This is a genomic window from Microbacterium gubbeenense DSM 15944, from assembly GCF_000422745.1.
GTDB classification, from domain to species: domain Bacteria; phylum Actinomycetota; class Actinomycetes; order Actinomycetales; family Microbacteriaceae; genus Microbacterium; species Microbacterium gubbeenense.
In genome coordinates, this window is the sequence record NZ_AUGQ01000015.1 from 1 (window position 1) to 57,088 (window position 57,088).

General features: G+C 68.6%; 49 protein-coding genes and 1 pseudogene. 12 read left to right on the top strand and 38 right to left on the bottom strand.

Annotated features, from left to right (window positions below; all coding sequences use genetic code 11):
• Positions 1-191: pseudogene (locus G510_RS18685) on the bottom strand (IS1380 family transposase); the annotation flags it as partial.
• A 386-nt stretch (positions 192-577) separates the two neighbouring features.
• On the opposite strand from G510_RS18685, the gene G510_RS0109430 reads away from it, so the two are divergent.
• The gene (locus G510_RS0109430) at positions 578-1,486 is read left to right on the top strand and encodes an SDR family oxidoreductase (RefSeq protein ID WP_029153441.1); all 909 of its coding nucleotides are present in this window, start codon (positions 578-580) and stop codon (positions 1,484-1,486) included.
• 183 nt (positions 1,487-1,669) lie between these two features.
• On the top strand, positions 1,670-2,332 hold the full coding sequence (locus tag G510_RS16225) for a YitT family protein (RefSeq protein WP_245563282.1): 663 nt from the start codon (positions 1,670-1,672) through the stop codon (positions 2,330-2,332).
• A 7-nt stretch (positions 2,333-2,339) separates the two neighbouring features.
• Here the strand turns inward: G510_RS16225 and G510_RS16230 are convergent, their stop codons facing one another.
• On the bottom strand, positions 2,340-4,241 hold the full coding sequence (locus tag G510_RS16230; RefSeq protein ID WP_245563285.1) for an alpha-galactosidase: 1,902 nt from the start codon (positions 4,239-4,241) through the stop codon (positions 2,340-2,342).
• Between the two features lie 65 nt (positions 4,242-4,306).
• Here G510_RS16230 and G510_RS18840 point away from each other — a divergent pair, with 65 nt between their 5' ends.
• Entirely contained in the window at positions 4,307-4,486 is a 180-nt protein-coding gene (locus G510_RS18840; protein ID WP_245563286.1) for a hypothetical protein, read from the top strand.
• 36 nt (positions 4,487-4,522) lie between these two features.
• Here G510_RS18840 and G510_RS0109445 read toward each other — a convergent pair whose 3' ends face one another.
• Positions 4,523-5,329, bottom strand: coding sequence for an MmyB family transcriptional regulator (locus G510_RS0109445; RefSeq protein ID WP_029153442.1), 807 nt, complete (start codon positions 5,327-5,329; stop codon positions 4,523-4,525).
• Between the two features lie 83 nt (positions 5,330-5,412).
• Between G510_RS0109445 and ilvD the strand changes: the two genes are divergently transcribed.
• Positions 5,413-7,266 carry a dihydroxy-acid dehydratase gene (gene ilvD, locus G510_RS0109450; protein ID WP_029153443.1) on the top strand — a complete coding sequence of 618 codons (1,854 nt, stop codon included), beginning with the start codon at positions 5,413-5,415 and terminating at the stop codon, positions 7,264-7,266.
• Positions 7,267-7,916: 650 nt separating this feature from the next.
• Here the strand turns inward: ilvD and G510_RS16235 are convergent.
• From G510_RS16235 to G510_RS0109535, 17 genes are all read right to left on the bottom strand, one after another.
• Positions 7,917-9,167, bottom strand: a complete 1,251-nt coding sequence (locus G510_RS16235) for a serine hydrolase domain-containing protein (protein WP_036322699.1) — start codon at positions 9,165-9,167, stop codon at positions 7,917-7,919.
• Between the two features lie 50 nt (positions 9,168-9,217).
• A complete protein-coding gene (locus tag G510_RS0109460; protein WP_029153444.1) occupies positions 9,218-10,591 on the bottom strand; it encodes an ATP-dependent DNA helicase in 1,374 nt (457 codons plus the stop codon).
• A gap of 22 nt (positions 10,592-10,613) precedes the next feature.
• Positions 10,614-12,023, bottom strand: a complete 1,410-nt coding sequence (locus G510_RS17565; RefSeq protein WP_157560515.1) for a D-alanyl-D-alanine carboxypeptidase family protein — start codon at positions 12,021-12,023, stop codon at positions 10,614-10,616.
• Between the two features lie 24 nt (positions 12,024-12,047).
• Positions 12,048-13,142: a hypothetical protein gene (locus G510_RS16245; RefSeq protein ID WP_051216635.1), complete on the bottom strand. Its 1,095-nt coding sequence runs from the start codon at positions 13,140-13,142 to the stop codon at positions 12,048-12,050.
• A 67-nt stretch (positions 13,143-13,209) separates the two neighbouring features.
• Positions 13,210-15,171, bottom strand: coding sequence for a bifunctional copper resistance protein CopD/cytochrome c oxidase assembly protein (locus G510_RS0109475; RefSeq protein WP_245563288.1), 1,962 nt, complete (start codon positions 15,169-15,171; stop codon positions 13,210-13,212).
• Between the two features lie 109 nt (positions 15,172-15,280).
• The gene (locus tag G510_RS0109480) at positions 15,281-15,568 is read right to left on the bottom strand and encodes an HU family DNA-binding protein (protein ID WP_029153446.1); all 288 of its coding nucleotides are present in this window, start codon (positions 15,566-15,568) and stop codon (positions 15,281-15,283) included.
• A gap of 245 nt (positions 15,569-15,813) precedes the next feature.
• Positions 15,814-16,119: a 30S ribosomal protein S14 gene (gene rpsN, locus G510_RS0109485; RefSeq protein ID WP_029153447.1), complete on the bottom strand. Its 306-nt coding sequence runs from the start codon at positions 16,117-16,119 to the stop codon at positions 15,814-15,816.
• Between the two features lie 2 nt (positions 16,120-16,121).
• Positions 16,122-16,292 (bottom strand): 50S ribosomal protein L33, encoded by a 171-nt coding sequence (gene rpmG, locus G510_RS0109490; protein ID WP_029153448.1) that lies wholly within the window; start codon positions 16,290-16,292, stop codon positions 16,122-16,124.
• Positions 16,292-16,528, bottom strand: a complete 237-nt coding sequence (gene rpmB / locus G510_RS0109495; RefSeq protein ID WP_029153449.1) for a 50S ribosomal protein L28 — start codon at positions 16,526-16,528, stop codon at positions 16,292-16,294. The genes rpmG and rpmB overlap by 1 nt, the downstream gene beginning before the upstream one ends.
• A gap of 185 nt (positions 16,529-16,713) precedes the next feature.
• Positions 16,714-18,129, bottom strand: a complete 1,416-nt coding sequence (locus G510_RS0109500; RefSeq protein WP_036322703.1) for a hypothetical protein — start codon at positions 18,127-18,129, stop codon at positions 16,714-16,716.
• The gene (locus G510_RS0109505; protein WP_029153451.1) at positions 18,119-18,832 is read right to left on the bottom strand and encodes a TIGR03943 family putative permease subunit; all 714 of its coding nucleotides are present in this window, start codon (positions 18,830-18,832) and stop codon (positions 18,119-18,121) included. The genes G510_RS0109500 and G510_RS0109505 overlap by 11 nt, the downstream gene beginning before the upstream one ends.
• Positions 18,822-19,751 carry a permease gene (locus G510_RS16250; RefSeq protein ID WP_084644298.1) on the bottom strand — a complete coding sequence of 310 codons (930 nt, stop codon included), beginning with the start codon at positions 19,749-19,751 and terminating at the stop codon, positions 18,822-18,824. The genes G510_RS0109505 and G510_RS16250 overlap by 11 nt, the downstream gene beginning before the upstream one ends.
• A 142-nt stretch (positions 19,752-19,893) precedes the next feature.
• Positions 19,894-20,286 (bottom strand): Fur family transcriptional regulator, encoded by a 393-nt coding sequence (locus tag G510_RS0109515; RefSeq protein ID WP_029153452.1) that lies wholly within the window; start codon positions 20,284-20,286, stop codon positions 19,894-19,896.
• A gap of 10 nt (positions 20,287-20,296) precedes the next feature.
• Entirely contained in the window at positions 20,297-21,148 is an 852-nt protein-coding gene (locus G510_RS0109520) for a metal ABC transporter permease (protein ID WP_029153453.1), read from the bottom strand.
• Positions 21,145-21,963, bottom strand: a complete 819-nt coding sequence (locus tag G510_RS0109525) for a metal ABC transporter ATP-binding protein (RefSeq protein ID WP_029153454.1) — start codon at positions 21,961-21,963, stop codon at positions 21,145-21,147. The genes G510_RS0109520 and G510_RS0109525 overlap by 4 nt, the downstream gene beginning before the upstream one ends.
• A 96-nt stretch (positions 21,964-22,059) precedes the next feature.
• Entirely contained in the window at positions 22,060-23,106 is a 1,047-nt protein-coding gene (locus tag G510_RS0109530; RefSeq protein WP_051216636.1) for a metal ABC transporter solute-binding protein, Zn/Mn family, read from the bottom strand.
• Positions 23,107-23,214: 108 nt separating this feature from the next.
• The gene (locus G510_RS0109535; protein WP_029153456.1) at positions 23,215-23,778 is read right to left on the bottom strand and encodes a MarR family transcriptional regulator; all 564 of its coding nucleotides are present in this window, start codon (positions 23,776-23,778) and stop codon (positions 23,215-23,217) included.
• Between the two features lie 151 nt (positions 23,779-23,929).
• Here G510_RS0109535 and G510_RS0109540 point away from each other — a divergent pair, with 151 nt between their 5' ends.
• The 4 genes from G510_RS0109540 to G510_RS0109555 all read left to right on the top strand — a co-directional run bounded on the left by G510_RS0109540 (position 23,930) and on the right by G510_RS0109555 (position 31,053).
• On the top strand, positions 23,930-26,113 hold the full coding sequence (locus G510_RS0109540) for an MMPL family transporter (RefSeq protein WP_211219174.1): 2,184 nt from the start codon (positions 23,930-23,932) through the stop codon (positions 26,111-26,113).
• A 46-nt stretch (positions 26,114-26,159) separates the two neighbouring features.
• A complete protein-coding gene (locus tag G510_RS0109545; RefSeq protein ID WP_029153458.1) occupies positions 26,160-27,107 on the top strand; it encodes an L-lactate dehydrogenase in 948 nt (315 codons plus the stop codon).
• Between the two features lie 45 nt (positions 27,108-27,152).
• Positions 27,153-30,416 carry a DEAD/DEAH box helicase gene (locus G510_RS16255; protein WP_051216637.1) on the top strand — a complete coding sequence of 1,088 codons (3,264 nt, stop codon included), beginning with the start codon at positions 27,153-27,155 and terminating at the stop codon, positions 30,414-30,416.
• A 79-nt stretch (positions 30,417-30,495) separates the two neighbouring features.
• On the top strand, positions 30,496-31,053 hold the full coding sequence (locus G510_RS0109555; RefSeq protein WP_029153459.1) for a YceI family protein: 558 nt from the start codon (positions 30,496-30,498) through the stop codon (positions 31,051-31,053).
• 138 nt (positions 31,054-31,191) lie between these two features.
• On the opposite strand, the gene G510_RS16260 is transcribed toward G510_RS0109555, so the two are convergent.
• The 14 genes from G510_RS16260 to G510_RS18845 all read right to left on the bottom strand — a co-directional run bounded on the left by G510_RS16260 (position 31,192) and on the right by G510_RS18845 (position 50,696).
• Positions 31,192-32,955 (bottom strand): ABC transporter ATP-binding protein, encoded by a 1,764-nt coding sequence (locus tag G510_RS16260; protein ID WP_084644295.1) that lies wholly within the window; start codon positions 32,953-32,955, stop codon positions 31,192-31,194.
• Positions 32,952-34,619: an ATP-binding cassette domain-containing protein gene (locus G510_RS16265; protein WP_169562599.1), complete on the bottom strand. Its 1,668-nt coding sequence runs from the start codon at positions 34,617-34,619 to the stop codon at positions 32,952-32,954. The genes G510_RS16260 and G510_RS16265 overlap by 4 nt, the downstream gene beginning before the upstream one ends.
• Before the next feature lie 110 nt (positions 34,620-34,729).
• Complete coding sequence (locus G510_RS0109570; RefSeq protein WP_029153460.1) at positions 34,730-35,746, bottom strand: ABC transporter substrate-binding protein; 1,017 nt, start codon at positions 35,744-35,746, stop codon at positions 34,730-34,732.
• 11 nt (positions 35,747-35,757) lie between these two features.
• Positions 35,758-36,639, bottom strand: a complete 882-nt coding sequence (locus G510_RS0109575; protein WP_051216640.1) for an ABC transporter ATP-binding protein — start codon at positions 36,637-36,639, stop codon at positions 35,758-35,760.
• Entirely contained in the window at positions 36,639-37,700 is a 1,062-nt protein-coding gene (locus G510_RS0109580; RefSeq protein ID WP_084644297.1) for a FecCD family ABC transporter permease, read from the bottom strand. Before G510_RS0109580 ends, G510_RS0109575 begins: the two co-directional genes overlap by 1 nt.
• A 133-nt stretch (positions 37,701-37,833) precedes the next feature.
• Positions 37,834-39,141, bottom strand: coding sequence for a dihydrolipoamide acetyltransferase family protein (locus G510_RS0109585; RefSeq protein WP_029153463.1), 1,308 nt, complete (start codon positions 39,139-39,141; stop codon positions 37,834-37,836).
• 11 nt (positions 39,142-39,152) lie between these two features.
• On the bottom strand, positions 39,153-40,133 hold the full coding sequence (locus tag G510_RS0109590; RefSeq protein WP_029153464.1) for an alpha-ketoacid dehydrogenase subunit beta: 981 nt from the start codon (positions 40,131-40,133) through the stop codon (positions 39,153-39,155).
• On the bottom strand, positions 40,130-41,257 hold the full coding sequence (locus G510_RS0109595) for a thiamine pyrophosphate-dependent dehydrogenase E1 component subunit alpha (RefSeq protein ID WP_029153465.1): 1,128 nt from the start codon (positions 41,255-41,257) through the stop codon (positions 40,130-40,132). The genes G510_RS0109590 and G510_RS0109595 overlap by 4 nt, the downstream gene beginning before the upstream one ends.
• A 96-nt stretch (positions 41,258-41,353) precedes the next feature.
• The gene (locus tag G510_RS16270; protein ID WP_051216641.1) at positions 41,354-42,187 is read right to left on the bottom strand and encodes a heme ABC transporter ATP-binding protein; all 834 of its coding nucleotides are present in this window, start codon (positions 42,185-42,187) and stop codon (positions 41,354-41,356) included.
• Positions 42,178-43,272, bottom strand: a complete 1,095-nt coding sequence (locus tag G510_RS0109605; RefSeq protein ID WP_029153466.1) for a FecCD family ABC transporter permease — start codon at positions 43,270-43,272, stop codon at positions 42,178-42,180. The genes G510_RS16270 and G510_RS0109605 overlap by 10 nt, the downstream gene beginning before the upstream one ends.
• Positions 43,269-44,396 (bottom strand): heme/hemin ABC transporter substrate-binding protein, encoded by a 1,128-nt coding sequence (locus G510_RS0109610; protein ID WP_029153467.1) that lies wholly within the window; start codon positions 44,394-44,396, stop codon positions 43,269-43,271. Before G510_RS0109610 ends, G510_RS0109605 begins: the two co-directional genes overlap by 4 nt.
• Entirely contained in the window at positions 44,393-45,259 is an 867-nt protein-coding gene (locus G510_RS16275; RefSeq protein WP_051216642.1) for an HtaA domain-containing protein, read from the bottom strand. The genes G510_RS0109610 and G510_RS16275 overlap by 4 nt, the downstream gene beginning before the upstream one ends.
• 37 nt (positions 45,260-45,296) lie before the next feature.
• Positions 45,297-48,452 (bottom strand): HtaA domain-containing protein, encoded by a 3,156-nt coding sequence (locus tag G510_RS0109620; protein ID WP_029153468.1) that lies wholly within the window; start codon positions 48,450-48,452, stop codon positions 45,297-45,299.
• A 126-nt stretch (positions 48,453-48,578) separates the two neighbouring features.
• Positions 48,579-50,696, bottom strand: a complete 2,118-nt coding sequence (locus tag G510_RS18845; RefSeq protein WP_245563293.1) for a hypothetical protein — start codon at positions 50,694-50,696, stop codon at positions 48,579-48,581.
• Between the two features lie 298 nt (positions 50,697-50,994).
• On the opposite strand from G510_RS18845, the gene G510_RS0109630 reads away from it, so the two are divergent.
• Together G510_RS0109630 and G510_RS0109635 are read left to right on the top strand one after the other, a co-directional pair.
• Complete coding sequence (locus G510_RS0109630; protein WP_029153469.1) at positions 50,995-51,303, top strand: DUF2470 domain-containing protein; 309 nt, start codon at positions 50,995-50,997, stop codon at positions 51,301-51,303.
• 55 nt (positions 51,304-51,358) lie between these two features.
• The gene (locus G510_RS0109635; protein WP_029153470.1) at positions 51,359-52,012 is read left to right on the top strand and encodes a biliverdin-producing heme oxygenase; all 654 of its coding nucleotides are present in this window, start codon (positions 51,359-51,361) and stop codon (positions 52,010-52,012) included.
• Between the two features lie 3 nt (positions 52,013-52,015).
• Here G510_RS0109635 and G510_RS0109640 read toward each other — a convergent pair whose 3' ends face one another.
• Positions 52,016-53,077, bottom strand: coding sequence for a histidinol-phosphate transaminase (locus tag G510_RS0109640; RefSeq protein ID WP_029153471.1), 1,062 nt, complete (start codon positions 53,075-53,077; stop codon positions 52,016-52,018).
• A gap of 64 nt (positions 53,078-53,141) precedes the next feature.
• Between G510_RS0109640 and G510_RS0109645 the strand changes: the two genes are divergently transcribed.
• Positions 53,142-53,546 carry a phage holin family protein gene (locus G510_RS0109645; protein WP_029153472.1) on the top strand — a complete coding sequence of 135 codons (405 nt, stop codon included), beginning with the start codon at positions 53,142-53,144 and terminating at the stop codon, positions 53,544-53,546.
• On the opposite strand, the gene G510_RS0109650 is transcribed toward G510_RS0109645, so the two are convergent.
• A complete protein-coding gene (locus G510_RS0109650) occupies positions 53,506-54,903 on the bottom strand; it encodes a hypothetical protein (protein ID WP_157560520.1) in 1,398 nt (465 codons plus the stop codon). The genes G510_RS0109645 and G510_RS0109650 overlap by 41 nt on opposite strands.
• On the bottom strand, positions 54,900-55,157 hold the full coding sequence (locus G510_RS0109655) for a hypothetical protein (RefSeq protein WP_029153474.1): 258 nt from the start codon (positions 55,155-55,157) through the stop codon (positions 54,900-54,902). Before G510_RS0109655 ends, G510_RS0109650 begins: the two co-directional genes overlap by 4 nt.
• 154 nt (positions 55,158-55,311) lie before the next feature.
• Between G510_RS0109655 and purB the strand changes: the two genes are divergently transcribed.
• Positions 55,312-56,703 carry an adenylosuccinate lyase gene (purB, locus tag G510_RS0109660; protein ID WP_029153475.1) on the top strand — a complete coding sequence of 464 codons (1,392 nt, stop codon included), beginning with the start codon at positions 55,312-55,314 and terminating at the stop codon, positions 56,701-56,703.
• Positions 56,704-56,766: 63 nt separating this feature from the next.
• Here the strand turns inward: purB and G510_RS0109665 are convergent, their stop codons facing one another.
• Complete coding sequence (locus tag G510_RS0109665) at positions 56,767-57,051, bottom strand: WXG100 family type VII secretion target (RefSeq protein ID WP_245563295.1); 285 nt, start codon at positions 57,049-57,051, stop codon at positions 56,767-56,769.
• Positions 57,052-57,088 lie beyond the last annotated feature (37 nt).

Sequence of the window (57,088 nt, forward strand, 5' to 3'; positions counted from 1 at the left end):
GCCACCAGCGAAGCGACCTTCGACCCGGCGTTCGCGCCCTTGTCAGTCGGAACACTCAACCACCGATCGGCAAGGCGCCGAAGACCCGCCTTCTCCGCGAGACGGGCGATCGGGACCAGGCCCGCAGCCGACACGATATTCGGATCATCGAACGATGCGACAGCAGACCGTGCGGCGTGAGAAACTTGCATCTGCGAGATGCCTCTCTTTTCAGGTTCAATTGCCTCTGTGGTAAGAACAATTATCCCTGATCAGACAGGCATTCTCCGTTTAACGCGCCGACCCCAACTCACCCTCAATCGGTGGATCCAGGCTAAATACGCCAGGATCGCCGACGAATCCAGGCCCTTGCCGCGGCAGCGGCCCGCGCGGAGTGTGGGGCGAGACGTCCCAGGATCAGAGGAGAGGATATGCGCGCTCTGGCCCGGCAAGGCAAGCGGACTGTGAACGTCGGGACCGTGGCGGATCCCGCCCTGCACGTCCCCATCGACCTCGTCAGGCGCCGCGGAACCGTGTTCGTCCTCCGCGCGTACAGGGGCCACGCGACCACAATGCCGACGCACGAAGGAGGAACGTCTTGTTCGAGAACGAGACGAACGACCAGCTGACCTTTCAGGATCCGGTGACGCGCTTTCCGGAGATTTCGCCGCCGAAGCAACATCAGTCCGAGCCAGGTCTCGACACGGAGCTCATCCCGCAGACCGACCGCGGCCAGGACTCCTATCGCGGGACCGGACGCCTCATGGGCCGGAAGTGCCTCGTCACCGGCGCGGACTCGGGAATCGGGGCGGCGATCGCGATCGCCTTCGCTCGCGAGGGCGCCGACATCGCGCTGTCCTACCTCCCAGCCGAGGAGGAGGACGCGCAGGAGATCAAGGCGATCATCGAGGGATCAGGCCGCCGTGCCGTCCTGATCCCCGGCGATATCTCCGACCGTGCGTTCTGCGAGGAGCTGGTCGCGCGAGCCGTGGATGCGCTCGGCGGCCTCGACGCTCTCGTCAACAACGCGGGTCGGCAGATCGCCGTCGAAGACATTGCCGACCTGTCGGACGAGCAGTGGACCGCGACGTTCGAGACGAACATCCACGCGATCTACCGGATCTCGAAAGCGGCCGTCGCGCACATGCCGCCCGGCTCGACGATCGTGAACACGACATCGATCCAGGCCTACCAGCCCTCCACCCAGTTGCTCGACTACGCCTCAACGAAGGCGGCGATCAACAACTTCACGAAGGGGCTGGGGCAGTCGCTCGCGCCCCGCGGCATTCGCGTCAACGCGGTGGCCCCGGGACCGATCTGGACCCCGTTGCAAGTCTCGGACGGGCAGCCCAAGGAGGCGCTCCCCAAGTTCGGCAAGAGCACCCCGCTGGGTCGAGCAGGGCAGCCGACCGAGCTCGCACCCGCCTATGTCTTCCTCACCTCGCCGGAATCGAGCTATGTGATCGGCGAGACGCTCAACGTCAACGGCGGTACGCCGTCGCCGTGAGGCGGGCGACGGCGGGACAGGGCACGCAGCCCAGAGCGAGAGGACGCTGGTGACGGAGATCGCCGTCGACTGGTTCAGAGGCATTGCGGTAATCGCTCTCATGCCCACCATGAGAGCCGTCAATATGCTCAATCTTCTCGATCTCGCTTGCGCATTTCTGAATCTGTCAAGAAGATCGAAGGTGTGACTTCAGAGATCCCCGTCCCCCACCCCGCGCCGACACACTCCGTCGCCGACGATGTGCTCGGCATTCTCTGCGGCACCATCGTCGTCTCGGTCGGCCTGTTCCTGCTGCGCGCGGGCGGCGTCGTCACCGGCGGCACGGCCGGACTCACGCTGCTGCTCGACTACACGACGCCCGCCCCGTTCGGCGTGCTGTTCCTCGCGATCAACCTGCCGTTCTTCCTGCTCGCGATCCGCAGCAAGGGGTGGGGCTTCGTGCTGCGCAGTGCCCTCGCGATCGCGCTCGTGTCGGTCTTCGCCTCGTTCCACGCGCTCCCCGGCATCGGGGCACTCGGCGAGATCACGCTGAACCCGTTCTACGCAGCGGTGATCGGGTCGGTCGTCGCCTCGGTCGGCGTCATCATCCTGTTCCGCCACGGCGCCAGCATGGGCGGGTTCAACATCGTCGGCCTCATCCTGCAGGACAAGCTCGGGTGGCGCGCGGGATACGTGATGATGGTCGGCGACGCCGCGGTCGTGGCCGCGTCCATCGCGACCTCGACCTGGCTCGTCGTCGCGGCCTCGGCCCTCGGCGTCGTCACCATGAACCTCGTGATCGCGTTCAACCATCGCCCGGGGCGCTACGTGGCCGCCACTGCCCGACGTCCCTCGGCCCGCGTCTGACGCTCGGCTATACCCGCTCAAGGTCGAACAGCACGGCCTGCTGCGGCGCGAGAGCCGGCAGAGGCACGCCCACGGTCGCCAGCACCGAGCCCGGGAGCGTGATACCGTCGCCCTCCGCCTGGGTCACCCACTCCGGATCCGCGATGCCGATGCGCCGCGCGGGCCCCAGCTCCGTGCCCACGCGCACGCGGTAGGCCGCGCTCGGGTCGACACCGGGGAACGGCACGACTCCGGGCTGCCCGGCCTCGGTCGTGGTGAAGCGCATCCAGGTGTACAGAGCCCGAGAGCCGTCGGCTGCGACCACGCCCGTGAGCGCGGCGTCGTCCGGCAGGTCGGCGTTGACGACCTCGCCCGTGCGGACGATCCCGCGGATCTCGCGGTACAGCTGCGACCACGCCGAGATCGCCGCGATGTCGTGCTGCGGCAGGCGCGTGATATCGGCCTCGATGCCCGAGTGCGCGAACAGCGTCGTGGCGAGGCGCAGCGACAGGTCGGTGCGGCGCCGGGTCGTATGCGACAGCTCGTCGCCGATGTGCGAGCCGATGAGCTCGGGCGGCACGATGAGCCGCGTCCAGCGCTCGATGCGGGCGCGCTCGACCGGGTCGTTGCAGTCCGATGCCCAGAGGCGCGAGGCGCGGCCCAGGATGCCGAGGTCGGCGCGGCCGCCGCCGGACGCGCAGGTCTCGATCTCGAGGTCGGGGAACCGGGAGCCGAGCTCGTCGAGCAACGCGTACAGCGCACGCGTCTGCGCGTGCACCGCGGGCCGCTGCGTGTCGGTGCGGCGGGTGACGGGCTCGAGCAGCTCGCGGTTGTGGTCCCACTTGATGAAATCGATCCGGTACCTCTCGACGAGCCCCGCGATCGCCTCGAGCAGATACGCGTACGCCGCCGGATTCGCGACGTCGAGCACGTACTGGTGGCGCGCGGCGGGGCCGAGGCCGGCACGCGGACCGAGGATCCAGTCGGGGTGCTCCCGCGCGAGGTCGGAGTCGAGATTGACCATCTCGGGCTCGAACCAGAGGCCGAACTGCATGCCCTCGGCGCGCACGACATCGACGAACGGATCGAGCCCGTCGGGCCATACGCGCTCGTCGATCTGCCAGTCGCCGAGACCCGCGTCATCGGCGCGGCGCCCCCGGAACCAGCCATCATCGAGCACGACGCGTTCGACGCCCACCGCCGCCCCGGCTCGCGCGAGCGCGGTCAGCCGGTCGAGATCGTGCGCGAAGTACACGGCCTCCCACGTATTCAGCACGAGCGGACGCGGGCGCTGCGGGTGCACCGCGCGCGAACGCACGTGCCCGTGGAATCGGTGCGCCATGCCGTCGAGGCCCTCGTCCGACCAGACGAAGTAGGCGGTCGGCGCCTCGTACCGCTCCCCCTCGGCGAGCGACACCTCGCCGTGCCGCAGCGCCTCGCCTGCGCCGAGCACGGTCGCGAATCCGCCCGCCCCCTCGGGAAGGCTCTCGACGAGGTATTCGGCATCGCCGCTCCACCCGTAGTGGCACGCCCAGACCTCGCCGCGACGGAAACCGAGATTCGGGGTTCCGAGCGCCATCAGGAACGGGTTGTCCTGGCCGGGCTTGCCGCGGCGGCCGCGGCGCACGTGGCTGCCGCCGCGCACGGGGCCGCGCTGCGGCGCGCGCTCCCGGCACCACTTGCCCGTGAAGTCAAGCAGCTCGCTGGCTCGCTCGGGCACGGGCAGCAGTGCCCGTAGCCGCTCGAGGGCGTATGGTGCGTCGTCGCCCGCGAGCGATCCGTCGCGCGTCGCCGCGAGGTCGACGGCGAGCACGCCGTGCGGATCCATACGGTACGCCGCGTCGATGACGAGGCCCGCGAGGCGATCTTCGAAGCGCAGCAGGATCGCGGATCCGTCGACGCGCGCGTCCGTGAGCGCGGGTCGGTGCATGACGTCCGCTCCGCCGATCGATCCCTCCTGACCGGGCGTCCCGGACCACCCGCCGAGTACGACGGGTGGTCCGGGACGCCCGGGGCACGTCGGGAGAGTCGTGCAGCACGGCGGCCGTCGACGCCGTGCGCAGCGCGCGAGCGGCGTCGGGCTCGAGCGCGCCGAGCGCGGCGCCCCAGTGCAGCACGCGCGGCACGGATCCGGAGGCGTCGATCACGAGGCTCGCGCCCGCGGCCTCGATCTGAAGCACACACTCTTCGTTCGTCATTGATTCTCCCCTCTCAGGCGGTGGCGTGCGCCGTCGCACCCACCGGAACATACATCACCACGTGCAGGTCGACGGCGTCGGACGGCACCAGCCGGTGATGCTCGAACTCGATGAGCCCCTCACTGCGGTGGCGGAACTGGCGGCGCCGCGACTCGAACCGCGAGATCCCCAGCTCCGACCAGTGCCGCCCGAAATCCTCGTTCGTCGCGCGCAGCCGGTCGACGATCGCGCGGTGCTGCGGGCCGGCGAGGCGCACGCCGGCCTCAGCCCGGAACTCGGCGAGGAAGCGCTTCGAGTCCTGCTCCCAGTCGGGCAGCATTCGGCGCAGTTGCGGGTCCGTGTAGACCAGCCACAGCAGGTTGCGGTGATCCGCCTCGAGCGACGATATCCGCGGGTACAGCCACTCGTAGGCGCGGTTCCATCCGACGATTCCCCAGTCGGTCGTGAGGATGAAGGCCGGAAACTCGAGCGCGTCCACAAGTCGCTGCAGGTGCTCCGGCGCGGCATCGCGCACGACCGGCGGCTCCGCCTCCTGCTGCGTGAGGTTCGACACGTACGCCGCCTCGTCACTCGTCAGCCGCAGCACCCGCGCGACGGCCGAAACGACCTGCTGCGAGACGTTGATGTCGCGACCCTGCTCGAGCCAGGTGTACCAGGATCCGCTCACCCCGGCGAGCGCGGCGACCTCCTCGCGGCTGAGCCCGACGTCGCCGCGGCGGGTCGAGGGAGGCAGACCGAGGGATCTCCTGCTCGTCGCCTTCCGGCGCGCGGAGAGGAATTCGCCGAGCTCCTGTCGGCGCGGCGTGCGGGGCTGGATCACGTGACGATACTACTGCGAGTACCAGTACTAGCCCCATCGGCCACCGTGCAGTCCGCGCCCTGAGTGCGCGAGAGAATGACAGCATGCCCAGTTACCGCTCTCGCACAGTCACCCACGGCCGCAATATGGCAGGTGCGCGCGCACTGATGCGCGCCTCCGGCGTCGACGGCGCATCCATCGGGCGCAAGCCGATCATCGCCGTCGCGAACTCGTTCACCGAGTTCGTTCCCGGCCACACGCACCTCGCACCCGTGGGCCGCATCGTGTCCGACGCGATCACCGAGGCGGGCGGCATCGCGCGCGAGTTCAACACGATCGCGGTCGACGACGGCATCGCGATGGGCCACGACGGCATGCTCTACTCGCTGCCCTCGCGCGACATCATCGCTGACTCGGTCGAGTACATGGTCAACGCGCATTGCGCCGACGCGCTCGTGTGCATCTCGAACTGCGACAAGATCACGCCGGGCATGCTGCTCGCGGCGCTCCGCCTCAACGTCCCCACCGTGTTCGTCTCGGGCGGACCGATGGAGTCGGGGCGCGCGACGCTCGTCGACGGATCCGTTCGCACCCTCGACCTCGTCGACGCCATCAGCGACGCCGTGAACGAGAACGTCTCCGACGCTGACATCCAGCGCATCGAGGAGTCGGCGTGCCCGACCTGCGGGTCGTGCTCGGGCATGTTCACCGCGAACTCGATGAACTGCCTCACCGAGGCGATCGGCCTGTCGCTGCCGGGCAACGGATCCGTGCTCGCCACGCACACGGCTCGCCGCGCGCTGTACGAGAACGCCGGCTCCCGCATCGTCGACATCACGCGTCGCCACTATGAGGAGGACGACGAGTCGCTCCTGCCGCGGAACATCGCGACGACGAAGGCGTTCGAGAACGCGATGGCGCTCGACATCGCGATGGGCGGATCCACGAACACGATCCTGCACCTCCTCGCCGCCGCGCACGAGGCGGGCATCGACTTCGGCCTCAACGAGATCGATGAGATCTCGCGGCGGGTGCCGTGCCTCGCGAAGGTCGCCCCGAACGTCGCGAACGGGCGCACCTATTACATGGAGGACGTGCACCGCGCGGGCGGGATCCCTGCCCTCCTCGGCGAGCTGCGCCGCGCCGGCCTGCTCAACGACGACGTGCACACGGTGCACGCGAAGACGCTCGGAGAGTGGCTCGACGACTGGGACATCCGCGGCGGCAAGGCCACGGACGAGGCGAAAGACCTCTGGTACGCCGCGCCGGGAGGCAAGCGCTCGTCGACCGCGTTCTCGCAGTCGGAGCGCTGGGCCGAGCTCGATCTCGATGCCGCGGGCGGCTGCATCCACGACCTCGAGCACGCGTACTCGACCGACGGCGGACTCGGCGTGCTGCGCGGCAACATCGCCGTCGACGGCGCGGTCGTGAAGACGGCTGGAGTCGACGAGTCGATCTGGACCTTCTCCGGCCCCGCGGTCGTCTGCGAGTCGCAGGACGAGGCGGTGCAGCGGATCCTCAACAAGGAGGTCTCCGAGGGCGACGTCGTCGTGATCCGCTACGAGGGCCCGAAGGGAGGGCCGGGCATGCAAGAGATGCTCTACCCGACGTCGTTCCTCAAGGGTCGCGGCCTCGGCAAGGCCTGCGCGCTGATCACCGATGGGCGCTTCTCCGGCGGCACGTCGGGCCTGTCGATCGGGCATGTCTCACCGGAGGCAGCGGCCGGAGGCGTGATCGCGCTGGTGGAGGAGGGCGACACCATCTCGATCGATATCCCGACGCGCGCCCTGACGCTGGATGTGCCGCAGGACGAGCTCGACCGCCGCCGCGCGGAGATCGAGGCGAACGGCGGCTACCGCCCGAAGGCCGAGCGCCCGCGCAAGGTCACGGCGGCGCTGCGCGCGTACGCCGCCTTCGCCCAGTCGGCCGACAAGGGAGCCGTGCGGCTGGTGCCGTAATGCGGCTCGGGTGACGCAAACGGATCTTCCTCTGCTGGGGAGGGTCCGTTTGCGTCACGGGAGTGCCACGCGCACCCCGCTGGGACGGATCCGCGAGGGCACGCGATCGGCTCCCGTGACGCCAACGGATCCACTTTGGTGCGCGAACAGCCGTTTGCGTCACCGGAACCGGGGCGCCGTCGGTTCCCGTGACGCCAACGGACCCTCATTCCCGGGAGAAGGTCCGTTTGCGTTACGGGAGCGCCACGCGCAACCCGCTGGGACGGATCCGCGCGTGCGCGCGAACAGTTCCCGTGACGCAAACGGACCCATATTCGCGGGAGAAGGTCCGTTTGCGACACGGGAGTGCCGCGCGCACCCCGCTGGGACGAATCTGCGCGGGCGCGCGAACAGTTCCCGTGACGCCAACGGACCCACATTGCCGCGCGAGCAGCCGTTTACGTCACCGGAACCCGGGCGCCGTTCGCTCCCGTGACGCAAACGGATCCTCATTCGCGGGAGAAGGTCCATTTGCGACACCGGAGCGCCGCGCGCAACCCGCTGGGACGACGCAAGTGCACGCGCGCAGCTCCCGTGACGCAAACGGATCCTCCCCGCCGCGCGAGCGTCCGGTTGCGTCACCGGAACCGCCGCGCGCTACCGCAGCACCCTCAGTCGATCGGGCACTTGGCCGCCGAGGCGACCGCGTCGTGGGCCTGCTCTATCGTCCACGGGAGCGTCGTCTCCGGGGCCTCGTCGCCTGCCTCCATCGCAATCGCCGAGAGCTCTCGCGCGAGCGCGCCCGCGAGTTCGCCGCCGCCCGCCCAGTTGTTCAGGACGACCACCACGGTCAGTCCGGTGTCGACGTCGCTGTACGCGGCAACGCTGTAACCGAGGATGTCGCCCTGCTGGCCGAGCATGGATCCGTTGAGGCGATTGCCGCCGCCCGCGCGCACCCACTGCTCGCCGTCGGAGCTCACCGGGAACGTCTCGGCCCAGCGCGGCGCCAGGTCGTCGCTGTTGCCCGCGTTTCGGGCCTGGCGCGACATGTAGTCGCGCACGTCGGTGACGCTCGAGACGACGCCGCTGTCGGCGTATCCGTACGAGGCCGAGATCTCGGTCACGTCGGCGGGCGCCTCCGTGCAGCCGCTCTGCTGCACCTGCGACGACGAGTAGAACCCGGGCAGGGGGTTCGACCCGGCCGTCGACGGCGCGTCCGAGGGCAGGTAGGTGTCGCCGAGGCCCTGGGGGTCGAAAATGTACTCGTTGTACAGCTCCGGCAGCGACGAGTGCGAGGCGTTCTGCAGCGCGAGCCCCAGCAGAAAGAACGATGTGTCGGAGTCGGCCCAGCTGTCGGTCGACCCGAGACCCGCGCCGAGGCCGGCGGCGGCGTACTCGCGGGGATCCCACACGCGGTCGGTGTTGCCGATGACGAAGTTCCAGTTCGGATCGCGCGACGAGCGCAGCCCGGCCACGCCGTTGCACAGGTCGACGAGCGTCACGTCGGTCAGCTGCGGCACGCTCTGCAGGTACGTACTGACGGCGTCGTCGAGGTTGACCGGTCCGCCGTCCATCGCGTAGAGCAGGTCGCAGGTCATCGACCGCGTCACGGTCGCGGCGCGGAAGGTCATGTCCGTCGACGGGGCGGTGCCGGATCCGGGTTCGGTCTCGCCGATGCCCGCCTCCCACTCGCCCGCCCACGGCGCCCAGACGCCGACGATCGCGCCCGGTCCGCCTCCCGCTGCGATCGCGCGCTCGGTCGCCGCCTGCATCTGTTCGACGGCGTCGTCCGGCATCGGATTCGAGATCCGGTCGGGCGACGGCACGCTGTCTCCCCCGGTGCATCCGGCGAGCAGCAGAGCCGCGATGGCGAACGAGCTGAGGGCGCCGAGAACACGGCCGCGGCGGTGCGTTGAACGCATAGAACTCCCTGATCGACGAATCTTCTCGAGTCTACGGGGGAAGGCTGACTTCACGCGGAGACGGCACGCATCTCGGTGCCCTGCTTCTCCCACGCGTTCTTCATGAAGCGCCGGACGTTCTCGTCGACCCGGATGTCGCGCGGGCGCAGCGGCCGCGACAGGTACAGCCCGTCGAGCGATGTCAGCCGCGACAGCGCGACGTACGTCTGCCCCGGGGCGAAGGCACCGGATCCGAGGTCGACGATCGCCCTCTCGTACGTCTTGCCCTGCGACTTGTGGATCGTGACCGCCCACGCCAGCCGTAGCGGGAACTGCGTGAACTCGGCCGCGACATCGCGGGAGAGCTTCTTCTGGAACGGGTCGTACGCGTAGCGGTACTTCTCCCAGACCACCGGCTCGACGTCGAACTCGTCGCCTTCGACATCGACGCGCACGGCGTCCGGCAGGATCTTCGTCACGGTGCCGATCGTGCCGTTCACCCAGCGGGGCGGTTCGCCACCGGATCCGGAGTCGTTGCGCAGGAACATCACCTGCGCGCCGATCTTCAGCTTGAGGTGCTCATCAGCCGGGTACGAGTCTCCCCGCCCGAAGTCGCCCGACACGTCGGCGACGGCGGTCTGCTCGCGCCCCGGCAGCGCCGCAAGGTGCTTCGCGTTGATCTGGTTGACTCGGTCGTTGCGCGTTGCGAGGGTGATGATCGGATCCTCGGCGTCCGTCGGCGGCGTGCGCGCGCCCGCATCGTTGAGCTTCTGCGCGATGTCGGCGGTCACGCGGCCGTAGCGCACGGCGTTCAGCATCGTCTTGAACGAGTCGTCGTCCTGGCGATGGATCTGCGTCAGCTCGCGGATGTTCAGCTCGGCGCCGTAATTGCCCATCTCGAGCAGCCCGTCGCCCGCCTGCTCGCCCGCCCACACCTTCGCGTCGAAGAACCAGAACGAACGGTAGTGGTCGTCGATATAGCGCGCCTCGTCACCGCGCGGGGGCACGGGGGCGAGCTGGTACGGATCCCCGAACATCACGATCTGCACGCCGCCGAACGGCTCGCGCCGCCGGGCCCGAGCCTGCCTCAGCGACCGGTCGATCCCGTCCATCACGTCGGCGTTGACCATCGAGATCTCGTCGATGATGAGGGTGTCGATCGCGTTCAGGATCTTGCGCGTCGCGTCGTTCTGCTCGATGTCGCTGTCGGCGATGAGTCCGATCGGCAGCCGGAACAGCGAGTGGATCGTCTGTCCCTCGACGTTCAGCGCCGCCACTCCCGTCGGCGCGCACACCGCCACCTGCTTGCGCGTGTTCCACGTCAGGTGCCGCAGCAGCGTCGACTTTCCGGTGCCCGCGCGCCCGGTCACGAACACGTGCTCCTGGGTGTCCTCGATCAGCCGGAACAGGGATTCCTGTTCGGCGGATAGGACGGGTTCCGGCATCCGATCAGTCTAGGGCGTGCCGTCAGCGGTAGGCAGGCGCCGCGGGCAGCCCGAAGAACTGCTCGAGCGTGTGGTAGCCGCCATCGTGGTACTCGCGGGCGAGGTCGGCGCCGATGTAGCGCAGGTGCCACGGCTCGGGGTTGTAGCCGGTCGTGCCGGTGCGGCCCGCCTCGTACCTGACGATCCACCCGTAGCGCCACGAGTTCTCGCGCACCCACCGCTCCTGCGCCGTGCCGGCGAACGCGTACATCGATCCGCAGCCGCCCGAACCGCACGCCACGACATCCGCGGCGAGGCCGAGCTGGTGCTCGCTGTGCCCCGGGCGGGCGGCGAGGCGCTCACCCTCGACGACGCCGAGGCTGCCCACCTGCGAGCGGTGGATCGCCGCCTGCGTGTTGTACGAGCGGTAGCCGCTCGTCAGCGCGATGGATCCCGCGCCCGACGCCGCGACGTCGCGCTGCATCTGCTCGTAGGATCCGATCGCGTCGCCGCGCAGCCCGCCGTCGACGAGCGACCCCGACGGCACCGTCAGCGACGGCGGCACGTAGTCGGCGGGCGAGACGGAGTAGCGCTTGTTGACCATGACCCACGGAAGTGCCGGATCGCGCAGGGGCACGCACGACGCGCGCCCGTCGGCGATCGCGCTGCGCAGCACGCCCGCGCCGCCGAAGAGCCGCGTGATCCGCGCCGCGTCGTGGGAGGCGACGGCCGACGACATCTCGGGCGACTGGCAGCCGAGGCGGGGCGCAGCCGTTCCCGTGACGGGAGCCGAGGCGGCGCCGGACGTGGGCGCGTACATCGCGACGCCCTCGTAGCTCCAGCTGCGGTCGTTCGCACGCAGATCCTGCGCCTCCGACGCGTTCGCGGTGTAGAAGTGCTTGTTGTACTCCGAGCTCCAGAACCGGTGCACCTCGACCGCACCGTTCGCGGGCGCCGACAGCGCGCAGAAGCGCACGCCCTCGTAATGCCAGTTGTTGTCGCGGCGCACCCTGTCGGCCTCGGCCGAGTCCATCGTGTAGAAGTGCGACGTGAACCCGGGCGACCAGAAGCGGTAGACCGGATCCGTGCCGCTCACGCACGTGTCCGAGCTGAGCGGCCAGACCCGGAAGTCGGTGCCCTCGTACGCCCACCATCCGTCGGCGCGGTGCAGGTTCTGCGCCTCGGAGTGGTCGAGGGTGTAGAAGTGGGCGTTGCCGTATCCCGCGCCCCAGAACCGGTAGATGGGGCGGCTGGACGACGGATCCGCCCCGGCGTCCGCGACGACCTCGGAGGCCGCGAGATCGGCGTCGGCGACCGCGCCCGACTGGGGCACGACCACCGCGAGCCCGGCGAGCACGACGGCCGCCGCGATCCCGCTCAGCATTCTGCGGATCCACGACGCCCGCACTGTTCCTCGGCTCAGCAACGAGCCCTCCGCCCCCACAAAGGTCATGACGGCGATCCTACCAAGCGCGCCCTACTGCGGGAAAGCGCAGAGGTTCGGAGTGGGCGGCGGATCGCCCTGCCGATCGATCGTGATGTGCACGCCGCCGTCGTCCTGCACCTCGACGTCGGCGACCATCGTGAAGAACACGTCCTGGTCGACCGAGATGAAGCCGCCCGCGTAGCACTGCACCGACAGGTTCACGTGCGCGGTGCCGGAGGTCGCCGAGACCTTCCACCCGTCGCCGTCGGGCACGAGCGCCGTCTGCGGGTAATCGTTGATCGACCATTCGATGTCGGGCTGGGCGATGCCCCACGACGTGTCGAATCCGAACGGGCAGTCGGCCGGCTGCAGCACGTTCTGCGTCGTGCAGGTGGCGTCGAGGAAATCGTCGACGCTCGACTGCACGACATCGGTCAGCGCCGACGTCGGACGGGTCTGGACGTCGAGCGGCACGACGTCGAGCGGGCCGGTCGCGACGACGGTCTCCGGATCCGCGACGGTCGCCGTCGTGTCGACGGCGACCTCGTAGTCGCCGGGCGAGAACGTCAGGAGCGATACCGGTTCGAGCGGATCCGCGTCGAGCCCCGCGGGCGAGATCTGGCGCTTGTCGATCTCGAAGCCGTTGACCGAGAACCGCCAGGATCCGCGCACGGTCAGGTCGATGACCGACAGCGGCGACGTCTCGAACCCCCAGCTCGGCACGAGCCCCTCGCTCTCCTGGGGCTGGATCCGGAACACGCTCTCGCGCGCCGTGCCGTCGAGGTTGTACCGCACGGAGACCTCGGTGACATCGCCCGCGACGGAGCGCTCGCCGACGGCGCGGATATCGGTGATCTCGCTCGTGAGGGCGGAGGATCGCAGAAGCGCCTCGGACGCGGTGCCGCGCCCGATCTCCTCGAGCGCGTCGTACTGGGGTGTCACGCCCGGCATGGCGAGGGCGCCCGCGGCGTCGGAGTCGGCGATGTTCTCGACGTATCGCTCGGCGAACGCGCTCGCACTCCAGACCTGCTTGTAGAGCACCATGAATCCGACGACCACCCCGGCGAGGATCACCACGAGCAGCAGCAGCGGCACCACGATCCGCAGCGCGCCGCCGCGCTGGGCGGCAGCGGATCCGTGGGGCATGGGCACAGTCTAGAAACTCCGCCTCTGTATCCGCCCACTCCCCCGCCGGTCGTTATCCGACCGGTGTCTACCAGCCCCGCTCGCGGTCGCGGTCGGCGAGCTTCTGCAGCTTCGCGTTGTACTCGGCGAGCTCGGCGTCGCCCGTGCGGTCCGCGTGGCGGTCCTGGCGCTTCTGCTGCTTCTCGTCGGTGCGGCTCCACTGGATGGCCACCGTGATGGCCGCGATGAGCGTGGGGATCTCGCCGATCGACCACGCGATGCCGCCGCCCCAGAACTGATCCTCGATCGGGGGCAGCCCCCAGGTGCGCCCCATCGAGCCGAACCACTCGGCCACCATGAGGCCCTCGCTCATCATGATCGTGATGCCGAAGAAGGCGTGCATCGCCATCGTGATGATCAGCAGCACGAGCCGGCCGGCGTGCGGCAGGCGGTAGTGCACGGGATCGATGCCGACGAGCGTCATCGAGAACAGGTACCCCGAGATGAGGAAGTGCGCGACCATCCACTCGTGGCCGAGGTGATCGTAGAGGCTCCACCGGAACAGGTCGCTGAAGTAGAACAGCCAGAGCGATCCGATGAAGATGGCGGCGGCCACGAACGGGTGCGTCAGCACCTTCGAGACGGGGCTGTTCACGGCCCAGAGGATCCATTCGCGCCCGCCGCGCGTGCCGTCGGTGCGCTTGTGGATCGCGCGCAGCGCGAGCGTCACGGGTGCTCCGGCGACGAGCAGCAGCGGAATGCCCATCGCCAGCAGCATGTGCAGCAGCATGTGCACGCTGAACAGGTAGTGGCCGTAGGCGTTGAGCGGGCCGCAGGTGACCCAGATCAGCTGTGCGATGCCGAGCATCCACAGCACCGTGCGCCACACCGGCCACTTGTCGCCCCGGCGCCTCAGCCGCTGCACGCCCGCGGCATAGAAGAAGATCGCGAACAGCCCGGCGATGAGCCAGAGCGGGTCGATGTCCCATTCGGTGAACCACCTGCTGGCCGTCAGCTCCGGCGGCAGCGGCTCCTCAGTGAGGATCTCGGCGGGCGTCTTGGCGACGATCTCGGATTCGCCGAACGGGGGCGCCGTGCGGGCGAGCGCGGCGGCGGATCCCGAGGCTATGCCCATGAACACGAACTCGAGCGCGAGCACCGCCCAGAACATCGCGTTCTTCACCGCGGACAGCGCGATCAGCCGCTGCCGATACCAGGCGCCGAGCGCACCCATCCCGAGCAGCATCGCGATCTTGACGAGCAGAATGAGCCCGTACGGATCCGTAACAAGCTGGTCGAGGGATCCGATCGACGCGAGCGTGCGGAGGAAGCCGGACAGCGCGACGACGACGAACGCGACGATCGCGATCGTCGAGTAGCGCTCGAGCACGGTGCGCATGCGGCCCGGCTCGAGCGCGGGGCGGATCACGACGAGCGCGACGAGGCCGCCGAGCCAGACGGCGGCGCCAAGGATGTGCAGCGAGATCGACATCACGACGAGGTCGTGGCCGGCGAGATCGCCCTTGTGGCTCGCGGTCGCCATCGGGATCAGGCTCACGGCCGCGAGAGCGCCGGTGATGAGCACGCCGAGCCAGCTGCGCACTGCGAACGCGAGGACCGTGACAACGCCGCCCGCGATCGTCTGGATCAGCCAGGCCTGCCCGGCCTCGCTCTCGGTGAGGAAGCGGCCGAGCTGGGCACCGAACTCCTGGCTCAGCGACAGCTTCGGGTTGAGCGTCGACATGTAGGTCAGGAAGGTGGTGGCGCCGCTCGCGACCGTGAACAGCGCGGCGGAGATCGACGCGGTATCGAGGGAGACGGCGAACGCGCGCCCCTTCGGTGCGAGCGCGAACAGGGCGAGCACGAGGGATCCGAGCATGACGGATCCCGCGACATTGACGATGAGCTTGGCCGTCGGAACCGACCAGCGAACGAACGCGCCGGGATCCTGCAGCGCCTGCGGCGCGGCGCCCCCGCCGATGACCAGGCTGGCGACGAGCGCAACGGCCGCGGACAGGGCCAGGATGAGGGGGCCAGCCCACCGGAGCACACGCGAATCCACGCTCTCACATTACGCGCGCGGCCTGATCGGATCCCCCGAAGACGACGAAGGCGGGCGCCCTCCCGAAGGAGAGCGCCCGCCCCGTGACGTCAGTGTCTTACTTGACGGATGCCTTGAGCTTCGAGCCCGCGGTCACCTTGACGCGCTTGCCGGCCGGAATCTTGATCTCGGCGCCGGTCTGGGGGTTGCGGCCTGTGCGGGCAGCGGTGTCGACCTGCTCGAACGCGATCCAACCGGGGATCGAGACCTTCGAGCCCTTGGCAACGGCCTCGGAGACCGTCGTGAAGAGCGAGTCGAGGACACCGGAGACGGTGGCCTGGCTCTGACCGGTGGCGCTGGCGATGCTCGCAACGAGCTCGGTCTTGGTGATGTTCTTGTCGGCCATTGTCTTCCTCCATCGGCGCAGGGCGCCGTGACGAATCGTTGTACCGCGAGCCGAGGCCCTCGGTTCGGTCGTGTGACCGAGCACAAAACTAACGCGGTTGCCCCGTTTTCCGCGTATTTCCGGGGGTAATCGGCGAATCCGGGCGGCGTGTCGCCTCGAAATGTGACGAAAGTGACGGTTGTGACGGTCGGGAACGCGAAAAGGCGGGACCCCCTTTCGGGGATCCCGCCTTCACGAAGCGGTGCTTACCAGCTCGACTTGGTGATGCCGGGCAGCTCGCCGCGGTGCGCCATGTCGCGGAAGCGAACACGCGACAGGCCGAACTTCGAGAGGACACCGCGGGGGCGGCCGTCGATGACGTCGCGCGAACGGACGCGGACGGGCGACGCGTTGCGGGGCAGCTTCTGCAGGCCCACGCGAGCAGCTTCGCGCTCGTCGTCGCTGGCGTTCGGGTTGACGAGGGTCTTCTTCAGCTCGAGACGCTTCTCGGCGTACCGGGCCACGATGACCTTGCGCTGCTCGTTGCGCGCGATCTTGCTCTTCTTAGCCATGCTTAGCGCTCCTCGCGGAAGTCAACGTGCTTGCGTACGACGGGGTCGTACTTCTTCAGCACAAGGCGGTCGGGGTTGTTGCGGCGGTTCTTCTTGGTCACGTAGGTGAAACCCGTGCCCGCGGTCGAACGCAGCTTGATGATCGGACGGACGTCCTGTGACTTCTTAGCCATCAGAGCTTCACACCCTTCGCGAGCAGGTCCTTGACGACCGACTCGATGCCACGGGCGTCAATAACCTTGATGCCCTTCGCCGACACGTTCAGCGTGACCTTGCGGCCAAGCGACGGGACGAAATACGTCTTCTTCTGTACGTTCGGGTCGAACCGGCGCTTCGTGCGACGGTGCGAGTGCGAAACGCTGTGACCGAACCCGGGTGTGGCTCCGGTCACCTGGCACACAGCAGCCATAGTTCACTCTCCTTCGATACCGTGACCCCAGACGGGATCACCCAAGATCTCTTGCCTGCACGCCGACCACTCGCCCGCGAACGGGCTGTGTTCAAATGGAGACGCACGAACCGTGCACAGGAGTGTGCACAGCCGAGGAGAGACTTTACCAGAATCTCGCCGCGCCGACTCTCAGCTTCGGCGCATCACCACGGGCCGACCTCGCACCAACTGATGTCGAAGCCCGGCCAGGCCTCGACGAGGTCGCCCGTGTCGGCGTCGTAGATGCGCGTCTCGATCTCCTGCGGCAGCGTCTGCACCTGCCCGCCGTAGGCGTTGCCGGCGATCGGCGAGACGGCGACCGCGATGTACTGCACGCTCGGCGACGCGCACACCTGCTGCAGCGCCTCCCCGTCCGAGGTCGACGCGACCTCGCGCGCCTCACCTTCCGGGTCCACGATCACAACGTCCGACGTCGTCGGGATCCCCTCCTCGAGCAAGGCGTACGAGCGCAGCGTGCCGCCGTCGGCGAGCGGGATCATGTGTCCCAGCAGCCGCTCTCCACCAAGATCCGCAGTCGAGACGACCTGCTGCTCGCCCGTGGCGAGGTCGAGCTCGACGAACCCTTCCTCGATCCGGTCGATGAGCGCCGTGTAGGTCGACCGGGCGACGCCCTCGATGCTGAGCGCCGTGCCGAACGACGAGACCTCGCCCTCGGGATCCGTGCGGTCGACGAGCGTCAGATCGCCCGAGAAGTCATTCAGCAGCAGCGACGACGTCTCCGGCACGAACCGCCAGCGGTCGATGCTGGGCTCCTCGCCGCCGACGACGACCGGATCCGGCTCCGCGTGATCGAACGCCCCCGCGAGGGATCCCGTGAACAGCACGTTCTTGCGGCCCGACTCCGCCGAGACGTCCTGATCCGTGAACGTGAAGCCGTACAGCTGGCCCCGCTCCGAGACCTGCAGCCCCAGCACGGTTCCGGGCCCGGGCAGCGCGGCGTCCGCCTGCTCGCCCGATGCCCGATCGACCACGATGACCCGCATGGTCTCCTCGTCGACGATCGAGGCGACCAGATACGCGCTCGTGGCGCGGAAGTCGTCGATGTTCTCCGCCGTGAACACCGGCGTCGCGTCACTCCCGCCGATCGTGCGGCTGACGATCCGGTCGTCGCCGTCCGGATCCCGCTCCAGCGCGAGAACCCCCGCGGGCGGCGTCGTGAACGTCGTGGACAGGTTCGCTTCCGGCCCGCCGCCGATGCCCTGCGCCCCGGCGACCGTCACGGTGTACTTCGTGCCCGCGTCGAGCGCGATCGGAAACCGCACGCCGACCGTGCGTCCGGCCGCGTCGACCGTGAACTCCGTCTCGGGCTCGACCGTCACCTGGTCTTCGCCGATCTCCCCGAGCGACTGGTTCGCGGTGAGGATCACGCGGCTGCCGGACGCGCCCGTCGCGGCGGCGGGATCCGCCTGGACGTCCGTGACGCGCGGACCCTGCGTGATGCTCACGGCCGCGGCCGCGCCGCCGATGACGACGAAGAACGCGAGCACGACCCCGACCGTGCGGGCGTAGCGACGACGCATCGCGCCCGTGCGATGCGCGCGCCGCGAGTCAGTACTCATACGGATCCTCGGGCTCATCGATCGGCGTGATCGACGCGGCTTCGATGACGAGCTCGCCGCCGTCGCCGACCGTCACGTCGCCGGTCAGCTCGACCCAATCGCCCGTCGCGAGGTCGGGCACATCACCCTCGAGCGGCAGCGTCGCGGGCATCGCGTCGATGACGCAGTGCGTGATGATCAGCCGGCTGAGCGCGGAGGATCCGTCGTCGCCCGGCGTCATGAACCCCGTGAGCGTCACCTGCTCGCCCGCATAGCGTTCGGGGCTCGTCGCCGCGGTGAACACGGCCGCCCAGTCGCCGACGCCGAACGTCGACGTGTCGACGACGCCGAGCTCGACGTCATCGGCCCCGGCGAACAGGGTCGGGTTGCCCGTGTCGCGCTCCATCGCCAGCTCGGCCGACAGGGTCGCCGGCGGCAGGATCAGGGCGGCCGCCGCGACGCCGGCGGCGATCGTTCCGCCCGTCACGCCCGCGATGGGGCCCCAGCGCGACCGGTCGCCGTGGTCGTGGTCGTGATGCTCGTGGTCCTCGGGCCGCACGGCGATCGCGAGCACGGTCCCGACGAGCACCACAACCGCCATGCCGCACGCGAACCACGCCTGGCCCGGGTTGATGTACAGCTGCAGCCGCTCCGTCACGGTCAGGCTGACCGTGACGACCGAGAGCACCGCCGCGAGCGCGACGCCGAGCCACTTAGACCACAAGGTTCGCCACCGCCCCGATCGTGAAGGCCGCCATGAGCACGATCGCCACCAGCACGGCGATCGTCTTCGCGGTGAAGGTGGTGCGCATCAGTGCGATCATCTTGACGTCGACGATGGGGCCGGTCAGCAGGAATGCGACGATCGACCCGGTCGTGAACGTCGAGGCGAAGCTCAGAGCGAAGAAGCTGTCGACGTTCGAGCAGATCGCGACCGTGACGGCCAGCAGCATCATCGCGACGATCGACAGGACGGGGTCGGATCCGATGGCGACCAGCGCGCTGCGCGGGATCAGCACCTGCACGGCGCCCGCGACGGCGGATCCGACGATGAGGGCGGGCATGACCGCCCTCAGCTCGACGACGAACTGCGCGAGGCTGCGGCGGAACTTCGATCCGTGCGCGTCCTGCGCGTCGTCGCACGCGATGCGGAACCGCTCGGTGAGCAGCACATCAGGCTCGGGGTGCAGGCTGAACACCCACCCGATCAGCAGCGCGATGCCGTAGCCGCCGAGGATGCGCATCAGGAGGATGCCGCCGTCCATGCCGAACGCCTGGTGCGTCGTGACGATCACGATCGGGTTGACGATCGGCGCGGCCACCAGGAACGCGAGGGTGTCGCCCGGGGTGAGGCCGCGCATCATCAGGCCGCGGGCGAACGGTACGTTTCCGCACTCGCACACGGGAATCAGCATGCCGAGAGCCGCGAGCACCATGCGTCGCGGCCATGCCCTCTTCGGCAGCACCTTCTCGATCACGTGGGCCGGAACCCACACCTGCACCGCGATCGAGAGCACGACACCGAGCGCCACGAACGGCAGCGACTCGATCAGCACGCTCAGCGTGAGGGTCAGCCCGTCCTGCGCCCGGGTCGGCAACGGGCTGTCGAAGAGGTTCGGGAGGAAGGCATCGGCGGCGAACATCGCGGCCACGAGCACGACCGCAATGCAGAAGTACGGCACGAACTGCCGAATACCACGCTGATCGCCCCGGTTCTGCGGGCTGCGGCGGGTTCCGCCGTCGTTGTGCTCGCGCACGGGAGCGGCCGAGTCGGGCGACACGAGCTCAGACGGCCTTGGCGGTGCACTCCGCGCAGACGCCGAAGATGTCGACGACGTGCTCGGCGTCGCTGAAGCCGTTCTCTGCCGCGGTATCGCGCGCCCACCGCTCGACCGCGCGGGCCTCGATCTCGACCGTCTTGCCGCACCGGCGGCAGATCAGGTGATGGTGGTGCCCCTCGGTCGTGCACGCACGGAACAGGTTCTCGCCCTCCGGGCTCTGCAGGCTGTCGGCCTCGCCCGACTTCGCGAAGCCGGCAAGGGTGCGATAGACCGTCGCGAGCCCGATGCCCGTCTCGTCGCGGATGAGCGCGTGGAGGTCCTGCGCGCTCACGAAACCGCTGGTCGACGTGAGCGCCTCGCGCACCGCCTCCCGCTGCCACGTATTGCGCTGTGCCATGGGATCGAGCCTACTTGACCCGCGTGCGAACGGCCCGGGAGCGCGAGGAGTCGACGATGCGGCACACCAAGTAGATGAGGAACGAGATCGACGTGATGTACGGGCTGACGGGCAGGGTCCCGGCGATCGCCAGCAGGATGCCGCCGGCCGCCGAGACGAGCCCGAATACGGCCGACAGGATCGGCACGGCCACGGGGCCGTGGCTCACCCGCATCGCCGCGGCCGCCGGGGTCACGAGCAGCGCCATCACGAGCAGGGCGCCGATGATGTGCACCGCGGCCGCGACGATCGCGCCGAGCAGCAGCATGAACGCGATGCTCAGCCCGCGCACCGGGATCCCGCGCGCCTCGGCCGCCTGCGGGTCGAGCGAGTCGAAGCGCAGCGGGTTCCACAGCACGATGAGGCCCACGAGCACGACCGCGCAGATGCCGATGAGCCAGGTCAGGTCGGTGTCGGAAACGGCGACGATCTGGCCGGTCAGCAGGCTGAACCGGTTCGCGGAGCGGCCGTTGTACATCGAGATGAACAAGATCCCGAGCCCCAGCCCGAACGGCATGAGCACGCCGACGATCGAGTTGCGATCGCGCGCCCGGGCGCCCAACAACCCGATGATGAGGGCCGCGACGATCGCGCCTGCGAGGGATCCGAACACCACGGATCCGCCGACAAGCAGCGCGAGCGCGGCGCCGGCGAACGACAGCTCGCTGATGCCGTGCACCGCGAAGGCCATGTCGCGCTGCATGATGAACACGCCCGCGAGGCCGCCGACGATGCCGAGCGCGATCGCCGCGATCAGCGGGTTCTGCATGAGCACCAGCAGCTCGCCGTAGTCCTCGAAGGAGAACACGTCGGACCAGGTCATCCGGCGTCCTCCTCGTGGTCGTGATCGTGGTGCGGGTGGTGCGGCTCTCCGCCGGGAATGCCGGCGACCAGCAGGCGCCCCGCGGTGCGGACGACCTCGACGGGAGCCCCGTAGAGGTCGCTCAGCACATCGCTGCGCAGCACCTCATCGGGGGTGCCGAGGCGGAAGCGTCCGCCGGCGATATAGAGAATCCGGTCGACAGAGCCGAGCACGGGGTTGATGTCGTGCGTGACGAACACGACGCCGACACCCGTCGTACGGCGCTGTTCGTCGATGATGTTCGTGACTGCGCGCTGGTTCTTCAGATCGAGGCTCGACAGCGGCTCATCGCACAGCAGCAGCGCGGGCCGATCGGCGAGCGCCTGCCCGACGCGCAGCCTCTGCTGCTCGCCGCCCGACAGCGATCCGACGGGGTCGTCGGCGTAGCTCGTCGCTCCGACGGCCTCGAGCAGCGCGTCGACGCGAGCGCGGTCGCCGCGGCGCGGGATCGGGGCGCCGAATCGGGTGCCGTTCACGCCGAGCGCGACGAGGTCGCGGGCGCGCAGGTTGGTGCCGAGCGGGAACGGGCGCTGCTGCGGGATGTAGCCGACGCGGTCGTTTCCGCGGCGCACCGCGCGTCCGTCGACGGTGATGGATCCCTCGCTGAGCTTCTGCAGGCCGAGGATCGCGCGCAGGAGCGTGGTCTTGCCGGATCCGGAGGGTCCGAGCACGGCGACGAACTCGCCGGGGGCGATCTCGAGGTCGAGCCCGTGCCAGAGGTCGCGGCCGCTGAGGCGCAGTCCAGCGCCTTCGATCCGGAGCACGGGGTCAGTCATTCGCCCATCCTATTCGCGAGTGATTATCGTTTGCCGCATGCAGAGGCCGCGCGGAACCGTCCCCATACGGTTCCGCGCGGCCGGTCTGTCGGAGGATCAGCCGAGGGCGCCCTCGAGAGCGTCGGCATTGGCGTTCATCCACCCGAAGTAGCTCTCGCCGTCGGGGATCGTCTCGGTGAACTCGATCACCGGAACATCATTCGACTCGGCGACCTCGATGACCCGGCTCGTCTCGGCGCCGCCGGTCTGGGCATTCGCGACCAGCACCGACACCTCGCCCGATTCGATCGATTTGATGGCCTTGTTGAGCACGGCCGGGGCGACATCCTCCCCGTGTTCGACGGCCTCCGCGAAGCCGTCGGTCGTCGCATCTTCAAGGCCAGCGGCCTCGGCGAAGTATCCACCGACCGGTTCGGTGAAGAACGCGGCCTCGCCCTCATGATCGGAGGCAATGACATCGAGACGACCCTCGAGAGCTGCGATCTCATCGAGAACTCCCTGCGTGCCCGCGGCGACTTGGTCGGCCGCCTCGGGAATCAGCTCGTCGAGCTCCTCCTGCAGCGCCTCCGCGAAGTGCTCGATCGTGTGCGGGTCATACCAGACGTGCTCGTTGAAGCCGTGGACGTGATCGTGGTCGTCGCCTGCCTCGGCGTGCTCCTCCTCGTGCTCATGGGCGTGCTCATCCTCGTCGGCGTGCTCGCCCTCGTCAGCGTGCTCGCTCTCGTCAGCGTGCTCGTGGTCATCCTCGTCGTGCTCACCGTCGTCACCCGGATACGCGTGACTGAACTCGACGACGCTCATGACGTGCTCGACCCCGGCTGTCTCCAGCAGATCCGTCATGAACTGGTCGTATCCACCGCCGTTCATTATCACGAGGTCGGCGTCCTTGACCGTGAGGCCATCGCGCGCGGTCGCTTCGTAGTCATGCGGGTCGACCGCGGCGGAATCGATGACCGCCTCCACCTCTGCACCGTCCCCGACGATGGCGCTGACGATGTCGGCATAGACGCTCGTGGATGTGACGATGCGGAATGAGCTGTCGGAAGCCGGCTCGGCCTCGGCATCGGCCGACGAACAGCCGGTCGCGACCAGCCCGCCGATGGCGATGACAGTGAAGGGGAGGATGATTCGGCGCAATCGCATGCGACGAATCTACCTAAATGACAATCGTTATCAAAATCAATTCGCTGTGAATCTCACGACATTGCGAGAACGCCGACGGCCGCACAGTCGAACCCGGGTGACCCCTCGCTACTCGCGCGCCCAGTCCGCGTCCGTCAACTCGATCTCATTCGTCATGTCGCGCAGAAATCGAATCACGACCTCGCGCTCATGCGGAGCCAGCCGTGCGGCCGAATAGAACCTGCGTGCCTGCTGACGCCCCACGGTCTCGCGAGCCGCGCTGTACGTTCCGGGCGTGATGCGCACGGTGAGCGCGCGCCGATCCGTCGGGTGCGGAAGCCGCTCGACATGGCCGCCCTTCGTGAGGCGATCGAGAAGCTTCGTCGTCGATGCGGTCGAGATATCGAGGTGCTGGGCGATCTGCCCCGGCGTGACGAGCTCTCCCGCGAGCGACGTGACGATCAGGAAATGGATGGCCCGCATGTCTGTCTCGTTGAGCTTCATATAGCGGCGCGACGCGGCGCTCAGGCGCGCCTCTGCTTCACGAAGGTCGCCGAGCGCAGTCATGACCTCGCTGATCTGCGCGACATCCTCGTCAGCGATCCCGGTGCGGTCGATCAGAAGCTGATCCGGATCGTTGGCCACGACATCGAACATCGAACGCGACTGCGACTCGTGCTCTCCTGTCTCCACCCGAGTAGCTTACGCATACGCTTGCTTCATGCTTCATTTGTTTCTAGCCTAGCTAGATAAGTTGTAGACTAGCGAAAGCTCGTCAGACGTGTTCCCGCCACCGCGCGCTGCTCCACCCCGGCCGATACGGAAGGACAAGATCATCCGCTCCTTGATCCGCGTGACCCTCCCCGCACTTCTCATCGTCGCGTGGCTGGCCGGTGCGTCGTTCGGGGGACCACTGTTCGGCAAGATCAGTGAGGTCTCTTCGAACGAGCAGACCGCCTACCTCCCGGAATCTGCCGACGCGACTCAGGTTCAGGAGCGGCTCGGCGAGTTCCAGGACTCCGATGCCATTCCCGCGATCGCCGTGTTCACGTCGAACGACGAGCTCACGGACGACGAGCAGCAGCGAATCACCGATGCCGTGACGCAGGTGACCGGGGTCGACGGCGTGGCCGACGACGTCTCTCCCGCATTGCCGTCAGAGGACGGACTCGCCATGCAGGCGTTCGTGCCGATCGATTCGTCGGCCGACGTCGGAGACGTCGTCACAGCTCTCGGTGAGAAGCTGCGCGGATCCGTTCCGGACGGCGTCGACGTGGCGGTCACCGGGCCGGCGGGCTTCACGGCCGACCTGGCCGCGGGCTTCGCCGGCATCGATGGGCTGCTTCTCGGCGTTGCTCTGATTGCGGTGCTCATCATCCTCGTGTTGGTGTACCGCTCGGTGCTCCTGCCATTCGTCGTGCTGTCGACGAGCCTATTCGCGCTGTGCGTGGCGCTGCTCGTGGTGTGGTGGCTCGCGAAGTGGGACGTGCTCCTGTTGAGCGGGCAGACGCAAGGGATCCTGTTCATCCTCGTGATCGGCGCTGCGACCGACTACGCATTGCTGTTCGTGTCGCGTTTCCGCGAGGAGCTGCGTCGCAGCGCGGACAAGGGCTCTGCCATCACGGCCGCATGGAAGGGCTCGCTCGAGCCGATCCTCGCCTCCGGCGGAACCGTGATTGCCGGTCTGCTGTGCCTGCTGCTCAGCGACCTCAAATCGAACAGCACTCTGGGCCCCGTCGCCGCAATCGGCATCGTGTTCGCCATGCTCTCCGCCCTCACACTGCTGCCCGCCCTGCTGTACGCATTCGGCCGGACCGCGTTCTGGCCGCGCGCACCACGAATCGACGACCGACGCGACGCGCCGGAGGAGCGCGAGCATTCCGCCCCGCCCGCTCGCGGGGCACTGGCGTTCCTGCCCGTGGCTCGCGCAGTGACCGCACCGATCCGCACGCTGAGTCCCCAGGCTGCGGGCCTCTGGGGGCGCGTCGCCGCGCTCGTCGCCCGGCGGCCGCGTTGGGTCTGGCTGCTCACCACGGCCGTACTCATCGCGGGCGCCGCATTCGTTCCGCAGCTGCAGGCCGACGGCGTGCCGCAGTCGGATCTCGTGCTCGGCGCTTCGGAAGCGCGAGACGGCCAGGCGGCTCTCGGCGAGCATTTCCCCGGCGGATCCGGCAGCCCTGCCTACGTCATCGCACCGGAGGACGAGATGCAGGAGACGGTCGACGCTCTGCTCTCGAACGATGGCGTCACTGACGTGTCGGTGTCCGCGGCCGATGCCCCGAGCGGATCCGCCCCGGTGACCTCCGACGGCATCGCTTCCTTCGGCGGTCCGGCACCCGAACCGACAGTCGAGAACGGCGACGTCCTGCTGCAGGCGACACTCTCCGACGCGGCCGATTCCACCTCCGCGATTGACACGGTGAGAGCGCTGCGCGACGACCTGCCCGACCTGCTCGTCGGTGGCGTGACAGCGACCGCGATCGATACGAACGATGCCTCGATCCACGATCGCGGCCTCATCATCCCGATCGTTCTCGCGGTGATCCTCGTCATCCTCATGCTGCTGCTGCGGTCGATCCTCGCGCCGATCCTGCTCGTGCTCACGACCGTGCTCTCGTTCGGCACGGCCATGGGCGTCTCGGCTCTCGTGTTCAACCACGTGCTGGGCTTCCCTGGCGCGGATCCCGCTGTGCCGCTGTTCGGATTCGTCTTCCTCGTCGCGCTCGGGATCGACTACAACATCTTCCTCATGACCCGCGTGCGCGAGGAGTCTCTCGCGCACGGAACGCGCGAGGGAATCCTGCGCGGACTGTCCGTGACGGGCGGTGTCATCACGTCAGCCGGGGTCGTGCTTGCGGCGACGTTCGCGGCGCTCGCGGTGATCCCGATCCTGTTCCTCGCGCAGCTCGCCTTCATCGTCGCCTTCGGCGTTCTGCTCGACACCTTCGTGGTGCGTTCGCTGCTCGTTCCTGCGCTGACCTACGACATCGGCCGGAAGATCTGGTGGCCATCGCGGCTCAGCAGGTGACGCGGATCCCTTGTGCGTCGTGCGACGGTCGGGGCACGATGAGTGCATGGCCGTGATCGAGAACGCGAAGGTGACCGTCGTCGGCGCGGGTGCGGTGGGTTCCGCGACCGCGTACGCCATGCTGATCCGCTCGTCCGCGCGCCAGGTCGTCCTGTACGACATCGATCGCGCACGCGTTGAAGCCGAGGCGCTCGATCTTGCGCACGGCGCGATGTTCCTCGGCGCCGGCACCGTGACGGGCACGAGCGACATCGACCGCACCGTCGGATCTCACGTCATCGTCGTCACCGCGGGCGCGGCCCAGCGGCCTGGCCAGACGCGACTCGAACTCATCGAGACCAACGCCCGCATCTTCCGCACGATGATCCCGCAGCTCGTCGCGGCGTCCCCGCGCGCGATCGTGATCGTCGTCACGAACCCATGCGACGTCCTCACGATGCTCGCGGTCGAGCAGACGGGCATCGACCCGGCGCGGCTGTTCGCGTCGGGGTGCGTGCTCGACACCTCGCGCCTGCGCTGGGCGATCGCGCAGCGAGCCGGTGTGGATGCGCGCTCGGTGCACGCGAACATCGCCGGCGAGCACGGCGATTCCCAGCTGCCGCTGTGGTCGTCTGCGACGATCGGGCCGGTGCCCATCGCGGAGTGGGAGCCGGCGTTCGATGATGACGAGCTCGATCGCATCGCGCACGGAGTGCGCACCGCTGCGTACGCAATCATCGAGGGGAAGGGCGCGACGAACTACGCCATCGGCCTGGCGGGAACACGCGTCGCGGAGGCCGTTCTGCGCGACGAGCGCGCCATCTTGCCGGTGTCGACCGTGCTGCAGGGCGACTACGGCATCGACGGCGTGGCGTTGTCGATCCCCTCGGTCGTCGGATCCGCCGGCGCCGTGCCGATTCCCCACGTGCGGCTCGCCGACCGCGAACGCGAGCAGCTCGAAGCATCTGCACGCACGCTCGCCGAGACCGCGGCAGCCGTGCGGGCGACGCTGTAGCCTGACGCGACACGTTCTGTCAGGGGTCACCCCTAGCCTCGGAGGATGGCAGGGATCGAGCTCACGGACGCGCACGTTGACGCGATCTTCACCGAAGAAGACGCGGCTGACGGGCGCGAGCTCGTGTCCCGACTGCCTGTGCGGGTGCTGAAGGCCGAGACGGGGCGCGAGTTCTCGGCCGCGCTCGTGACGGTCGGCTCGCTGAACGTCGAGATCGAGATGGGCGCGGCCGGCGAGATCGATCTGTGGTGCGGGCATGACGGATCCGGTCGCTGCGCACACGGGGCCGCGGCCCTCCTCGCGCTCGCCGAGCGCAGCGAGCCGTTCGGCGTCGGCGGGGTCGGGCAGGGTGACGGCAGGCGACGAGCTCCCACCAGCGATACCTGGGAGCGCACCCTCAAGAGCCTCATGCCCGCCGAGCCCTCGAGCGACGGAGCAGATCCACCGGGCGGCATCGCGCTGCTGTTCGCGGTGCGCGATCCGGATCCGGGCGATCCTCCGGGCGCCGGCGTCGCCGTCCGCCCCGCCGTGCGCGGTTCGCGCGGCTCCGCCGGTCAGTGGGTGCGCTCGGGGATCAGCTGGCGGCAGGTGTCCGAGTCGGATGCGCAGGATGCACGGTGGCGCGCGCTCGCCGAGATCGAGTCGCTGTTCGCCGGGCGCCACAATTTCCGCGTCGCAGAGGAACGCATCCGGCGCGGCTCGCGCACCGGATCGCATGGCGCCGGCGGGTGGGGAACACCCGATTGGATTCGCCTGGACGCGGTGCCGTCGCGCGGCCTCTGGGAGGCCCTGCTCGCCGCGCACGATTCCGGTGTCGAGTTCGTCACCGACGATCGCGAGCAGCGCGCCATCGACGTCTCGGACGCCGCGCACGAGGCGGTGCTCGATCTCCGGATGGTGGGCGGCCGTCTGTGGGTCGAGGCCGCCGTGACGGACGCCGATGATCCGGGCGCGCGCGCCGCGGTGATGTCGCTCGGGGCGCCGACCGCGGCGATCGCCCGGATCACCGACGATCCCGCGCGTCTGGACCTGCTGATTCCGCTGGCGAGCCCGACGACACCCGAATGGGATCGGTTCTTCGAGAAAGGGCATCTGTCGATCCCTGCGACGCGCATTGCCGATTTCACGCATGACTATCTCCCGCAGCTGCGGGAGGTCGCCCCGCTCGTCTCGAGCGATGGATCCTTCGATCTGCCGGCGCCCGCGCTTCCCGAGCTCGTGCTTGCGATCCGCCATGCCGACCCCGTCGCGCGACTGTTCTGGGAGTGGCAGCTGCCACCGGGCGAATACCGAGGCCGCCAGGCCGAGCGCGATCTTCTGCACGAGGTGGAGCGTGCCGCCGGCCGATTCGCGCACTTGCTCGGTCGCGGCCGCGCGGATCGCAATTTTCCCGCGCGAGATCTGGACGCCGATCAGACGGTCGAGTTCCTCGCGCACGTGCTGCCCGCCCTGCGCCGTGTCGAGGGGCTCACGATAGAGACCCATGACGAGGTGCCGTCTTTCTCGTTCGCAACGGAGGACCCGGTCATCCAGATCGGCGCCGATCCGTCGGGCGAAGACTGGTTCGAGCTGAACATCGTGGTCTCCATCCAGGGAGAGCCGGTGTCATCCAGTGACCTGCTGCGAGCGCTCTCGCTCGGGCGCACCTACTTCCGGCTTCTCAGCGGCACGGTTTTTCCCCTCACAGACGAACGATTTGCTCGCCTGCGCGACGTGCTCACCGAGGCGAAGGCGCTGCACGATTTCCCGGCCGAGCACCCCACGCTGCCGCGCTATCAGTTCGACCTGTGGCAGGAGCTCGCCGAGGTCGGCCTGCTCGAGAAGCAGCACGCCGCATGGGTCGGCTCGATGCGCGCGCTCGGCGACGACCGCGTCGAGCGGCGCGAACCGCCCCCGTCGTTCCGCGCGACCCTGCGCGACTATCAGCAGCACGGGTTCAGTTGGCTCGACTTCCTGCGCCGGCACCGACTCGGCGGCATCCTCGCCGACGACATGGGCCTCGGTAAGACCGTGCAGGTGCTCGCCGCGCTCGACCAGGCTCGCGCTGACGACCCCGAGGCGCGTTTCCTCGTCGTCACGCCGACGAGCGTCGTCGGCCACTGGATAGCCGAGGCAGAGAGATTCGCGCCCGAGCTCGGTGCAGTCGCCGTCACCTCGACGACGCGGAAGCGCAAGACGCCCCTCGATGAGGCCGCTGGCGGCGCGCGCCTCATCGTCACGAGCTACGCCATTCTGCGCCACGACGCCGAGGACTTCGCGCGCGCGGGCTTCCGGATCCTCGTGCTCGACGAGGCGCAGAACGTCAAGAACTCATCGTCGCGGGGTTACGCGGCCGCGCGCCTCGTCGGCGCTCCGACGACGTTCGCCGTCACGGGAACCCCGCTCGAGAACAATCTGATGGAGCTGTTCTCGCTCGTCACGCTCGCGGCTCCCGGGCTCGTCGGCACCAGATCGCACTTCCGCGAGCACTTCTCGCGCACCATCGAGAAGCAGGGCAATCCCGCCCGCCTCGAACAGCTCCGTGCGCGGGTGCGGCCGTTCCTCCTGCGCCGCACGAAGGAGGAGGTCGCGCCCGAGCTGCCGCCGAAGACCGTGCAGGTGATCGAGGTGCCGCTGCATCCCACGCATCAGCGCGCATACGAACGGCGGTTCCGTCGCGAGCAGCAGAAGCTGCTCGGCCTCCTTGACGACGTGAACAAGAACCAGATCCAGATCCTCGCTTCGCTCACGCGGTTGCGGCGCGAGGCGCTCGATCCGTCGTTCGGCGACGCCGCCGACGTGGCGGGTGTGCGTTCGGCGAAGCTCGACGCACTCGGCGAACTGCTCGACGAGATCACCGCCGACGGGCATCGCGCGCTCGTTTTCAGTCAGTTCACCGACTTCCTCGGGCTGGCCGCGGGCGTGGCAGAATCCCGCGGCATCAAGTTCTCGTATCTCGACGGGTCGACGACGCAGAGGCAGCGCCAGCGCATGGTCGATCGTTTCCAGAACGGTGAAGATCCGGCGTTCTTCATCTCGCTCAAGGCGGGCGGCACCGGGCTGAACCTCACCTCGGCCGACTACTGCATCCTGCTCGATCCGTGGTGGAACCCCGCCGCGGAAGAGCAGGCGATCGACCGCGCGCACCGCATCGGACAGACGAAGCCGGTCATGGTCTACCGGCTCATTTCGGCGGGCACGATCGAACAGAAGGTGCGCGAGCTGCAACAGAAGAAGCGGCAGCTGTTCTCGAGCGTGCTCGCAGGAACGGCGGCGTCCGGCCTCACCAGCGACGACTATCGAGCCTTGATCGACGGGCACCCTGTGTGATAATTTTTATATGCGCGGGAATAGATCATGACCGCTCGCGTTATCCTCCACGATCACGCTCCGCTCGAAAGGATTCTTCATGACCCTCACCGCTGCCACCGTTCCCGGCTACATCGCCGGCACCTGGACCATCGACCCCGCCCACTCCGAGGTCACTTTCTCGGTTCGCCACCTCGCGATCAGCAAGGTCAAGGGCAAGTTCGAGACCTTCGACGCGACTGTCGTCACCGGCGAGACCCTCGAGCAGTCGTCCGTCGAGGCCACGGTTGAGATCGCCAGCGTCAACACCGGCCAGGAGGGTCGCGACGGCCACCTGCGCACCGGCGACTTCTTCGCCGCCGACGAGTTCCCGACCATGACGTTCCGCTCCACCGCGATCCGCCCGCAGAACGACCACGTGCTGATCGACGGAGACCTCACGCTGCGCGGCGTCACCAAGCCCGTCACTTTCACGGGCGAGTTCGGCGGCATCACGGTCGACGGCTACGGCCAGACGAAGGCCGGCGGCGAGGCCACGGCCAAGATCGACCGCACCGACTTCGGTGTCAACTGGAACACCGCGGTCGACGCCGGTGGCTTCATGCTCGGCAACGACGTCACGATCACGCTCGAGCTGCAGTTCACGCTCCAGCAGTAATCGCGATCTCCACCAGAGCGGCTCGGCGTCACGGTACGCCGGGCCGCTCTGTCGTGCGCCTGTATGTGTGCGCATCTGGAAGGAGGAACGATGGAAGCACGCCGTCGTTCTGCTATCTCGCGGGGCCGATGTCTTCGGTCAGTGGTGTTCACTGTCGAGGTTCCGGCCCTGGCCAGCGAGCAGGGCTGCAAAGGACCCATCGGCGGCAACGAGCTCGTCCCAGACTCCTGTTTCGACGACGCGCCCCTCCTCGAGCACGATGATCCGATCGGCATCGCGAAGCGTCTCGAGCCGGTGCGCGATGACAAGCATGGAGGAGCCGAGTGTTCGCAATCGTCGGATGAGGCGGGCCTGTGTGAGCGGATCCTGGTGGCTGGTCGCCTCGTCGAGGATGAGCACGCCACCAGGCAGATTCGGCGCCGCGTGAAGCAGCGTACGGGCGAGGGCGAGGCGCTGGCGCTGCCCGCCAGAGAGACGGAACCCGCGTCGCCCGACGACTGCCCCCAGGTCAAGATCATCGAGCTCGACGAGTGCGAGAGCGCGGTGCAACTGCGAGTCGGTGGCGTTGATATCCGCGAGACGCAGGTTGACGGCGACCGCGTCGTCGAGCACGAACGGATCTTGGCTCGCGACCGACACGCGTCGCGTGACGTCGCGTGTGCCGCGTACACGGGCATCCTCCCCGTCAATGCGCACGTTCCCGACATCAGGATCCCGGTGCCGCTGCGCAAGCCGCGCCAGGGTCGATTTTCCCGATCCGGTCGCACCGACAACGCCGACGAACTCACCTCGCCTGACTTCCAGTGCCACGTCACAGAGCACCGGTCCTGCGGTGCCCGGATAGGTGTACGTGACGTTGTCGAATTCGAGAGCGACAGACTGCGCGCGATCGCCGGTGACGGGCGATTCAGGTTCGGTTACGGTCGGTGGCCGACACATGAGTTCGCGGATGCGCCGGGCCGCCTCCAACCCGGCCGGCAATGAGGTTGCGAGACGCTCGACGGTTTCGAGCGAGGTGAGTGTTCCGAGAACGAGCGCGATAGCGACGAACAGGCCGGGCAGTGTGTCGCGGAACGCATCCGCATCTCCACTCGCGAGCACACCAGCGACGAGCACGGCGAGCGATCCGCCCCACACGCGCAGATTCGACAGCGCGTGCCGCCAGCCGGCGCGGGCACCGGCCGCCCTGAGCACCCGCGCGAGGCTCCGGTCGAGCGCCGCGAGCGAGGCGGCTCGTTGCGGCTCAGCTTGAGCCGCAACGATCTCCTCGCGGGTGCGCATGGTGTCGGCAACGTGCTGGGCGATGTCAGCGCGCACGGTTGCGGTGGCCTGCGCCGCGCGCTGTCCGGCGGCCGCCCCGAGCAGCGGCAGCAGAATACCGAGGGCGAGGACGCTCGCCACCGTCGCCCCGATGGTGGCTCCTGCGGCGATCCACGCGGCGATCGTGGCTCCGAACGGAATGACCACCGCACTCACCGCGGGGGCGATCGTGTGGGCGAAGAAGACCTCGACACGGTCCACGTCGCGCACGGCGACCGTCTGGATGCGGGCGGCGCCAAGACCTTCCGTGACCGCGGGGGCTTGTGGCGCGAGCCGCTCAAGCAGCTGGATGCGCATCTCGCCCATCAGGCTGAACGCAGCGAGATGGCCGAGCAGCTGCTCGAGGTATCGCAATAGCGCGCGCAGCACGGCGGCAACGAGTGTGGCGACAACGACGCCGGCGAGGAAACTCGGTCTATCTGCGCGACCGGCCGCGAGCATCCCGATACCCCAGGCAGGCACAGCAAGGACGGCTGCACCGAGAGCGTGGCCGAGCAACCGTGAGACTGTCGAGACGAGCAGACGCAACGACGCTGCCCTGGCGAAACTGAGCAGCCAGCCGATTGTTGTTCGACGTGTCATACCTGCTCGACATTCGTCTTGAGCGCGGCTCGATAGTAACCGGGACGCTCGCGGAGTTCGGCAGGGCTGTCGGCCGCGGTGATGCGACCGCCTTCGATGACGATCACGAGGTCAGAGTCGGTGGTCATCTCGAGGCGGTGAGCGACTTGCACCACTGTTCTGCCGCCCGCGGCGCTGTGCAGGCTCTCGCGCACGAGCGTTTCGGTTCGACGGTCGAGGTCGGCCGTCGCTTCGTCAAGCAGCAGCACGGGACGCTCCCGCAGCAACGCCCGTGCGAGCATCAGACGACGGCGTTGGCCGCCCGAGAGCATCGCCCCGCCTTCCCCCACTGCCCCTGCCAGACCATGCGGTCTTGTGAGGATCTCACCGCGAAGGTGAGCCTGTTCGAGCGCCGCGAGCAGCTGCGCATCCGTCGCGGTCGGGTCGACGAGCCGCAGGTTATCGGCGACCGTTGTCGAGAGCAGGCTCGCATTCTGCGATACGAGATTCATTCGTTGGCGCAGGTGTGCCGCAGTGCAGGGTTCGCCGTCGAGAGTGATGTCGCCTGCAGTGACGGGCTGGAGTCCGGCGACGACGCGCAGCAGCGTTGATTTCCCGGCACCGGTGGGCCCGACGACGCTCACGTGCGCACCTGCCGGGATGCGCAGATCGACGCCATCGAGCACGGTGCGGTCGCCGTGGCTCACCGTGACCCCGCTCAGCTCGAGATCGCCCGCTGCTCGGAGGGCATTCGGCGCGCCGGCAGGATCGGGCCCCTCACCGCTCTCCGCGAGCAGCGACTCGAGCTGCTTTCTCCGCGCCCGCCCGCCGAGCCCGACATAGAAGGTGCGGCCCACTCGGTCGATGGGTTCGACGAGCAGCACAACGAGCAACAGCCCGGCGAACGCGTCACCGGCGCTCACCGCATCCCCTGCGAGTTGCCACAGCAGCAACGCGACTGCTGCCCCGCTCATGACGAGGCCGAACGCCGCGTCGTTGACGATGATCATGACCTGGTTGCGGGCAAGAAGCCTGCCGAGCTCGGCCATCGCGTTGCGCGCCGATTCGGCGTACTCACGCCGCACTCGTGGAAATGCTCCGAGCACGTTGATGGTGCCGAGCCCCTCCAGCATCTCGAGGTATCGAGATGCCGCCTGCGCTTCACGACTGCGGTAGTGGGCGTTCGAGCGACGCAGCAGGCTTCCGGCAACGATGATGACCGCGGGCACGAGCGCCACGAACCCCGCGAGCGCGAGGGCGCTCAGCGGGTGAATGCCGACCGCCCACGCAATGAGCACGATGATCGGTGCGGTGAACGACGCGAATGTGGCGGCCAGGAACGTCGCTCGGTACCCGCCCGTTTTCTCGACGCCGGATGTGGCGGCGTCAACGATACTGTTCTCGGTCGCGCGATCAGGGCGATCGCCGTGCGACGGCTCGAGGGCATTGACTCTCAGTCCGGCGGCGACGACCCGCTGCCGCCACCGTGCTTCTTCCTCGCCCTGGATGCGCCCCGGCAGAGACTCGGCACACATCCCGGCGAAGGCTCCGAGCAGCGCGCAGGCGATCGCAGCGGTGACGGTTGAGAAGATGGGCTCGCCCGCGAGCGTTCGGTCGAGAACACCCCCGATGGCGATTGCGCTGGCCGCGAGGGCACCGGTGCGCAGCCAACTCGCGATCACCACGCACCACGCGCCTCTCGGTGCGTCACGCAGCAGCTCATCGATCCACATCGGTCCCCCTCGGCTCTCTGCCATCACCCGCGCGCGCTGGAGGTTTCATCCGGAGAAGGTCCCTACGCGAACACGTCGGGGTGCAGCAGCTCAGCGATCTCTTTGAGGCCCTCGCTGATCCGCGAGCCGGCGGTACCCGAGGTCGTTTCGGCGTCAACGAGATGCACCTCGTCATCGGCGACTGCCCGAACGTCAGCGAGCGCTGGGTTCTCCAACAGCTCGGCAAATGGTTCGAGCCCAGCGTCACGGAAATCCTGCACAACGATCACATCGGGATCCGCGGCGATGATCGCTTCAGGATCGGCAGGCATCGCCTGATTCCAACCTTCCTCGACCGCGACGGAACTCCCACCTGCGAGCTCGACGAGATTCGTGGTCGACGAGTGCGCTCCCATGATCATCTGTGTGCCACCGCGGGCCATGAGCACGAGCACGCGCGGTTTGTTATCCACGTCGGCGACCGCGTCGGTCACTGCCGCGGCGTCGTCACGGACTGCGCTCGCGATTGTGCGCGCTTCAGAGTCAGCGCCGACGAGATCGCCGATGGTCTCGATCGAGCTCGCGACGGTCTCCGGATCACCGAAGTCGGTCGACTCGAAAGCGGCGATCGGCACCCCGACACCCTCGAGCGAGTCGATGAGCGAGGCCTCGTCATCGTGCCGCCCCGTGAGCAGGACGAGGTCGGGGTCGAGGGACAAAATCTGCTCGGGGTCTGGGTTCTGCGTCACGCTCAGGTGCGTCGGCACGCTCTCGGCGAGGTCGAGTTGGTTGCCGGTGCCGGGCGTTGCGGACCCCTCCGCGACCGCGACGAGCCGTTCTGGGCCCACGAGTTCGAGAACGATGTCGCCCACCTCGGTCGACAGCGCGGCGACGTGCTGTGGCTCGGCGTCGATGTCGATGTCGCGGTCCCCGACGGCGACGGTGCGCGGGAAGTCAGCGGCAGAGGCAGCATCGGTCGATGCCTCGGAACCGCCGCCGTCGCTCGCGGACGACCCTGCGCATCCTGCGAGTGTGAGACAGCCAATGGCGGCAAGCGCCGTGAATGCCGCGCGGCGGCGATGTGGGAAAGCGGTGGTCATGGTGTGTTCTCTCATTCCGTGTTGTCGGTGTGGCGTCGTGGAGTGGACGTGCGCTCGAGGACAGTCACACGTGGTGTGTGCAAATGCGGGTCGCGATCGACGACGCAGTGCACTCCGTAGCATTCGGCGAGAAGCGCCGGGGTCAGCACGTGCTCGGGAGCACCCTCGCCGCGCACCTCGCCGTCGGCGAGGAGCGTGAGGCGATCACAGCTCCGGGCCGCGAGATTGAGATCATGCAGCACGACGACGACGCTTCGGCCCTCGTCGGCGAGCTCGCGGAGCAGAGTGAGCACCTGCATCTGATATCCCAGGTCAAGGGCCGACACGGGCTCGTCGAGCAGAAGCACGAGAGACTCCTGGCTGAGCTGCTTCGCGATGAGGACGAGCTGGCGCTGTCCGCCAGACAGCTCAGTGATCGGCCGATCGGCGAGGTCATGTACGCCAACGCGGCGAAGCGATCCGTCAACGGCGGCGACATCCTCTGGCGTCAGGGCGCCGCGCATCCTGTCAAACTGGCGCCGATGCGCGTAGCGGCCAAGCTCGACGATCGCACGCACGCTGAGGGCCTCGTCGATCCGGGTGTCCTGCGGAAGGAAGGCGATAAGTCGAGCGCGCTCGCGGGGCAGCAGCGTGCCGAGGTGGCCCCTGACAGTTTCGACGCGCCCCGCTGTGGCAGGTGCAATGCCGCCGAGCACGCGCAGAAGAGTCGATTTTCCGGCTCCGTTCGGACCGATCAGACCGTGCACTTCACCGGCGCGCACGTCGACGTCGATGTCGCGTATCACCGACCGACCGCGATAACCAGCCGCCACGGTACGGCCCGCGAGGAGGAGTTCCTGACCCGCAGGGCGTGCGTGCCGCGACGAGTGTGGGATCTCAGTGAGGATGCTCATCATCTTCTTCCGCTCCGGGCGACGAGCAGGAGCAGTATGGGAGCGCCAAGGAACGCGGTGATGGTGCCCGTCTGCAGGACAACGGGATCAAAAAGGTTGCGTGCGACCAGATCAGCGCCCACGAGAAAAATCGGCCCGATCCCGATGCTCACGGGCAGGAGGAGGCGGTGGTCGGGACCGAGCACGAGCCGTACAAGGTGCGGCACAACGAGTCCGACGAACGAGATCACCCCCGTGACCGCGACGCCTGCGGCGGTGATGAGTGCCGCGATCGCGAGGAGCACCTGCCGGACCCGCTTGATGCGAGCACCGCTCGCGATCGCGTGCTCATCACCGAGAAGGAACAGATTGAGCTCGCCTGTTGCCGCAAAGAGGAAGACGAGGCCGACCAGGATGGGGACGACCGCGAGGCCGACGTCGCGCCAGTTGCTTGACGTGAGATCGCCGTTGAGCCAGAACATTGCCTGCTGGGCGTCGTCAGAGTCGGGCGCGTTCGCGATGATCGCTGAAATGAGCGCACCGAGGAACGCATTGATCGCAATCCCGACGAGAAGCAGGGTCGCGCCGGATCCTCCGCGCAACCCGGCAACGAGTTGCACGATCGTGACGGCGACGAGCGCGCCGAGGAATGCGGCCGTCGGCAAGAGCCATGGCATGGTCGCCGCGGCACCGCTGACAATCACCAACACCGCCGCGACGGCGGCACCTGAAGACACCCCGGTGACACCGGGCTCGGCGAGCGGGTTGCGGAACACTGCCTGCATGACTGCGCCGGCCGCCGCCAGACTGGCCCCGACGAGCAACGCCAACACGGTGCGCGGCAATCGAACCGACCACACGAGGTGAACGGTCGCCGATGCGATGTCCGGCAGCGGCAGGCTGAGGACGGCCAGCGGGTCGCGGAGCGGCTCAACCAGTGCGAATAACACCGTCGAGAGGTTCGTGTTGACGGGCCCGATCGCGCACGCCACGACTGTGATCACGACGATGCCTGCGGGAACGCCGATTCCGAGCGCAAGACGTCGCGCGGGGCGCGGGGTGGCGCGGGCAGGGCTGATCACGTCGCCAGCATATAGTAATGAGAATCATTGTCATAAACCGAGAGCAGTCTGGTCAGGCACGCAGCGAACACCGCCCGCCGACAAGGCAACGGCCGGTGACTCGAAGCGAATCACCGGCCGTCACATCGTGTGCTCAGTCGAGCAGCAGCGCCGGCTCCTCCAGCACAGCGGCCACGTCGGCGACGAAGCGGCTGACCTTGTCGCCGTCGACGATGCGGTGATCGAACGACCCCGATACCGTCGTCACCCACGCCGGGCGCACCTCGCCGTCGATGACCCACGGCTTCTGACGGATCGCACCCATCGCGATGATGCCCGCCTCGCCCGGGTTGAGGATCGGCGTGCCGGCGTCCATCCCGAACACGCCGATGTTCGTGATCGTGATCGTGCCGCTCGCCATGTCGGCGGGCGACGTCTTGCCCTCACGGGCCTTCAGCGTCAGATCCTGCAGCGCCGACGCGAGCTCGCGGATCGACAGATCCTGCGCGTCCTTGATGTTCGGCACGATGAGGCCGCGCGGCGTCGCCGCCGCGATGCCCAAGTTCACATAGTTGCGCACCTGGATCTCGGCGCCGTCCTCCGACTCGATCCACGTCGAGTTGATCTCGGGCGTGCGCTGCACGGCCCACAGCACGGCCCGCGCGTACACGAGCAGCGGCGAGATCTTGATGTCGGCGAACTGCGGCTGCTGCTTGAGCCGCGCGACGAACTCCATGGTGCGCGTCGCGTCGACGTCGGTCCACACCGATACGTGCGGGGCCGTGTACGCGGATCCGACCATCGCGTTCGCGGTCGCCTTGCGCACGCCCTTGACGGGAACGGATTCGTAGCGCGGATCCTTCTGGGCCTGCGGCGCAGGGATCGTGCGCTCGCGCTCAGCGCCCCACGCGGGCGTCGACAGGTTGCGGAACACGGACGCCTGCTCGGCCTGCGCGACGACGTCGTCTCGCGTGACCTCGCCGGCGGGCCCGGACCCGACGACATCGGACAGCGTCACCCCGAGGTCGCGCGCGAGCTTCCTGACCGGAGGCTTCGCGATCACGCCGATCGAGCTCGTCACGACGGCCTCGTGCGTCTTGGGCGTGCGGCGGGTCTTCGCCTCTGCGCCGTTGCCGTAGCCGACGAGCACGGACGTATCCGACACGTCCTCCGCGGGCTCGGGGCGCGCGCCGCCGTCGGTGCCGCTCTCGGCAGCCGTCGTCTCGGAGACGACCGTCATGATCGCCGCGCCGACGTCCACGGTGTCGCCGGCGCTGACGAACAGCTCTCCGACGACGCCCTCGAACGGCGACGGCAGCTCGACGACGCTCTTCGCGGTCTCGATGTCGACGACCGGATCGTTGATCTTGATCTGGTCGCCGGGCTTGACGCGCCACTCGACGATCTCGGCCTCGGTCAGGCCCTCGCCCACGTCGGGAAGGTGGTAGGTCTCCATGGCGATTCCTCCGGGTTTCAGAATGCGAGAGCTCGGTCGACGGCCTCGAGCACGCGGTCGGCGTCGGGCAGGTAGAAGCTTTCGAGTTTGGCGGGCGGGAACGGCACGTCGTATCCGCTCACCCGCATGACGGGCGCCTCGAGCGAGTAGAACGCCCGCTCGGCAACGGTCGAGGCGATCTCGCCCCCGACACTGGTCGCGCCCGGAGCCTCCTGCGCCCACACCATGCGTCCGGTCGAGCGCACCGAGTCGATGATCGGGTCGTAGTCGATGGGCGACAGCGAGCGCACGTCGATGACCTCGCAGCTGATTCCCTCGCCCTCGGCGATCGAGGCGGCCTGCAGCAGCACCGACACCATCGCGCCGTGGCCGACGAGGGTGATGTCGGATCCGCCGCGGATCACGCGCGACGCGTGCAGCGGCGCGGCACGATGATCGGTGTCGACCTCGCCCTTCTGCCAGTAGCGGCTCTTCGGCTCCATAAAGATCACCGGATCGTCCGACGCGATCGCGTCCTGGATCATCCAGTAGGCGTCGTTCGGCGTCGACGGGCTCACCACGCGCAGACCCGGGGTGTGCGCGAAGTACGCCTCCGGGCTCTCCTGGTGGTGCTCGATGGCGCCGATGTGGCCGCCGTACGGGATGCGGATGACAACCGGCATGCTGATCGTGCCCTCGTGCCGGTTCGTGAGCTTCGCGAGCTGCGTCGTGATCTGGTCGAACGCCGGGAACACGAACCCGTCGAACTGGATCTCGACGACGGGGCGGAATCCCGCCATCGCGAGTCCGATCGCGGATCCCACGATGCCCGCCTCTGCGAGCGGAGTGTCGAGCACGCGGTTCTCGCCGAAGTCGCGCTGCAGGTGCTCGGTCACGCGGAACACGCCACCGAGCTTGCCGATGTCCTCGCCCATCAGCATGACGCGAGGGTTCTCCTCCATCGCGCGGCGCAGGCCGGCGTTCATCGCCCGCGCGAACGGCATCGTCTCGAACGTCATGCCGCTCCTCCCTCGAACGAAGCCTCGTACTCGGCCAGCCAGGCGGCCTGCTGCTCCATGAGCGCGTGCGGCTCGGAGTACACGTGCGCGAACATGCTGGCCGGGTCGGGATCCGGCCATTCCGCGATCCGCGTGCGCACGTCGGCGGCGAGCGCCTCGCCCTCCTGGTCGACGTCGGCGAAGAACTCGGATCCCGCGCCGCGGTTCTCGAGGAACGCGCGCATGCGGGCGATCGGGTCGCGCCGCGCCCACGACTCCTCTTCGGCCTTCGTGCGGTACTTGGTCGGGTCGTCGCTCGTCGTGTGCGCGCCCATGCGGTACGTGACGGCCTCGATCGCGCGCGGACCGCCGCCCGCACGCGCCTCGTCCAGATACATACGGCTGGCGGCATACGATGCGAGCACGTCGTTGCCGTCGATGCGCAGGGTGGGGATCCCGTAGCCCGCCGAGCGGTTCGCGAGCGGGCCCGCGGCCTGCGTCGCAACGGGCACCGAGATCGCCCACTGGTTGTTCTGCAGGAAGAACAGCTCGGGCGTGGAGTAGCTCGCCGCGAACACCATCGCCTCGTGCACGTCGCCCTCGCTCGCGGCACCGTCGCCGTAGTAGACGACCACCGCCTCGTCCTTCTCGGCGTCTCCGCTGCCCGTGCGGCCGTCGAAGTTCAGCCCCATCGCGAACCCCGTCGCGTGCGGCACCTGCGTGCCGAGCACGAGCGTGTACAGACGCGTATTGCCGTTCTTCGGATCGGTGGGATCCCACCCGCCGTGCGTCGCGCTGCGCATCAGGGCGAGGATCGACACGGGGTCGACCCCGCGCACCCTCGCGACGGCGTGCTCGCGGTACGAGGGGAAGATCGTGTCCTGCGAGCGCGCGGCCCGCGCCGACCCGACCTGCGCGGCCTCCTGGCCGAGCGACGGCGGCCACAGCGCGAGCTGCCCCTGCCGCTGCAGCATGGTCGCCTGCTGATCGAAGGCGCGCGTCACCGCCATGTCGCGGTACATCTGCTCGAGAGCGGACTCGTCCAACGCCTCGACGATCTCGCGGAGAGGCTCGGCCTCGGGGGTGGGCGCGAACGAGCCGTCGGGCTCGAGAATGCGCACGATAGGAGTTTCTGCCGAAGTCACATGTCCACGCTAGGCCCCATCGCTCATGCGCAGGCCATGACGCGCTCGACAACGGATCGCCGGATCGTGTGGTGGGAATCCACATACGCACATCGATCAGGTGGCCGTGCGTCCGTCCGCGGAATGCGGCCGCCGGATCCTGCCTCGTCGCGGCACGACGAGGGGGCGTCCCGTGTCGTCGTCGCGCAGGATTCGCACCGCGAGCCCGTACACGGCTTCGATGCGTTCGGCGGTGAGCACCTCGTTCGGCGAGCCGCTCGCCACCGCGCGCCCCGCGTCAAGGATCATCACCTCATCGGCATATGCCGCCGCGAGCGAGAGGTCGTGCAGGACGATGACGACGGCGGCACCCGCCCTTGCTCGGTCACGTGCGATACGCAGCACGTCCTCCTGGTGGCGCAGATCGAGAGCGGCCGTCGGTTCGTCGAGCAGAACGATCGGCGTCTCCTGCGCGAGCACGCGCGCGAGCGAGACGCGGGCCTTCTCGCCTCCCGAGAGCGTTGGGAAGGCCCTCGTCAGGAGGTGACCCGAATCAGTCGCCTCGATCGCCCGCGCGATCGCCCGGTCGTCATCGGCCGACTCCTCCGTGCCGATCCACGGCGCCCGGCCCATCTCGATGACCTGTTGCGCGGTGAACGGGAAGACGAGCTGGTTCGATTGCAGGAGCACGGCGCGGCGACGCGCGCGCTCCCTGGGAGGCCACTGGCCGAGCGGACGCCCGTGCAGCAGCACGTCGCCGCCCGTGGGATCGGCATCGCCCGCGAGCATTCCCAGGAGGGTAGATTTGCCGGCGCCATTCGGGCCGACCAGAACGAGCACCCGACCGCAGCGCACGTCGACGCTCACTTTGTCGAGAATCGTCGTTCCGCCGATCCGGTAGGAAGCGTTCACGATGCTCAGCCCGGCGCCCGTCTCGGCCGTCACGCCCATCCCCCGGCCTGCCGGCGATTGCGGCGGATGAGCCAATAGAAGAACGGCCCGCCGACGAGCGCGGTGAGCATGCCGATGGGCAGGTCGGAGGCCGGCACCAGCGTGCGCGCCAGCAGGTCCGCCCAGACGAGCAGTGCGGCGCCACCCAGAATCGAGACGGCGAAGAGCATGCGGTGCGCCGGACCCAGCAGCATGCGCACGAGGTGCGGCACCACGAGGCCGACGAACGAGATGATGCCGACAAAGGCGACACCGACGCCCGTCAGGAGCGCCACGAGCACGACCGACGCGATGCGCAGCCGCTCGACCTTGATGCCGAGGTGTGACGCCGTGCGATCCCCCAGCGCGAGCAGGTCGAACTGCCGCGCGAGCGACGCCACGATCGCCGTCGCGCACACGCCCACGATGGCGACGATCACGACCTCGTTCCATCGGGATCCGTTGATCGAGCCGAGCTGCCAGAACACGATCTGCTCACGGCTCTGCGTATCGCCGAGGAACGTGATGAGTGCGAGCCCTGCCCCGGCGAAGGCGTTGATCGCCACGCCCGTCAACAGCAGTGTGACGGTCTCGGTGCGCCCCTGCGCGCGCGCCGTGCCGTAAACAAGCAGCGTGGCAACGAGGCCGCCGAGGAACGCGAATGCCGCGATCGTCCACCCGCCGAGGAACGACAGCCCGAAGCTGATCGCGGCGGCGGCCCCCAGAGCTGCGCCGGAGGAGACGCCGACGACGCCCGGCTCGGCGAGTGGGTTGCCGAAGACGGCCTGCATGACCGCGCCCGCGATTGCGAGGGCCGCCCCGACGAGGAGTGACATCGCCACGCGCGGGAAGCGGATCTTCCACAGGGTCTGCTCGATCAGATCGTCAGTGGGTGCCCAGGCGTTATCGATGCCCACGGCGCGCAGAACGGATCCGACGACGTCCTGTGCCGAGATCGGCAGCTGCCCGAGTGCGGCCGACAACACGACCCCGCCCACGAGGAGCAGCGACGAGACGGCGACGACGATCGCCCCGCGACCGGCGCGACGCTTCCGGGCATGCGGAGAAACTGCCGGTTCCGCGGCGGCGGTGGTCCCGGTGGTCATTCGTCGGCTTCGCCGGCGTGCGCGTTGTCGGGAGCGTATACGGCGCGCGCGAGCGCCTCGATGACGTCAGCGGAGCGGGGCCCGAACGACAAGATCGTGCCGTCGTCCATATCGACGATGCGCTCGTTCTGACCGGCGGCCGTCAGCGCGACAGCCGGCTTCTCCTGCAGCAGGCCGTCGATGCCACCCGTCGACTCGATGCCGCCCGTCATCGTGAGGATCAGGTCGGGATCCGCCGCCAGCAGCGCCTCGTCGGTCATGGGACGCATGCCCTCCCATCCGAGCTCGGCCGCCACGTCGATGCCGCCGAGGGATTCGATGAGCTCGTCGGCGCCCGATTCCTCGCCGAACATGTAGTAGACGCCGGCGTTGCCGCGCAGGTAGAGGAACACCATCCGCACGCGGTCGCTCTCGTCTTCCGGCACGAGACGCGCGATCTCGGCAGCGGTCGCGGCGACGTCGTCGGCGATGTGCTCGGCAAGCTGCTCGCCGACCTCGGGCGCACCGTATACGGCCGCCACCTGGCGGGCGAGATCTTGAGCGCCTTCGAAAGACGGATCGTTATCAACGAAGACCACTGTGATCCCCACGTCGCGCAGCTGCTCGATCACATCGCGCGGGCCCACCGTGCCGTCGGTGATGACGACGTCGGGGTCGAGACCGATGACCGCCTCGGCGTTGATCGTGTGACCGCCTGAGGTGACCTGCTCGATGCCTTCCGTGCCCGGAAACGTCGTCGACTGATCGATCCCGACGAGCGTGTCGCCGAAGCCGAGGGCCCAGGCGGTCGCGGCGATCGAGCCGGCGAGATCCACCGCCACCACGCGGTCGGTCGCAGCGACCGTCACCTGCTCCTCGTCGCCGGATTGAGCATACGACGTGACGGTCGCGGGCAGCTGCTGCCCGGGATCCTCTGCGACGACCTCGATCTCGTCGTCCGGCATGACGGCCGTCGACGGCCCGACGATGCTGCGCGGGTCCGCCGCGGGCTCGAGCTGCGACAGGTCGGGCTGCACTCCGGCATCGCCATCGGCCGACGCTCCGCCCGCGCATCCCGCCAGCAGGGCGATCGCGGCCGCGACGGCGACGATCGCCGTCGAGCGTCGAGCCTTCGCACCCGTCACTGTGCGCCGCCCGTGGTGTCGGGCTCCGCATCGACCCCTCGCGCCGCGCGCGCTCTGCGCCCACCGACGAGCAGCCCGCCCGTGAACCCGATCACGAGCAGAGCGACGCCGCCCACGCCGATCGCCGCCCACGGGATGTCGGCGCGCACCTCGACGGGCTGCACGGCCGCTGGCTCTTCCACGACGGCGCCGGCGGCCGGTTCCGGCTCCTCCGTGGCCTCGGCAGCCGGTTGCGGTGCAGCGCCTGCGTCGCAGTTCTCCGTGGTCAGCGAGAACGAGACGGGATCGAGCACCTCCCCCGCCTCGTAGAACCCGGCAAACGCCGCGGCGCCGGGGTTCGTGAGGGTCGTCTCGAGATCCGATGCGGCGAGCGTGTCACCGATCGAGTCCGGCGCGGCAGGCAGCGTGACGTCTCCGACCCATTCCTGCTCGGCATCGACCGCGACTTCGCCCTCCATATCGTTGCTGTGCGCGTCGAGCAGCAGCGCCGCCGTTTCTCCCTCGAACTCGATCGTCGGGTTGCCGAGCGTCAGGTCGAGGACACCGTCGTGCCCGGTGAAGTGCACCGTGCCGGGAAAGGACACGGATCCCGTTCCGGTCGCCGGGTCGTAGCTGCCCGTCGCGCCGGTCCACTCGAAGTTCGGGGTCTCGTAGGTCGCGCCGTCGAGGGCCTCCCAGGATCCGTTCGCGATCGTGCCGCTGATGTACGAGCGGAAGCTCTCCTTCACCCCCCAGGAGAACGTGCCGTCGGTGACGACGCACGCCTCCGCGTCCGCGGTCGCCTGCGCGCTCGCAGCGGTGGCGGGGACGAGCATCGCGGCCGCGAGTACAACGCCCGTGCCGATGATGTTTCGAGTCTTCACGTCAGTGGATCCTTCTTCTTCGTTCGAGCGGTGCGGATCACGCGGCGGCCTGAGCAAGCGAGCGCTGTCGCGCCGACAGCAGGATCATGCACAGGGCGATGGCACCGAGCCCTCCCGCGATCACCCACCATTCGAGCGGGCTGAGGCCGCCCGTCGCGACGAGCAGGGGCGAGACGTTCGAGGCGGGCGCGGCCACGACCGCGGAGGTGTCGGCGCTCACCCCTGCGAGCACCGGAGCGGTCTTCGCCTCGAGGATCTCGATCTCGGCACCGGCCGCGGCGCTTCCTTGAACGGTCAGCACGTGGTCGCCCGTCGTGCCGCCCGGCAGCGTGCCGGACCACGACACGGTGCCCTCGTCATCGGCCACGGCCTTCTCATCGAGCACGACCGGCTCTTCGCCCTTGCCGTCGTACAGCACGACGAGCACGCCGGCGTCTCCGGTGTCGAAGCCCGAAGCACGCACGCGGATACGACCGCCGTCGCGGATGTCGTCCGGATCTGTGAGGACCTCGAGTCCCTCCGTCGTCGGTGCGGTGTCCGCTGCGACGTACGCCGCGGATTCATCGTCGCCGCCGCTCTCGGTCGCCGCAAACGATTCCGCGCTCGCCGTACCGACGGTGAAGCTCAGGTCGTCGAAGCCGATGGTGTTGGAGGTGTCGCCGCCGGGGCCCCCCGAAAGGGATCCGGATACGCTCACGCCCGTCCAGGTCACTTCGCCGTTCTCACCGACCGATCTGCTCGCACTCGAGAGGTCGAGGGGGTACGAGGCGGAGCCGAAGTTCGCGGTGTTGCCCGTGTTCAGCGTGGCCTGATCGGGCCCGGACACGGTGATCGACGGGTTCGCGACGGAGAACATCGTCATGCCGTAGCCGTTGAAGCTCACGACCCCGGAGAACGCCACGGTTCCGGTCTGCGTCTCAGCGTCCCAGTCGCCGCCCGACGCCTGCGGGAAGCGATAGCCGTCTCCCACACCGCTCGTGGCGACGCTGCCGTTCGCGCAGTGGGAGTAGCCGAAGTTCTCCTTGCCGGCGCAGGTCGTGTACGCGACGAACGCGCTCGACACGCCCCAGGTCATGGATCCGGCGGATGCCTCACCCGACGCGGCGGGCGCGGGCGCGGGCTCGGCTGCGGGGGCGGGGGCGGGGGCGGGGGCGGGAGGCTGCTGCTGAGCCGCGGGCGTCTCGCCCCCGGGCTCCTCCGCGGGTGGCACGTCGCTCGCACCGCCGACCGTGAAGGTCACACGGTCGAGTTCGGTGCCGGGCTCGTAGAACGTCGATTCGCCGTACGAGAAGAACGCCGCGCCCTCGTGCGTGAGTGCGGTGCCGGCACCGCTGAAACGAATCGCGCCGTTCGGGAGATCCTGCGACACCGCCGATCCGAGATCGACGTCAGCGAAGACGACCACGTTGCCCCGGTACGAGGCGACCAGCTCGGCCGACTTCCCGTCTGCGACGCGAATCGCCGGGTTGGCGATCGTGTGGTTCAGCACGCCGTCGTGCCCGTAGAACGTCACCTGCCCCGCGTACTGCACGGTGCCGGTTCTGCTCTCCTCGTCCCACGTGGTGCCGCTCGCGGCCTGCGGGTAGCTGAAGACGCCGTTGTCGGAGCCTTGAGTCGCGCCCTCCGCGGCGGTGATCTTTCCGTGTGCGATCGACCCGACCACGTAGTTCCGGAAGCTCTCCTTCACTCCCCATTCGAGGCTTCCCGTGTCCGGGCTCTTGGCCGGCGCGGCCTCGACGATCGTGACGACCACCTCGTTGGACGTCGCGGGTGAGAAGCCGTCTTCCGCCGGCGCGAAGCGCGCCGTGAGGCGGTGCTCCCCCGACGGCAGGTCCGTCGTCTTGAACGTCGCCCGGCCGTTGCCGGCCGACACCGCGACGTCCTCGCCCAGCTGGGTCGAGCCGTCCCAGAACGTCACGGATCCCTTGGCCGCGGGTGCGACGCGCGCCGAGAGAGTCACGGCCTCACCCTGCTCCGCCGACGTCGGGGTCGCCGTGAGCGCGATCTCGGTGGCGGTCTCGACGGGAGCGGTGGGCTCCGGGGCGGCGACGCCGATGCCGAACATCACGTCGTCGACGGGCGCTCCGGGCTGGAAGTCCTCGTTCATGCGCGAGTAGATGTCGGCGCCGTCCTCCGTCAGGGTTCCGTGGGCGGTGACGATGCCGTCGAGCAGGTCTCCCTCTCCGAAGGTGAGGTCGACGATCTCGATCCGCTCGCCCGCGTACTCGGGCGCGTAGTCCGTCGGAGGTTGAACGACCTCCGCCGACATCACGCCGGTGGTCGTGGAGGTGAGCTCGACCTGGATGTCGCTGTATGTCTGATTCAGGGCCCATCCGCCGCCCGGACCGAGACCGTTGTGGCCGCGGGCGGTCAAACCGCCCGCGTACTCGATGATGCCGGAGCCGTTCTCGAGGTCGACGTCGCCGGATCCGTTCACCCAGGTCACGGTGTTGTCGTCGTTCAGCTGCGCCGGTTCGACGGCGAGGAACTCGCCGTTCGCGATCGGCCCGGTGATGTACGTGCGCCAGGCTTCGCTGATGCCCCAGACAAGCGTGCCTTCTTCCGCCGCGGGCGGATCCGCCGGTTCTGACGGCTCAGCGGGTTCGCTCGGCTGCGCCGGTTCGGTCGGCTGGGCCGGCTCGGAGGGCTTCGCGGGTTCTGACGGTTTCGCCGGTACCGACGGCTCGGCGGGCTCACTCGGCTCTGCGGGTTCCGAGGGCTCCGCCGGTTCGGTCGGGAACTGACTCGGGAACAGTGCGGCCCAGTCCACGTCGATGTCGGCGCGCGCGTAGAGGTTGGTCTCGGTCGGGAACGACCGCGACGGCCACGAGATGACCTCGTACGATGTCGACGCGTCCAGCTCCTCTGCCGGAACCGTCAGGACATCAGAAATGGTGCCGTCCGGAGCGACCGATGCCGAGATCGCTGTGTCGGCCTGACCAACGCCCGACAGATCCGCGCCGTCCTCGATGAGCGTGAAGTAGACGTGCGGCTCGGTCTGGCCGGGAAGCGCCCTGACGTCCCCGAAGCCGGTGCCGTCGATCGCGATGTCGATGCGCTGGTCGGCGACCTCGGTCACGTCGGTCGTGAACGAGTACGGCTCCGCGGCGGCCGCGGCGGGCGCCGCCATGACCGCCAGGGCGGCCGCGGCGACCGCGGCCGCGGCCTTCTGAATCCATTGACGTCGGGCCATTCTCGTCACTCTCATCTCCTGCGAGCCGTCCGGCTCGCGATTTTCTGTTCAACACGGCTCCGCGGGTCGGGCGCCCGCCTCCGAAAGACGTTCACTCGACCCGCGGCACCGTTCATTGCGTCGTCGTCATCGGGCCGAGGCCGACACGACGCGTCGACGGACGAGGATCAGGACCGCTCCGCAGAGGATGGTCATGATTCCGGCACCCGCGAGCAGTTCCGTTGCAGGGCCCGAGCCGGTGGGCGCCAGACCGCTTCCGCCACCGGGAGCGTCCGCCGCCAGCACAGTGAAGGTCAGCTCGTACGTGTCCGTGTCCGACACGAACCGCACCGTGTGGTCGCCGACCGGGAAATCAGCGGGCACCGTCCACGACGAGGTCGCGACGCCGTCCGCGTCACCGACCGCGGTCGGCAGCGTGACGGGATCCGAGTGCACCGTCACGGCGAACTCGGTGCCGGCCTCAACCGGTGCGATGCGGAACGTGACATCGCCGCCCTGTGCGACGCCGTCGAGGGGGTTCCCCGAGCCATCGGTGAGCTCGATCGCCGTCTCTTGCGTGGGCTCGGCCGTTGCGGTCGGTGCAGCAGGCTCCGACGGTGCAGCCGGCTCCGTGGGCTCGGCGGGATCAGTGGGCTCCGCAGGGTCCGTCGGCTCAGCCGGGCTGGTGGGCTCCGCAGGGCCCGTCGGCTCAGCCGGGCTGGTGGGCTCAGCCGGCTCCGCAGGGCCCGTCGGCTCAGCCGGGTCGGTGGGCTCCGTCGGCTCAGCAGGCTCACTCGGCTCCGTCGGGTCGGTGGGCTCGGCCGGGTCGGTCGGCTCAGCCGGCTCAGTCGGCTCAGCCGGCTCAGTCGGCTCAGTCGGCTCAGCCGGATCGGTCGGCTCAGCCGGCTCAGCCGGATCGGTCGGCTCAGCTGGCTCACCCGGTTCAGCGGGCTCGCTAGGCTCGGCCGGCTCCGACGGATCGCTCTCGGGGAACAGCGCGTCCCAGTCGATCGTGACGTCGGCGCGTGCGTAGACGTTCTCCTCGGTCGGGAAAGACCGCGACGGCCACGAGATGACCTCGTACGACTTCGCCGAGTCGAGCTCGCCCGCGGGAACGGGCAGCACGTCGGTGATCGTGCCGTCCTCGGCGACCTCGGCCGAGATCGACGTATCGTCCTGCGCGACCTCGGAGAGATCCGAACCGACCTCGTTCAGTTTGAAGTACACGTGCGGCTCGGTCTGACCCGGCAGCGCCGTCACATCGCCGAATCCAGATCCCTCGATCGCGAAGTCCACACGCTCGTTCGCGACCTCCGTCGCCTCCGCCGCAAACGTCGGCCCCACGGGCTCCTCGGGCTCGGCAGGCTCACTCGGCTCCGCGGGCTCCGATGGCTCCTCGGGGAACAGCGCGTCCCAGTCGATGGTCACGGCAGTGCGCGCGTAGAGGTTGTCATCGGACGGGAACGACCGCGACGGCCACGAGATGACCTCGTACGACTTCGTCGCGTCCAGATCGTCAGCGGGAACCTCCAGCACATCGGAGAGCGTGCCGTCCTCCGCAATCGACGCCGAGATCGCCGTATCAGCCTGACCGACCTCGCTGAGGTCGGCGTCTACCTCGATCAGCGTGAAGTACGCGTGCGGCTCGGTCTGACCCGGCAGCGCCGTCACATCGCCGAATCCAGATCCCTCGATCGCGAAGTCCACGCGCTCGTCGGCGAACTCGGTCGCCTCGGCCGTGAACGACGGCACCGCGGCCTCATCGCTCGGGAACAGCGCGTCCCAGTCGATCGTCACAGCCGTGCGCGCGTAGACGTTCTCCTCGGTCGGGAACGACCGCGACGGCCACGAGATGACCTCGTAGGACTTCGACGCGTCCAGCTCGCCGATCGGAACTGACAGCTCATCGGAGAGAGTGCCACCCTCGGCGATCGACGCCGAGATCGACGTGTCGTCCTGCGCCACCTCCGAGAGGTCGGAGCCGACCTCGTTCAATTTGAAGTACGCGTGCGGTTCGGTCTGCCCCGGCAGAGCCTGGATGTCACCGAAGCCGGTGCCCTCGATCGCGAAGACGACCCGCTCGTTCGCAACCTCGGTCACGCCGACCATGATGCTCGGCTCTTCGGCGGCCTGGGCGGCGATCGGCGCAGCGATAACACCCCCTACGGCCACGAAGGCGGTCATGACGAAAGCGAGGATTCCCCGCCTCCGCAACTGACCGCCGTCTCCCCGCGCGCGGCGCGCGGCCAATGCTGTCTCAGTCATGTGTCTCGTGATTCCTCTGCAAGTAGAATCAACGTGACCGCCCGGCCACGCTGTTTTCGTGCGCGCCAATGGCGCGTGTCAGCCCAAGGCCGGCGGTCCGGAGCGAGCGTTGCTTCTTGGTAGGGAGAGCGCTCGCTCCGTCTCACCGAGGAAGGCTGGGCTTCCTGGCCTCGGGCGCTGGCAATCCGGCCGCATCACCGCCTCGCGGCGATTTACATAGGGTTGCCTAACTAAGGGAATACTAAGTCATTGCCGTGTCCGCTTCAACCGGCGAACGATGAGCCCTAAGCTTTCCGCCATGCCCCACACCTTCTCGCCCGATGTCGTCGCTGCAATCCTTCGCCACATGAACGACGACCACCGCGACGACAACCTGCTGATCGTGCGCGCTTTCGTCGACGGCACCGCCGTATCGGCAGAGATGGTCGATCTCGACGGAGACGGCGGCGAATGGCGCTTCACAACAGGAACCGGAAGCACGGCCGACACGACGATCCCGTGGCCGGCCGGACCGATCGCCGAACGGATGGCCGTGCGCCGAGAGATCGTCGCCCTCTATGACGAGTCATGCCGCCGACTCGACGTCGAGCCTCGACCCCACAACTGACGAGCTCGACGCAGCCGATCGCAAGTTAGGTGAACCTAAGCCTTACACTTCTTCCATGGAGAACGTCACGGCGCTGTCATCGGTCATCCGCGAACGAACACGCGAGGCCCATTCCTCGAGCGAAGGGGCATCGTTCATGTCGACGCTGCTGCGCGGCGAACGCACACGCGACGACTACATCTCGCTCGTGGCTCAGCACTACTTCATCTACGAGGCGCTGGAGGGTGCCACGGAGCGGATGCGCCATGAGCCCATCGCCGCGCGGTTCATCAGCGACCGCCTCACGCGCCTGCCCGCCCTCGAGGCCGACCTGTCGTTCTTGATCGGCGACAACTGGCGCGATCGGATCGCGCCACTGCCAGCGACGGCTCGGTACGCGGCCCGCATCGATCAGGTCGGCGCGACATGGGTCGGCGGTTTCGTCGCCCACCACTACACCCGGTACCTCGGCGACCTGTCGGGCGGCATCCACATCGGTCGGGTGCTGAAACGGCAGTTCGACTTCGATACGAACGGCATCGGGTTCTACCTCTTCGGCGACATCGCTGACCCGTCCGAGTTCAAGAACGTCTACCGCGAAGAGCTCGATGCGGTGCCGTGGGACGAGGTCGAGAAGGAGCGTGTGATCGCCGAGGTGCTCACCGCGTACCGGTTCAACACCGAGGTGTTCGAGGACCTCGCCCGCGAGTGCGAGGCGCGCATCGCCTGACGCTCACCGCAGCGTGCGGGCGACCTCGGCCACGCGCGCGAGCGATTCTTCCTCGCCGACCGAGATGCGGATCCCATCGGGGAACGGGCGCACGACGAGCCCGGCGGCATCGAAGGCCGCCGCGTGCGCCGGGTCGGTCGTCGGCAGCCAGACGAAGTTGCTCTGCGTGTCCGGCACGTCCCACCTCGCCGCGCGGAGGTCGGCGACGAGGCGGCCGCGCCGGTCGGCGATGACGGCGACGCGGTCGCGGATCTCCGCCTCGCGCTCGAGGCTCGCGAGCGCCGCCGCTTCGGCCTGCTGCGTGACCGACAGGGGGATCTGTGTGGCCCGCGCGGCGTCGAGCACGCGCGTATGCCCGATCGCGTATCCGACGCGCAGGGCTGCGAGCCCGTACGCCTTCGAGAAGGTGCGCAGCACGACGACGTTGGGGTGGCGCTCGTAAATGCGCTCGGCTAATCCGTCGACCGCCTCGTCATCCGTCCTGAACTCGATGTACGCCTCGTCGAGCAGCACGAGCACATCGTTCGGCACCCGCGCAAGGAACGCCTCGACGTCGGCCGAGGAGATGGCCGTTCCCGTCGGGTTGTTCGGGGTGCACACGAGGATGCACCGGGTGCGGTCGGTGATCGCGCCCGCCATCGCCTCGAGGTCGTGGCGGCCGTCGGCGGCCAGCGGCACCTCGACGCTCGTCGCGCCGGCGACGCGCACGAGCCCGGGATACGCCTCGAACGATCGCCACGCGTACACGACCTCGTCGCCGGGCGCGGCCGCGGCCTGGATGAACGCGGCCAGCAGCGCCACGCTGCCGGCGCCCACGACGACCTCGTCGGCGCCCACGCCGTACCGGGCGCCGAGCGCCTCGCGCAGGCGGCCCGCCGTCGCGTCGGGATAGCGGTTGAGGGCCGAGGCCTCGGCGACCGCGGCGAGCACGCCTGGCAGCGGATCGAAGGGGTTCTCGTTGCTCGACAGCTTGAACCCGTCAGCAGACGCGGCCCGCCCCTGCTTGTACGGCGGCAGCGCCGCAATCTCGGGACGAATACGGGGCAGAACGGGCTCAGTGCTCACGTGTCGAGCTTAGAGGGCGCCCCGAACCCGCCGCACATCGGGCCGAAGATGCGAGACTTTCCCCATGGGTTTCGTCATCCGATCGATCGTCAACGGTTTCGCACTGTGGGTGCTGTCGCTGATCCCCGTGCTGCAGATCTCGGTCACGCCGTTCCCTCCCGGCCGCGACCTGCAGCTCGTGATCACCCTCATCGCGCTCGGCGCGCTGTTCGGGCTGGTCAACGCGATCGTGGGCACGATCATCAAGATCGTCGCTTTCCCCCTGTTCGTCATCACTCTCGGCTTGATCTCACTCCTCCTTAATGGCGTGCTCCTGATCGTGACCGCCTGGATCACCGGGTCGTGGGGGTGGGGCCTCGGCGTCGGCGACTTCTGGCCCGGCGTGCTCGCGGGCATTCTCCTCAGCGTCATCAACTGGATCTTCGGCATCATCCTGCGCCCGCAGAAGAAGCAGCCGCGGCGTCGCTGACGGCCGACGGCGGCGCGGAGAAGGCGCCGTTCCCGCCGCCCTCGGGCGCGTGATAGACGAAGCTCTCGACCGACGACGCCCGCCCCAGCTGCGCGTAATACTCGCGCACGCTCTCGGCTCGCGGATCCCCCGATTGCTCGAACAGGCGCGCAGTCTGCTCGTACGCACTCACGCGGTGCGCGCCGACCTTCCACTCGCGCAGGCCGGTGGCCGCCTCGTCGTACGTGCGCCGGATCAGCAGGCTGTCGTCGTCGCCGAGGCTCGCGGGGGATCCGCCGTCGCTGAGGGCCGCGACCGGGTCGTCGTCGTGGGCGATCGCGATCGACGTGACGTCCTCGCCCACAGGCATGCGCACGGGCGCGCCGATCGTCGTGACGTGGCCGACGCGGAAGTCGGAATCGGTCGCGATCCGCTGGGCGACCATCGTGCCCTGCGAGAACCCGTTGACGTCGACGAACGACCCCTCCTGCGCCCCGGCGCGTTCGAGGGCCTCGAGCACGAAGTCATATCCCTCTGACTCGGCCTCGCCGAGGTACAGACCGACGTTGTTGCCCCAGTCGAACGGGTCGCCGTCCTTCCAGGGCGCCCCGCGCGATCCGCTGATGTAGACGACGAAGCGCTCCTCCCCCGTCGGAAAGGCGTATTTGTCGATGCGCACGCGCGCCTTCTCGCCGAACGCCTCTGTCTCGCCGTTCGGGATCCGCGCCACCGAGCTCGCGAGCCCCGTGGGCGCCGTCGTCGCGCCGACACGCTGCTCGAGCATGTCCACGAAGCGACCCGAGGTGCCGGGCACGCGCCCCGATCGCCGGGCGGCGCGACCGGGCTCGCCGAGAGATCCGGCGCGCCTGCCGCCCGTCGTGCGGAACCGGCGGATCCCGCCCACCAGGAGCGCCATGACGTACGCGCCCATCACGCCGGCGCCCATCCAGTTCTCGACGAGGCCGTCGCCGCTCGTGGCCTCCCACGCCGCCCAGAGATGGTCGGCGGCCTCGCCGGCGGCGGGGTTCCGCGCGAGGATCCCCTCGAGCCGGCGACTCTCGGATCCGTCGCCGGCACCGTCCATCTGCAGCAGCACGCGCAGCTCGATAACCTCGTAGGCGTCCGCCGCCGCGTCGAGCCCGTCGGCGAGCCTCACCGCGTCGTCCTGCCACCACTCGCACCGTTGCACCGGTGTCATCACGTCGGCCCACACGATCGTCCACTCCGCCGGCACCTGCGCCTGAATGGCATTGGCACGGCCGATGTGATCGAGCGCCGAGTCTGCGAGGCTCGCCGCACCGCGCACTCGGTTCGCGATCGCGCGCAGCTCATCGGGGTCGACCGCGACCACGGATCCTTGAGATACCTCGAGCGTCACGATGCCGCCGCCTTGTTGCCCTGCTCGAGCAGGGTGTTCGCGGTGCCGGCGCACGACCCGACGGCGTGATGCCCGAGGTCGAGCAGCTCCTCGATCCGCGCGGAGAACTGCTGGGCGGCGGTCGGTGAACGCCACGCCATGTCGGCCTGCAGCCCCATAGCGAGGCTCTTGGCCATCATCATGGCATCGGCGGCCGCACACATCTCGTCGTGCGCCCGCCAGAACAGGTGTGCGGCCTCGAGGTTCGTCGTCATGCGCACGAGCCTGCCCGAGCGCGCGGCGTCCGCGCTGGCCGCGACGACGGATCGTCAGATAACTTCTCGAATCCGGCGAATGTGAACGCGTTGATCCGCGGCCCCGTCCGATTAGGCTTGACGCGTCATTGTCCGCGCCAAACCGGAGGTGTCCGTGAACGCCCTTCCTCCTCAGCCACTGAGTCCGCTCGACGGACGCTACCGTCCGGCCATTGCCCCCCTGACCGAGTATCTGTCGGAGGCGGGGCTGAACCGTGCCCGCGTCGAGGTCGAGGTCGAGTGGATCCTGCACCTCACCGATAACAAGCTCTTCGGCACGTCGCCGTTGCCGCGCGAGACGAAGGACAAGCTGCGCCTGGCGTACCTCGACTTCGGTCAGGACGCGATCGACGAGCTCGCCGAGACTGAGCGCACGACGCGGCACGATGTGAAGGCCGTCGAGTACTTCGTGCGCGCGCGTCTGTCGAAGCTCGGCCTCGACCACCTCGCCGAGCTCACCCACTTCGCCCTCACGAGCGAGGACGTCAACTCGGCGTCGTACGCGCTGACCGTCAAGCGCGCCGTGAAGGACGCCTGGCTGCCCGCGTACCGCGGCGTCATCGAGAAGCTGCGGCACATGGCGATCGATCTCGCCGATGCGCCCATGCTGTCTCGCACGCACGGCCAGCCCGCGACCCCCACCACGATGGGCAAGGAGCTCGGCGTGTTCGTGTGGCGCCTCGAACGGGTGCTCAATCGCATCGAGCAGACCGAGTACTTCGCGAAGTTCTCGGGCGCAACCGGCACCTGGTCGGCGCACCTCGCTGCTGAGCCTCAGGTGGCCTGGCCGAACATCTCGCGCGAGTTCATCGAGGGCTCGCTGCGGCTCGACTTCAACCCGCTGACGACGCAGATCGAGCCGCACGACTGGCAGGCCGATCTCTATGACGACGTCAAGCACGCAGGCGCGATCCTGCACAACCTCGCGCAGGACGTCTGGACCTACATCTCGCTCGGCTTCTTCGCGCAGATCCCCGTTGCCGGTGCGACCGGATCCTCGACGATGCCGCACAAGATCAATCCGATCAAGTTCGAGAACGCCGAGGCGAACTTCGAGATCTCGGGCGGCCTGTTCGCGACGCTCGCCCAGACCCTCGTCAGCTCGCGCCTGCAGCGCGACCTGACCGACTCGACGACGCAGCGCAACATCGGCGTCGCGTTCGGCCACTCGCTGCTCGCGCTGACCAACCTCTCGGACGGCCTCGACCAGATCTCCCTGGCGCGCGACGTGCTGCTGGAGGATCTCGACGCCAACTGGGAGGTGCTCGCCGAGGCGATCCAGACTGTGATCCGCGCGGAGGTCGTGGCCGGCCGCTCATCGATCAGCGACCCGTACGCACTGCTGAAGGAGCTCACGCGCGGCAACCGGATCGGCGCGGCGGAGCTCGCCGAGTTCGTGAGCGGTCTCGAGATCGGAGACGAGGCGAAGAAGCGGCTCGCCGCCCTCACGCCCGCGACCTACACGGGCCTCGCCGAGAGCCTCGTGAGGGCGAAGCTGCAGAAGTAGCCGCGGAGACGCAACAAGGGCGGGTGGTGCGATCTACGCACCACCCGCCCTTGTTATCCGTGCTTATGCGTGGTCGTCGTCGAAGCCGCGGAGGTCGTCCGCGGTCTTGTCCAACCACTGCGCCATCGCGCCCACCGACTGCGCAGCCTCTTTCAAGCTATCGGTGAGTTCCTGGTAATTCGTGCGGTAGTTCTCCGACGCCTTCTCCGTCTTGAACCCGTCCTCGACGAGGTCATCGACCACGCCCTGGAGATCCTCGAGGAGCTGCTCGATATCGATCTGCCCATCCTCGAGCTTCTTCGAGGCATCGTCCATCCGGTCGAATGAGACTCCGAAATCAGTTGCCATGTCTGTCCTAACCCCCAGGGAAGTGTCGTGCGTGGTC

What these genes read in the sequence shown, in the direction of transcription:
- G510_RS0109545 (WP_029153458.1), top strand. Translation starts at nt 26,160, where the DNA reads ATGGCCGTGATCGAGAACGCGAAGGTGACCGTCGTCGGCGCGGGTGCG.
- G510_RS0109515 (WP_029153452.1), bottom strand. Translation starts at nt 20,286, where the DNA reads ATGGCACAGCGCAATACGTGGCAGCGGGAGGCGGTGCGCGAGGCGCTC.
- G510_RS0109645 (WP_029153472.1), top strand. Translation starts at nt 53,142, where the DNA reads ATGGGTTTCGTCATCCGATCGATCGTCAACGGTTTCGCACTGTGGGTG.
- G510_RS0109630 (WP_029153469.1), top strand. Translation starts at nt 50,995, where the DNA reads ATGCCCCACACCTTCTCGCCCGATGTCGTCGCTGCAATCCTTCGCCAC.
- G510_RS17565 (WP_157560515.1), bottom strand. Translation starts at nt 12,023, where the DNA reads ATGACCTTTGTGGGGGCGGAGGGCTCGTTGCTGAGCCGAGGAACAGTG.
- ilvD (WP_029153443.1), top strand. Translation starts at nt 5,413, where the DNA reads ATGCCCAGTTACCGCTCTCGCACAGTCACCCACGGCCGCAATATGGCA.
- G510_RS0109635 (WP_029153470.1), top strand. Translation starts at nt 51,359, where the DNA reads ATGGAGAACGTCACGGCGCTGTCATCGGTCATCCGCGAACGAACACGC.
- G510_RS0109480 (WP_029153446.1), bottom strand. Translation starts at nt 15,568, where the DNA reads ATGGCCGACAAGAACATCACCAAGACCGAGCTCGTTGCGAGCATCGCC.
- G510_RS0109665 (WP_245563295.1), bottom strand. Translation starts at nt 57,051, where the DNA reads ATGGCAACTGATTTCGGAGTCTCATTCGACCGGATGGACGATGCCTCG.
- G510_RS0109525 (WP_029153454.1), bottom strand. Translation starts at nt 21,963, where the DNA reads ATGACTGACCCCGTGCTCCGGATCGAAGGCGCTGGACTGCGCCTCAGC.
- G510_RS0109575 (WP_051216640.1), bottom strand. Translation starts at nt 36,639, where the DNA reads ATGAGCATCCTCACTGAGATCCCACACTCGTCGCGGCACGCACGCCCT.
- G510_RS0109590 (WP_029153464.1), bottom strand. Translation starts at nt 40,133, where the DNA reads ATGACGTTCGAGACGATGCCGTTCGCGCGGGCGATGAACGCCGGCCTG.
- G510_RS16255 (WP_051216637.1), top strand. Translation starts at nt 27,153, where the DNA reads ATGGCAGGGATCGAGCTCACGGACGCGCACGTTGACGCGATCTTCACC.
- G510_RS0109570 (WP_029153460.1), bottom strand. Translation starts at nt 35,746, where the DNA reads ATGACCACCGCTTTCCCACATCGCCGCCGCGCGGCATTCACGGCGCTT.
- G510_RS0109655 (WP_029153474.1), bottom strand. Translation starts at nt 55,157, where the DNA reads ATGACGACGAACCTCGAGGCCGCACACCTGTTCTGGCGGGCGCACGAC.
- G510_RS0109520 (WP_029153453.1), bottom strand. Translation starts at nt 21,148, where the DNA reads ATGACCTGGTCCGACGTGTTCTCCTTCGAGGACTACGGCGAGCTGCTG.
- G510_RS0109605 (WP_029153466.1), bottom strand. Translation starts at nt 43,272, where the DNA reads ATGACCACCGGGACCACCGCCGCCGCGGAACCGGCAGTTTCTCCGCAT.
- rpmB (WP_029153449.1), bottom strand. Translation starts at nt 16,528, where the DNA reads ATGGCTGCTGTGTGCCAGGTGACCGGAGCCACACCCGGGTTCGGTCAC.
- G510_RS16250 (WP_084644298.1), bottom strand. Translation starts at nt 19,751, where the DNA reads ATGTTCGCCGCCGATGCCTTCCTCCCGAACCTCTTCGACAGCCCGTTG.
- G510_RS0109460 (WP_029153444.1), bottom strand. Translation starts at nt 10,591, where the DNA reads ATGCCGGAACCCGTCCTATCCGCCGAACAGGAATCCCTGTTCCGGCTG.
- G510_RS0109555 (WP_029153459.1), top strand. Translation starts at nt 30,496, where the DNA reads ATGACCCTCACCGCTGCCACCGTTCCCGGCTACATCGCCGGCACCTGG.
- G510_RS0109620 (WP_029153468.1), bottom strand. Translation starts at nt 48,452, where the DNA reads ATGGCCCGACGTCAATGGATTCAGAAGGCCGCGGCCGCGGTCGCCGCG.
- G510_RS16245 (WP_051216635.1), bottom strand. Translation starts at nt 13,142, where the DNA reads ATGCCCCACGGATCCGCTGCCGCCCAGCGCGGCGGCGCGCTGCGGATC.
- G510_RS0109500 (WP_036322703.1), bottom strand. Translation starts at nt 18,129, where the DNA reads ATGAGTACTGACTCGCGGCGCGCGCATCGCACGGGCGCGATGCGTCGT.
- G510_RS18845 (WP_245563293.1), bottom strand. Translation starts at nt 50,696, where the DNA reads ATGACTGAGACAGCATTGGCCGCGCGCCGCGCGCGGGGAGACGGCGGT.
- G510_RS16270 (WP_051216641.1), bottom strand. Translation starts at nt 42,187, where the DNA reads ATGGGCGTGACGGCCGAGACGGGCGCCGGGCTGAGCATCGTGAACGCT.
- G510_RS16260 (WP_084644295.1), bottom strand. Translation starts at nt 32,955, where the DNA reads ATGACACGTCGAACAACAATCGGCTGGCTGCTCAGTTTCGCCAGGGCA.
- rpmG (WP_029153448.1), bottom strand. Translation starts at nt 16,292, where the DNA reads ATGGCTAAGAAGTCACAGGACGTCCGTCCGATCATCAAGCTGCGTTCG.
- rpsN (WP_029153447.1), bottom strand. Translation starts at nt 16,119, where the DNA reads ATGGCTAAGAAGAGCAAGATCGCGCGCAACGAGCAGCGCAAGGTCATC.
- G510_RS16235 (WP_036322699.1), bottom strand. Translation starts at nt 9,167, where the DNA reads ATGCGTTCAACGCACCGCCGCGGCCGTGTTCTCGGCGCCCTCAGCTCG.
- G510_RS16230 (WP_245563285.1), bottom strand. Translation starts at nt 4,241, where the DNA reads ATGCACCGACCCGCGCTCACGGACGCGCGCGTCGACGGATCCGCGATC.
- G510_RS0109530 (WP_051216636.1), bottom strand. Translation starts at nt 23,106, where the DNA reads ATGCGATTGCGCCGAATCATCCTCCCCTTCACTGTCATCGCCATCGGC.